This window comes from Acidobacteriota bacterium (assembly GCA_020845575.1).
GTDB lineage: Bacteria > Acidobacteriota > Vicinamibacteria > Vicinamibacterales > Vicinamibacteraceae > Luteitalea.
In genome coordinates this window covers 1-57447 of the sequence record JADLFL010000002.1, presented here as the reverse complement: position 1 = coordinate 57447, position 57447 = coordinate 1, and the positions used below count along the sequence as shown (strand labels likewise).

Sequence of the window (57447 nt, the reverse complement as noted above, 5' to 3'; positions counted from 1 at the left end):
ACCACCGTTCCGCACCACCCGTCGCAGCATGCCCACCCACGCCAGCGCGCCGAGCACCACGGCCAGCCATCCGATGGCCACGCCCGTGCGCAGAGACGTCAGGAATGCCGTGCGATCCAGCAGTGAGAAGTACATCGGACTCGCCGGCTCCGGAGCCAGCGTCGTCATCGCGTCGAGCCCGGAGACGATGTCGAAGACGTTGCGGCCGGCCTCTCGCAACACGCCGGTGGTGACGCGATCGGCGCGATCGCGATCGGTGTGGTACGTGTACCCGTCTCCCGCTGCCGCGAAGTTGACGCCAGACACGCCGGGCAGCTCCTTCAGCACCGAGAAGTCCGTGTCGTTCGGGAGCGCGTCGTAGATCGACTGCATGTACGAGCCGCCGCGCGGTCGCGTGGCTGACGCCCATGCCCGCAGCGCGGGACTCGTGCCGGGGCCCGTCTCGAAGAGGATGAACGGGCTCGACGTGCCGATGGCTTCGAGGTTGATGAACGTCCGCAGGCGAGCCCGTACCTCAGGGTCGTCCAGCAGTGCCCGCGCACCCATCAGGCCATGTTCTTCGCCGTCGGTCACGAGCAGCATCAGCGAATAGCGCGGCTCCTGTCGCGCGCCGAGCACGCGCGCGCTCTCCAGCAGCACCGCCGTCCCGATCGCATCGTCGCCGGCGCCGGGTCCCCATGCCACGGAGTCGATGTGCGACACGAGACCGATCGCGTCCTGGTGCGTGCCGGGCTTGATGGCGATGATGTTGGAGAGCCGCGTGGTGACACCGCCTTCACGCCACGCCGCATCGGCCTCCTGCACCCTCACGTCGAAGCCGTACAACTGCAGCGTCTCGATCGCGTAGGCGCGAGCCTTCTCATTCGACGAGGTGCCCGTCCAGCGGCTGCCGTTGGAGGTCAGTCGTTCGACGTGGGCGCGGACGTTGTCGACGTTGAAAGGATCGTCGCCGGCGCATCCGCCGGAGAGGAGTCCGGCCACCGCGAGCACGAGCACAAGGCGGCGCCGCCGGGAGCACTGAGGCATGCGCGGAAGGGTAGCGCGGAATGCCTGCCGCGCCGAAGCACCGCAGGCGCGAAGGCGGGCCGCGATGCCGGGAATGCCGGAGCCCGGAGCCCGGTGCCCGGAGCCCGGTGCCCGGTGCCCGGTGCCCGGAGGATGTCAGGCGCCTGGCAGCTTCAAGCTGAGGCGTCCCGTGTAGATGGCCATGCCGACGACGGCGTCGACGTCCATGGCATCGAGCGCATCGATCTCGTCCTGCGTGGTGATGCCGCCGGCGGCGACGACGCGGCGCGTGGTGGCGTTGCGGACGGCGCGAACGGCGTCGATCGGGATGCCCTGCATCAGCCCCTCGGTGTCCACGTTCGTGTAGAGGAACTCGTCGCAGAACGGTTCGAGTGCACGCGCCGCTTCGACGGCGGTCACGCGCGTCGCTTCCTGCCAGCCCCGGATCGTGACGACGCCCTGCGAGCTGTCGACCGCGGCGATGATCCGCTCACGTCCGATCGTGTCGGCCAGCGTGGCCGCGAAGTCGAGATCCAGCAGCCCGTCCCTGAACAGCGCCGAGCTCACGATCACGTGCGTGGCGCCGAGCGAGAGGACGTGCGTTGCACGATCGATGGAGCGGATGCCCCCACCAACGCGGCACGCCTTCTCGGCGCAGATCTTCCGCATCAGTGCGTCGTTCGCGCCGCGCTCCATCGCCGCGTCGAGGTCGATGAGCTGCACCTTCGGGAACGGGCGGAAGCGCTCCACCCATGACTGCCAGTCGTCGGTGGCCAGCGCGAGACGTTTGCCCTGGACCAGTTGCACCACCTGGCCGTCGCGGAGATCGATTGCGGGAATCAGCATGGGTCAATCCTGCCGCACCGGAATGCCCTGCGCGTGGAGGTGCGCCTTGAGCTCGCTCACGGCGTGTTCGCTGAAATGGAAGACAGACGCCGCGAGCGCCGCGTCGGCGCGACCGGTGGTGAAGACGTCCGAGAAATGCTCGAACGTGCCCGCGCCGCCAGACGCGATGACGGGGATGCCGACGGCCATCGACACGGCGGCAGTCATCGGCAGGTCGAAACCGCTGCGCGTCCCGTCCTTGTCGATCGACGTCAGGAGAATCTCGCCAGCACCGCGATCGGCGGCTTCACGCGCCCACTCGACGGCGTCGCGTCCCGTCGGCGTCGATCCGCTGCGCACGTACACGCTGAAGCGATCGCCTTCGAGCCTGGCGTCGATCGCCACGACGATGGCCTGTGAGCCGTAGCGGCGGGCAAGCGTGGTGATGAGCGCGGGATTGGCGACGGCGGCGCTGTTGATGCCGACCTTGTCGGCGCCCGCCTCCACCGCGGCAGCGGCATCGTCCTCCGACGCGATGCCTCCGCCGACGGCGAGCGGGATGAACAGCTCCTTCGCGACTGTCGCGACAGTGCGCGCCATCGTCCGCCGCTTCTCGAGCGTTGCCGTCACGTCGAGGATGACGAGCTCGTCGATGCCCTCGACGTTGTACCGGCGCGCGAGTTCGGCGGGATCGCCAGCGTTGCGCAGTCCCTCGAAGTTGACGCCCTTGACCACCTGTCCGTCGCGCACGTCGAGGCACGCGATGATGCGCTTGGACAGCATCAGCGCTCCTCCTCCGTTGCCGCGGCAGGGCCGTCTCTCCGCGCCCGGCGTTCCCGCACGACGTCGATGAAATTACGCAGCATCCGCAATCCCGTCCCGCCGCTCTTCTCGGGATGGAACTGCGCGCCGAACACGAGTCCCTGCTCGACAACGCTGGTGAAGGCACCGCCGTGATCGGTGGTGGCCACTGTTGCCTCACTTGCAGGTGCGACGTATGAATGCGTGAAGTACGCCTGCGCGTTGTCGGCAATCCCGTCGAGCAGACGCGACGGACGTCCCGTACGTGTCAGCGCGTTCCATCCGACGTGCGGCACCTTCAGAACGGGTGTGGTCCCGTCGGCTGTGGGCATGGCGACGGGCGTGAGCTTCACGCAGCGGCCCGGCAGCACGCCGAGGCCCGGCACGTCGGGTGCCTCGTCGCTACCCTCGAAGAGCCACTGCTGTCCGAGACAGATCCCCAGCAATGGGACGCCGGCATCGAGGCGCGCGCGAATCGCACCGTGCCATGGCGCGTCGAGCGCGGCAGTCGCGTCGAAATGGCCGACACCGGGCACGACGATCGCGTCGGCCGCGGTCAGGTCGTCGGGCGTCGATGGCGTGAGGATCTCCGCGCCAACGGCCGCGAGCGCCTTGCGCACCGACGTGAGATTGCCGGCCTTGTAGTCGACGAGCGCGACGATCACAGCAGGCCCTTCGTGCTGGGCAGCATGCGCGCGAGCTGCTTGTCCTTCGCGCAGGCCACGCGCATCGCGCGCGCGAACGCCTTGAACACCGCCTCGATGCGATGGTGGCTCGATCGCCCGTACATCACCTTCACGTGGACGTTCGCGCGTGCGCCCTGCGCGAAGCCCTCGAAGAAGTCGTGCAGCAGTTCCACCTGCAGATCGCCCACCAGCCGCACGCGTACGCCGAGATCGACAACGGCATGCGGGCGTCCGCCGAGATCCACGGCCGCGATCGCGAGCGTCTCGTCCATCGGCATCAGGAAGTAGCCGGCCCTGTTGATGCCGACCTTGCTGCCGAGCGCCTGCGTGAACGCCTCGCCGAGCGCGATGCCGACGTCCTCCACCGTGTGGTGTTGATCGACGTCGAGATCGCCGTCGGCCTTCAGCGTCAGGTCGAACGCGCCGTGCCGCGTGAAGAGCTCCAGCATGTGGTCGAAGAACCTGATGCCGGTGTGGACGTCGTAGCGTCCCTTGCCCTCGATGCCGAGCCTGATGTCGATACGGGTCTCGCGCGTGTGTCGCGCGATCACGCCTTTGCGCACAGGATCTCCTCCATGACGTCGATGCACGCCCTGGTGTGGGCCACCAGGCCCGTCGTGATGCGGATGCAGCCGTCGCAGCCGGGCTGACCGTGCCTGTCGCGCACGTAGATGCCGCGCGCTTCGAGGCCCGCGAGGATCGCCTCACGCTTCTCGCCCGCGCGCACGAGCACGAAGTTGGCGTCGCTGCGCAGGTACGAGAGGCCCCACCTGTCGCAGGCGTCGTAGAACAACTGCCGCGAGGCTGCCACTTCCGCTCGATAGGCGTCGACGTACGCCGGATCGCCGATGGCCGCTTCGAGAGCCGTGGCGGCGAAGGCGTTCAGGCTGTAAGGCGGGATCATGCGGCGCAGGCGCGCGATCACGTCCTCCCGCGCGATGATGGCGCCGGCGCGCACGCCGGCCAATCCGTAAGCCTTCGCGAACGTACGTCCGATCGCCACGTTCGGCCACTCGTCGAGGTGCGGCAGGAAGGACGTGCCGCCGAACGCGATGTAGGCCTCGTCGAGCAGCAGCAGCGCGCCAGGCGGCAGCGCGGAGGCGAGCCAGGTGATCTCATCGTGCGTGAGCGAGACGCCGCTCGGATTGCCGGGCGTGGCGATGAACAGCACACCGGTGCGCGGCGTGATCGCGGCGGCGATCGCCTCACGATCGAGCGACAGATCTGGCCCCGGCATCACCCGTACCACGGTGCCCCCTACGGCCTCCGTGGCATTGGCATACATGCCGAACGCCGGCTCGGGAATCACGGCTTCCGGCTGCGCGCGCAACTGCGCCATCGCGACGGCGACGATGCCCTCGTCGAGACCGTTGGTGAGCAGCACTCTGGCCGCCGGCACGCCGGCATCGTCTGCCACGGCCTGCGTGACGCGCGCGTAGTCGGGATACTGGGCGACAGTCTCGCGTGTCATCGCCGCCAATGCGGCCGTGACGGCCGGCGAGCAGCCACCCGTGTGCTCGTTGAGGTGCAGCCGCAACGCATTGGCCGGCGCGTCGGCCCTGTCGTACGCATACTGATCGCCCGCGCTCATCGCCGCCCACCACCGCGCTTGCTGTCACGGGATCTCGTGTGCGAACGTTTCGCCGTCCCTACGGGTCGTTTCGCCTCGGGAGCGGTCAGTCGCGCGCGAATCGACAGCGCGTGCAGCGCCAGCCCCTCGGCGTCGGCCAGTGTCGCGGCGGTGGACCCGATCAGTTCGATGCCCTTGCGCGTGAGCTGCTGCACCGTGGACACGCGCACGAAATCCCACGCGTGCAGGCCGCCGCGGAACCGCGCGGCGCCACTCGTGGGCAGCACATGATTCGAGCCGATCGCGTAGTCGCCGGCGGCCTGGGCCGTCCACTCGCCCACAAAAATCGAGCCGGCGGCGGGGATCATCGCCGCCACGTCGAGTGAATCGACCACGAGATGCTCTGGAGCCATGCGATTGGCGAGCGCGGCGGCTTCTTCGATCGATCGCGTGACGACGATCGCCCCATTGCGCGCGAGTGCCGTCGCGGCGGGCGTGGCGGCTGCGGCAGGCGTGGCGAGCTGCTTCGCGACGGCCTTCGCAACCTGCGACGCGAGTTGCTTCGATGGCGTGATCAGGATGGCCCGCGCGTCCTCGTCGTGTTCGGCCTGCGCGAGCAGGTCGGCCGCGACCCAGCCGGGACGCCCCGACGTCGACACGATCACGATCTCGCTCGGACCCGCGAAGAAGTCGATGGCGCAATCGCACGAGACGAGCGCCTTCGCGACGGCCACGTAGGCGTTGCCGGGACCGACGATCTTGTCCACGCGCGGCACGCTCGCCGTGCCGTATGCCATCGCCGCGATCGCGTGCGCACCGCCGAGGTGATACACGCGATCGACGCCGGCTTCGACGGCCGCCGCGAGCACGGCTGCGTCGGGTCGCGGGCACGTCACGATCACCTCTGGCACGCCCGCCGTACGCGCCGTCACGGCAGCCATCAGCAGCGACGAGGGCAGCGGATAGCGTCCGCCTGGCACGTAGCACCCGACGCGTTCGAGAGGCGTGACGCGTTGCGTGACCCGCACGCCCGGCGCCACGACCTTCGTCCAGCGCGCGGGCAGCTGCGCCTTCGCGACGATCCTGATGTGGCGCGCGGCCTTCGCGATCGCGCGGCGCACGGCAGGCGGGCAGTCCGCGGCACCAGCATGAATCTCCGCCGGCGACAGCTCGATCGGGCCGTCGAGGCGATCGAACTGCTTCGCGTACGCGACGAGGGCGCGATCCCCCTTTGCACGCACCGTCGCGACAATCTCCTTCACGACAGGCTCGATCCGCGCGTGATCGGCGGGCGTGCGTTCGAGCAGGCGGCTGACGGCCCGCGTGTCGGTGGACTCCAGGATCCTCAGCATGCTCACACCACGATCTTGTTGAGCGGGTACTCGACGATGCCCTCGGCGCCGGCGGCCTTGAGTCGCGGGACGAGGTCGCGCACCACGCGCTCTTCGATGATCGTGTTCACGGCCACCCAGTCCTCGTCGCTCAGCGACGACACCGTGGGACGACGCAGCGCCGGCACGAGTTCGAGGAGCGTCTTCAGCGCGTCGCGCTTGACGTTGAGCATCAGCCCCACGCGACCCTGTGCCTCGATCGCCGCGCGCAGCAGCAGCGCGATGTTCTCGATCTTGGTCTTCTTCCACGGGTCGACCCACGCCGCCGGATTCGCGATGAGCTGCGTGCGCGACTCCATCACCGTGTCGATGATCCGCAGCCTGTTGGCGCGCAGCGTCGATCCCGTTTCGGTGGCCTCGACGATACCGTCGGCGAGCACGGGCGGCTTGACCTCGGTGGCACCCCAGGAGAATTCAACGGTGACGTCGATGCCCTTGGCCTGGAAGTAGTCCTCGGTCACCTTCACGAGTTCCGTGGCGATCGTGCAGCCCGCGAAGTCCTCGGGCTTCGTGAAGCGCGAATCGTCTGGGGCGGCAAGTACCCACTTCACGGTGCCGAAACTCTGCTTCGAGTACACGAGCTCCTGCACGGGCACGACTTCGGCGCGCGACGCGATGAGCTGCTCGGCGATCCAGTCCTGGCCGGTGAGTCCCGCGTCGAGCACCCCATCGGCCACGTAGCGCGCCATCTCCTGCGCGCGGATCAGCATGCACTCCAGTTCCTGATCGTCGGTGCCGGGGACGTACGAGCGCGAGCTGACGTAGATGTTCCAGCCGGCGCGCGCGAAGAGCTGCACGGTGGAGTCCTGCAGCGAGCCCTTCGGGATGCCAAGACGAAGTTTGCCCTGAGCGGAGTCGGAGGGTGCCATTCAGATTTCCTCGTTGAAGCAGCTGACGGTGCCCGTGTGGCACACGAGGCCGTCGCCCTGCCGCTCGACGCGCGCGAGCACGGTGTCGTTGTCGCAGTCGGTGAGCAGGCGCACCACCTTGAGCCTGTTGCCCGACGTCTCGCCCTTGGTCCAGAGCGTGTTGCGCGTGCGGCTGAAGAAGGTGACAAAGCCCGTCTCGCGCGTGCGTCGCAGGGCCTCTTCGTTCATGAAGCCCACCATCAGCACCTCATTGCTCGCATCGTCCTGCACCACGGCGGGCACCAGCCCGTGAAACTTCTCGAAATCCATCTTCCGTCCTTGATCCCCGGGCTGATGGCGCGAGTCCTGTCGCCGGAGCCACCCCGTCCGGCGCCACCCGCGCCAAATGGCGGTCCTGCGCCCCTGACGCCCGGTATCCCGTCCTGCCCTCCGGTTGCCGGTTGCCCATTGCCGGTTGCCGGTATCCCCCAAACACACAAAAGCCCCGCCGGATCGACCAGCGAGGCTGCGTTTGAGGCGTGCTGTTGGTTGTCGCGAAACTCGCGTCAGCAGGCGCGCAGACCATCACCGGTCCCACGGCGGTGGGCATGGTGATGATGGTGATGCTGCTGCTGGCCGACGAACGCCATGACCGTACAAGCGTAGTCGCCCGTCCGCTGTCGTGTCAATTTCCGCCTGTCGGCTGCCGACTGCATGCCTTGCGAGATCGTGCCTGGCGCGAGCATGATCACGAGGTGTCGTCCAACACGGTTCGCGTCCGCCGCCAGCAGGCGCCCGCTCGCCTCGATCAGGCCGTCGCGGCGTATGTCGCGATTCTGAGTCGGGTCGAGCGGCAGTTCGGCCGCTCCCTGCTGGGGCTGGTCGCCATCGGCTCGTGGACGCGTGGTGATGCGGCTCGGGGTTCCGACATCGACGTGCTGGTGGTCCTGGCGCCGGATGTGGCAATCGAGCGTCGTCTCTACCGTCCCTGGGACGAGGAGCCGCTCAAGGTCGAGGGGCGCGTGGTCGACGTACATTTCGTTCACTGTCCCGAGCCGGGCGCACAGCCATCGGCGCTCTGGTGTGAAGCCGCTGTCGACGGCGTCGTCTGGCACGACTCGACCGGGGCGATCGGCCGTTTCCTGCTTGGCGTCAGCCGAAGCATCGCCGAGGGACGCCTGGTCCGGGGGACGACGCACGGGCAAGCCTACTGGAAGGGCGCGGCGTGATGCCACGACGGTTCGATGCGTAACCGGGAACTTGCCGTCGATCACGTGCGTCGGGCCACCGCGCGCCTGCGAGCGCTGGACGTCCTGTTCGAGGCCGAGAGCTGGGCTGACGTCGTGCGCGAAGCGCAGGAGGTCGTCGAACTGGCTCTGAAGGGACTCCTCAGGTCGGTCGGCGTCGATCCCCCTCGTGTACACGACGTCGCGGATGTCCTGGTCGCCGAACGCGGTTTGCTGCCGGATGCGCTCGCTCCGCACGTGGAGCGTCTGGCGCGTGCATCCCGCACGCTGCGCCGGGATCGCGAGCTTGCGTTCTACGGCGCGGAAGACCTGACACCTTCGAGCTTCTACAAGGAATCCGACGCCACCGCCGCGCGCGACAGCGCCCGCGACGTCGTGACCACCGTCACGCCATTCGTCTGAGCGGACTGGCCTGGGCCTCCGAGGGCTCCAATGCGTCCTGCCAGGTTGTAGAATCCCCACTCGTCTGGGGCCGAGTGCCCCTATCGAGCCTCTGAATGGACGGACGAATCGACGGTTGGAAGGAGATCGCCAACCACCTGCGGCGGAACGTGAGGACCGCGCAGCGGTGGCACGCGGAACGCGGGATGCCGGTGCACCGCGTGCCGGGCTCGAAGGCGTCCGTCGTGTATGCGATTCGTCACGAGCTCGATGAATGGCTTCGCTCCGCACCACCCGATCGGACGGAGGAGGTCGACGAACCACCCGTTCCTGCGGATACAGGAGTGCGACGGCGATCCCATCACCGACATTGATCACGATAAGAGAACGCTGACGGTCACGATCGCTCCGCGTTCCTATCGCCCGCTCGGCGTCTATAAGGCTCTTGTGAAAATTGCTCTGACTCTCATGGATGAGAGCGATATCAAGAATGTTCAGGAGGCCTTGCGCTGGCTGCGAGAGCCTGACCTTACAACACACCGGATCGACGACGGGACGAATTACAGATGCATACGCAGTTGGACTCCAGGTCCGCTGCCAATTGCGCACACGAGCGTTGTGCTGTTGCGGCGAAAGCCGAGCAGCAAGACTGGGCCTATGTACGTAATGGTACTGGCGTTCGGCAACATGACGTTCCAAATTGTCGTCCCAGCCCCTCAGAAAGACCAGCACCTCAGTGGACAGAAAGTCCGGCTTCTACCTGTCCCAGTCTTCGCTCTTCTGGATAAAGACAGAGTGCGCCGCCCCACCAGCTTTGGGGTAAAAAGCCTCGCTTCATCGGCGCCCGAGAAGAGCGCGTCAAGTGTGGTGTTTCAATTCCACAGCGTGACAGAAGTGACGCCACCACCGGTGACGTAGCCGCAGGGGCGGTGTAGTGTCACCCTGCGGGGGCGATGAATTCGTGCTGCTGGCGAGCCTGGATTGCGGCGCTGATCCAGTTCGTTGAGGATAGTAGACCTACGCGCCAAGCAGGTAGCGCCAGGCGTCGAGCACCTTCACGCCCTTCGGGGGCTTGCGCGAACCGGTCTCGTGGGCGACGAGCACGCGCTCGGCCTTCGGGACCCGCGTGGCGGCCGCTTCGAGGCTCGCCATCTCACGGTCCCATGTGTCGGCGTCGGTCACCGAGTACGCCACGTTGAGGGCGGCTTCGGGCCTGTCGGGATCGACGACGAGATCGACTTCGCGCGCGCCGGCGAGGTACGCGAGATCGCGACGCTGGCGACGCCAGTGCAGGAACACCGCCGTCTCGAGTTTGTGCCCCACGTCGATGCGTCGAGCCGGGACGAACGGATAGCCCAGCGCCCAGTCCACCGGGTGCACCTTCTTGGGATTGGCCGCCTGCTTCCGTATCGACTTCTCCGCCACGGCAAGCGTGAACACGACGTACGACTCCTCCAGGTAGCCGAGGTACTGGTACACGGTGTCTTTCGAGAGCTGGTACCCCTGCGAGCGCAGGTCCTGATAGACCTTGTGCGCGCTGAAGAGCGCGGCCGGCTGGCCCAGGCAGGTCTTGAGCAACTGCCGCATCACGGGTCCGTTGCCCACGCGGTAGCGATCGACGAGGTCCTTGTAGAAGACCAGGTCCACGTACTCCTGCAGGATGCGCGGACGCAGGGCCTCGTCGGCCAGGACGATCTCGGGAAGCCCTCCGGTGTCGAGATAGTCGTCGAGCGCCGCGGCGATCCGTCCTTCCGACGCGCGCGAGTACCGCGTGTGCTCGATGCCCCTGAACGCGAGGAACTCCGGGAACGACAGCGGGAAGACCTCGAACGAGATGCTGCGTCCGCGGAGGCTCGTCGCCACGTCGCGCACCAGCAGGTCCGACGAGGAGCCGGTGACGAAGACGCGGGCACCTTCGGTGTCCACGAGCCGCCGCACGAACGTCTCCCAGCGCGGCGCGCGCTGCACCTCGTCGAAGAAGTAGTACCGCGGCTGGCCGGCCACCTCCGGGTAGAGCTCCGCGTGCGCGCGGAGCACGTGATCGAACTCCGCCGTCTCGATCGGCAGCAGGCGGTCGTCCTCGAAATTCAGGTAGACCATCCGCCGCCTGTCGACGCCGCTCGCTTCGAGGCGGCGCATCGTGTCGTAGAGGATCGACGTCTTGCCGCACCGCCTGATGCCGACCAGCGCCACGACCTTGCGCGAATCCAGCGGCAGCGTCAGCGCTCTCGGCACCACCTCCGGCAACGGCCTGGCCATGGCGTCGGCCAGGATGTACTTCAGGGTTTCCCTCTGCACAGGGAAAGTATCGACCAGATATTTCCCTCCGTGCAAGGAAACTCTGGGTCGTCCTCTTTACGACGGGAACGTGGCAACGGGCGGCCGGATGCCCCGATCACGGCAACTGCATGTCCATGCACCAGCGGGCGAAGGGAACGACAGTAGCGTGGCCCTGCTGGAAGTGCCGGGTACCACGGTGTACCTGATAGAAGACGGGGATCGACGTGCGCTCGGCGAAGTAGCGGATGGCCGGGCTCGCTGCTCGCTCACCAGTCTTGCATTCGACGGCGAAGATCGGGCGCTTGTCCTGAATGACCACGAAGTCCACTTCGCGTCCGTCGACGTCGCGGAGGAAGCGAAGCTCCATGCGATGGCCTTCGACGTCCTCCTGCCAGTGGCAGTACTTGAGGAGCTGCGCGGCCACGAGGTTCTCGAAGCGCGCCCCCTCGTCAGGTACGACCGACCAGTCCCACAGATAGAGCTTCTGCTGCTTCTTCAGCGCGCGGATGCGCGTGGCCGGACTGCCCGGACTGCGGCGCCGCGCCGGATCGCCATATGGCGGAACGCGGAAACAGACGTACAGGTTCTCGAGGATCGTGATCCAGTGCTCGGCGGTCTTGTGATCGACCTCGAGATCCTCGCGCAGGCTCCGCACCGAGAGCAGGGAGCCGACACGTTCCGGCAACAGGTCGACAAGCTGCTCGACGAGCGAGACGTCCCGAACGCGCTCCAGGTCACGCAGGTCCTCGCGTACCACTCGCGTGAGACGCTCCCGTTGCCAGCGCCGCAGCGCCCGCGCGTTCTGAGCGAGCAGCGGCTCCGGGAATCCGCCGAATGCGAGCAGCGCATCCACATGCTCGCCTGCAGGGGCTCCGGTGGCCGCCGCGATCTCGTTGACCGAGAACGGATGCAGCCGAAAGTAGCGATACCGGCCCGCGAGCGAGTCGCCACCCTTCCGGTAGTGATCGAGGCGCGCAGAGCCGGTGACGATGAACTGGCGGACGCTCTTCTCCGTGTCGTAGAGTCCCTTGACCAGGTTTCTCCACCGCGCGTACTTGTGGATCTCGTCGAGCACCACGAGCGGCTCGTCCGGCGGCAGTTGCCCGCGGCGCACCGCCGGCGGAACCTTGGGATCGTCCCAGTTCAGGTAGGCCGGATGGCGTTCTGTTGCATCAGGGCCGATGAGCGACAACGCGAGCGTCGTCTTGCCGATCTGTCTCGGCCCACCGATGAACGCCATGCGTTGAGCCAGCGTCGAGACGATCTCCGCCTTCAGGTAGCGATCGATGGCCATGGTGCCCCCATTGCCCCTGGTCCTGCTTCACGGACGGAGTGGGCTGAGGTCCACTATTTTCGTAACAATAGTGGACCAGTGTCCACTATTTTCGTGTTGCCGGCTTCCTTCGTCCTCTTTCCTTCGGCCTTCCTTCCTACGGCAGCGTCACCGTCGCGACGACGGGGAGGTGGTCGGATGCGTCGGTTCTCAGCACTTCCGCGCGGACGGGCGTGAGGCCGCGGACGAGGATCCAGTCGATGCGGCGGCGCGGCGTCTCGACGGGGATCGTGAAGCCGTCGCTCTGACCGACGGCCGTCCACACGTCGGTGAATCCGCTGGTCAGGCGCTTCCATGGGGTGCGCTCCGGCGAGTCGTTGAAGTCGCCCATCGCGATCACCGGACCGCCGCCGAATGCCTCCACCATCGCGAGCATCGCGTCGGCACTGGCCACGCGATCACGCTCGTCCCTGCTGAAATCGAGGTGCGTCGTGAGCACGAGCACCTTCGTGCCAGCGACGTCGATCACCGTCTGCAGCACGCCGCGCGGCTCGACGTTGTTGGCGTTGGGCAGCGGCTTGTTGCCCTCCGAGACGATGGGGTGCGACGTGAGGAATGCGTTGCCGTACTCGCCGCCCTGGTGGTCGAGGTTCTTGCCGAACGAGAACCGCATCCCCGTGAGGTCCGCGATCTCCTTCAGCAGATCCCGTCGTCCCGTCCGCTCGACGCCGCGATCCACTTCCTGCAGGCCGACGATGTCGGCCTTCGAATCGCGGATCACCTGCGCGATGCGCTCGACGTCGAGACGGCCGTCCATGCCTTCGGCGTGATGGATATTGAAGGTGAGCACACGCAACTCGCGCGGCGTTTGGCTGGTGAAGCCGGCGAGTGCGAGCACGCCTGCCAGCAGCGCGACAAGACGCGATGTCATCAGATTCCTCCGAGCCACATTCTAGCGACGGAAACCAGATGGTCGTGTATCCGAACCCGAGACGGAGCGAACGGGGGGCAACCCGTTCGATGTCCGGTTGCCGGTTGCCCGTTGCCGGTTGCCGGAGATGAGATTCACCGCCAGCGTCACGAGCGCGATCGCACCGGCCGGTGCGAGCAGCCATGGCGCGTGGCGCAGCGTGAACGGATTGCTGGCCTCGCGCAGCATCGTGCCCCATGACGGTGCCGGTTCCGCGAAGCCGAGGCCGACGAACGAGAGCGTGGCTTCGGCGAGGATGAACGTCGGCACCAGCAGCAGCGCCTGCGTCACGATCACGGGCACGCTCGCCGGCAACAGGTGACGCCTGATGATCCAGGCGGGCGACGCGCCGGCGGCTTCCGCGGCCAGTACCGACTCGCGGCTGCGCTCCGATGCGGTCACCGCGCGCACCGCGCGCGCGACGATCGCCCAGCCCGCGAGCGTGAGCACCGCGGCCATCATGAGGAACAGCGTGCCGAACGGCAGCGTGAGTGGCAGCGCCGCGCGCAGCACGAGCACGACGTACAGCGCCGGCCACGCGATGAACAGGTCCGCGAGGCGCATCAGCGCGCTGTCGGTCCATCCGGCTCGTCGTCCAGCGACGAGCCCCACCAGCGTGCCGATCGCGACGGAGGCGACGAGCGCCACGCCCGCCAGTCCCAGCGACAACCGCGCGCCATAGAGCAGGCGCGTCCATTGATCGCGCCCGAGCGTGTCGCTGCCGAGCGGCAGCAACGGTTCGTGCGGATCGGCGCTGCGCACGAGATGTCCGGCGAACCACTCCAGCGGCAGGCGCTCGTCGCGCGCGCGATACGTGGGCGGCAGGCGCTCGACCATGTCGCGCCGCGCGAGCGACGGCCCCGCGAGGGCGTAGTCGGGATACTGAGTCGCGACATCGCCCGTCGACAGCCACGGCGCCGCTAGCGCACACGTGCACACGATCGCGAGCAGCGCGACGCCGCATCGCCGCACGGTGATCACGCGGCGCTCCGCGGGTCGACCCAGAGCTGCACGACGTCGGCCGCGAGCGTCGCGAGTCCGACGATGAGCGCAGCGGCCGCGGCGCAACCGGCCGCGAGCTCCACATCGCGCGCCATCAGCGCTTCGTACGTCAGCAGGCCGAGTCCGCTTCTGGCCGTGACCAGCTCGATCGCGAGCGCTCCACTCAACAGGTGTCCGGCGATGATGCCCGTCACGCCGAGCACGGCAGACAGCGACAGCGGCCACGCGTGCCGCCACGTGATGGCCGCTTCCCGCACGCCGCGTGCGCGTGCGGCGCGCAGGCATGTCTCGACCTGCACGGCATCCATCGCGCGCGACTGCAGGCGTTCGATGAGTGCCGCCGCCGGCAGCGCCAGCGCGATCGTCATCACCATCCACGACGTGAGTCCGATGCTCGACGCCACGACGGCGAGCACGAGCGCGACGACGAGCGCAGGGATGGAGAGCAGCGCGATCGAGATCGCCGCGATCGCACGACGCACGGCGGGCCGTCGTGCGCGACTGCTGGCCACACCCGCGGGAATCCCGATCACGAGTGCCAGCACCAGCGCCACCGCCCCCGTCTGCATCGTCGTGGCGGTCCGCTGGAGGACGAGCGTGAGCACGGGCTGGTCGTAGCGGATGGATCGGCCGAAGTCGAGCACAGCCAGCCGCGCGATCCGCGTCGCGAGTCGCGTGAGGACGGGCCTGTCGAGTCCGAGGCGGACGCGCTCGGCATCGACAGATTGCGTCGATCGCAGCCCGACGTCGATCGCATCGCCTGGCGCCAGCGCCGTGAGCACGAACGCACCCACGAACGCGAGCGCCACGAGCGCGAGCGCGAAGGCGAGTCGTCCGGCGATCGCGCGGCGCATCAGGTCACCGCACGCCGATCGCGGCGGCGTTCCAGAGCACGGTCGGCGACAGCAGCCCTGGCGACACGTGCTCCAGTCGTCCGCTCGTGGCCACCGTCACGTTCGGCGCGGCGAACACTATTACCGGCAGCTCCGTGTCGAGCACCTGCTGCGCCTGCAGGACCAGTGCACGGCGCTCGTTCACATCGGTAATTGAAAGCTGACTCGTCATCAGGCGATCGATCTCGGCCTCCCACGGCGTGGCCGGAGTGGCTTGTCCGGGATTCCAGAGATGGAACGCGCCCGACGACAGCCAGAACTCCATCAGGCCCGACGGGTCCGTGTCCGATCCGGGCAGGCCGTGGTACATCGCCTCGTACGTACCCTGCCGCAGGCGCTCCTGCAATCCGCGTGCGTCGAGGCTGGCGATCTCCACCTGCAGGCCGACCTTCGAGAGCGACTCCTGGAGGACCAGTGCAGCACGCTGGCGAATCGTGTGGCCCTGCTGCACGAGCAGCGTGAAGCGCGCCGGTGCGTTGTAGACGTCTTCGCGCATGCCGTCGCCGTTGCGATCGCGGACGCCGATCGAGTCCAGCAGCGTGGCCGCCATGTCGAGCGAATACGGTCGCGGCGCGAGCGTATCTGCGTGCCAGGCGCGATTGCCGGGCGTGATCATGCTCGACACCTGCACCGCTGCGCCCCTGTAGACCGCGTTGATGAACGCCGTGCGATCGACGGCATGCGAAATCGCCTCTCGCAGCGCCCGGGCCTTCAGCCACGCGCGCTTCTCGCCACCAGGTGCGTGCGGCCCGAGGTTGAACCAGAGCATGTCGGTGTCGAGCGAAGGGCCGAGCTCGAAGAGTTGCAGCCGGCCCTGTGCGGCGAGCGCGCGTGCTTCAGGCAGATCGTCGGGGCGCAACTCGGCGGTGACGACATCCGCCTGGCCGTCGCGCAGACGCAGCATCTCCGCATCCTGCGACGGGACGATGTCGAAGCGGAGACGTGCGGCGCGCGGCAGCCGCGCGCCATCGCCGGCGCGACGCCAGTAGTGCGGATTGCGTGCGAGGTGGAGGGCCACGCCTGGCTCGTGGCGTTCGAGGACGAACGGCCCGGCGCTCACCATCCCCGCCGGCGGGGCGTCTGCCGTCCACGCGTTCGAGAGAGAGCCGTCGCTGACCAACCCCTCATAGCGCGCGCGCGGCAGGATCGGTACGCCGTGAAGGGGGCGGAGTCCCGGCCCGAACGGCGTGGGGTACTCGATCGCGACGGTGTGCGCGTCGATCGCCCGCACCACCACAGGAGCACCATCCACGAGGAGGTTGTCGGCCACGACGCTGCCGATGCGCGTGTCGGCAGCGGTCTCCACCGAGAACACCACATCGCCTGCCGTGACGGGCGAGCCGTCGGAGAAGTGCGCATCTGGTCGCAGCGTCACCGTGAATCGCCGGCCATCGTCGGACAGGGTCCATGCCGAGGCCAGGGCGGGTTCCAGATCCTGCGTCGTGTGATTCACGCGGACCAGCGGCTCGTGGATGAGTTGGCTGACGACGAGGGCGGCGCGGTCGGCGGCGAGCAGCCTGTTGAGCGTACGCGGTTCGGCGCGGAGTGTGGCCACGAGTTCGAACGTCGTGTCGGCCTGCCGCGCGGGAGCGGTACGCAGCCACACGAGGCCGGCGACGATGAGGGCGAGAAGCAGGAGGACGCCGGCAAGACGCTTCATGGGAGAGGGCAACTCCTTGGCTACACCGGCCAAGATCTTGGCCGATCAACGGGCGGAAAATCTGCCTCGACAGTGATTCCAAGCAAATGATGAGGTTGACTTCCAATTGTCGAGACGGGCCCTGATCCTGTGTCGGCACAACGAGTCCGCCGCTTCAGGGGTGCATTCGTCTCATGCATCTCGTGTCCGAGATCGCAATTTCTGCACACATGGCACGACGCATGTATTGCTCCAGACGTCGGCGCATCGTCACATGGCAATTTTGGCGAGCTCCGAAACGCGTTCCCCTTGTACCTGGAGCCTGCACGATGTTCTCCCTCCGTTCGACCCTCCCTTCGCCCATCCAGCGCACCGTCGTCTGGGTGTCCATCGCCTTTCTGATGCTGGTGCTGTCGTCGCCTCTGCATGCTCAGGGCCATCGCGCGCGCCTGTCGAGGGGGCTGGTGGACAAGGTGGGTGCCGGTGCCGCACGCGGGGTGATCGTCTCCGGGACGCCGGCGCAGATCCGCGACCTTGCGGCGCGGCATGGTCTGGTGGTCGAGAAGGTGCTGGAGACGGGGGCCGTCCTGAGAGTGGACAGGGCCGGCCTGTCGCGCCTGGCGAGCGACCCGGGCGTGCCAGCGGTGGCCGAGGACGCGCCGGTGGCAGCGCACATGGCGACCGAGGTGCAGGCGCTCGGTGCCGACCAGGCGTGGCGCGGGGCCTTCGGCCTGCCGGGTGTGGACGGGACGGGCATTGGCATCGCGATCATCGATTCGGGGATTGCGTCGACGCACGAATCGCTGCGCGGCCGCGTAGTGGCGGCCGTGGATTTCGTCTCCGTGCGTGAGCGCGGGAACGACGGCTACGGCCACGGTACGCACGTGGCGGGCATCGCGGCGGGTAACGTGACGACGCGTGCGGGTCGCTTCAGCGGTGTGGCGCCAGGCGCGCACGTGGTGAACCTGCGTGTGCTCGACGCGAAGGGACACGGCACGACGAGCGACGTGATCGCGGCGATCGACTGGGCCATCGCGAACCGTCGCGCGTACAAGCTGCGCGTGGTCAACCTGTCGCTCGGCAAGCCGGTGCTGGAGAGCTGGGCCGACGATCCGCTCGTGCAGGCGGTGGAGCGTGCGAGTCGCGCGGGGCTCGTGGTGGTGGCGTCGGCGGGCAACCTCGGCACGCTGCCCGATGGCACACGCGTGCGCGACAGCATCACCTCGCCGGGCAACGCGCCGTCGGCGATCACCGTGGGCGCGATCGACACGATGGGCACCGTGGCGCGCAGTGACGACCGCGTGACCGACTGGAGTTCGCGTGGCCTCACGGCGATCGACGGGTTCATGAAGCCCGACCTCGCGGCGCCGGGCCGCCGCATAGTGTCGGCGGGTGCCGCGCAGAGCACGCTCGCGCAGAAGGACGGCGCGGTTTCGACCGGGTCCGGCCAGCGCTTCTACCTGCGGTTGTCGGGCACGAGCATGGCGGCGGCGATGGTGTCAGGTGCCGCGGCGCTGGTGCTCCAGGCCAACCCGTCGCTCAAGCCGCACCAGGTGAAGGCAGTGCTCCAGCTCACCTCGCAGCGCGTCGCCGAATCCGGCGTCGCCGCCGCCGGCGCCGGCGCTATCAACGTCGTCTCTGCTGTGTCGGCTTCCCGACGCGGGTTGCAGAATTTGCCAACGACAAACATCGCCGGCGAGACAATCGAGCGCAGTGGTCTGACCTTCGCCGCGAAAGCCGGCGCGAACACGCTCGTGTGGGGCGACACCCTGGTATGGGGTGACACGCTCGTGTGGGGGGACACCTTGGTGTGGGGCGACACGCTCGTCTGGGGCGATACCTTGGTGTGGGGTGACACGCTCGTGTGGGGGGATACCTTGGTGTGGGGTGACACGCTCGTGTGGGGCGACACCCTGGTATGGGGTGACACGCTCGTGTGGGGCGATACCTTGGTGTGGGGCGACTGAGATCATAAATGTCGAATCAGGGGCGGTCGAGGAAGTGCTGTACACTCTGCGGCACTTCACCGAATGCCCCTGAACCTGCCAGCCGCCCTCCGGCGTGCCCTCCGTTCTGGTAACGCCTCTAGTAGTCGACGCATGTTGCATGCCGCATCTCTTCCTGATGCGACACGCGACGTCATCGAGGCTGAGTTGTTGCGACAGGCTGGCGCTGTGTCAGCCGCTTCTGCACAGCTCGGGACCTATGCCGTTGACTCGCCTGACGCAGCGTTGCGAGTGTTTGCTCTGCGCGTCAAGGGTGAACTGTTCGGCTCATCTGGTCGCGTAGCAGACGCACTCGATACGCTGGGGCGAGTGCTGGTGGAAGGAGAGGCTGCACAGGAGCACGAGCAGGTTGCTCTCGCGGCGCTCTCGCGTTTTACACTGCTAACGAGCCACCGCGGACTCGCTGAGAGCCAGCAGGCCTTCGAAACAGCCAAACGCGCCGTACTGAAGTGCGGAGACCGCCAACTGATGGCGTCGCTGCATGCTCGCGTTGGGCAGGCTCATGCGCAGCGAAGCCTTCCGGGCGTCGCTGTTCCTGAACTGCTCTCCGCACTGGCCCTGCTGGAACCAGAGCCAAACGGCGCCATCGAGACGTTCGTTTGCTTAGCGCTTTCTGGTGCAGAGTATCTGCTCGCGCGGAACGTAGACGCCGCTCGTTGGGCTCGCACCGCTTATGAGACGGCTTCAGTACATGGGCTTCAATCTCTTCAAGCTGCTGCACAAGCCAATCTAGCGTTTCTTGAGTGTCGTCGCGGCCACTTCGACAAAGCTAGAACACTGGCTTCGACTGCACTAGATGCTGTTCCGAGAGTATCGCTAGCGCGTGGAGCGCTCCTTGATACGCTCGCCAACGTCGCGCTGGAGACGGGAGGTATCCAGGAGGCAGAGCCACACGTCCGAGAGATCGACGCGATTGTCTCTGAGCTCAGCGGGACTACCATCCTTCTGGTTGACTCGGCCTCGGTTCGTAGCAGATTTGCCGTTGCATCCGGAAACATGCAGGGTGCGATTGAGCTGCTGACTGCCGCACAACAGGCAGCAGATGACCGCGGTGATCTAGCAAACTGGGCCAAACTCAGGCTGCTTTGTGCGGAAGTGCTTTGTGCGACAGGAAACAGCGCACGCGCCGACCTCGACGTTGTGGATGTCGTTGAGCGCCTGCAACACCCCAGTGCCGAAATTGTCGGTCTGCTGGCTCGCGTACGTGCGGTATTGGCGGCTGATCGAGGGGATCGAAAGCGCTGGTACAGTGAGCACGGAAGGGCTATTCGGATTTTCCTCGCGTCCGGCGATCGATGTAGCGCAAAGCAGACAGCGAGAATCAGGGCTTCCGTGCCCGCCAACCACTGGCCGCCGTTGGGGCTGCCATCTACCAGAAGGCACAGACTGCATTTCGAACTCGCCGAATCATTGGCATACGTGTGCGCGCTTCTTCCGCAGCCAGCGCTCGCCGCATCTGAGACCATCCACTTGCTTCGAAGAATGAAGGTGATCGTTGACGGACGCGTAATCCAGTCGCGAACACTGTCGCCGGATTCTCCTTATGCAATTGCGTTTGGCGCCGTCGGAGACGAGACCGTCACGTTAGAGCTGCAGCCCAAGCTCGATCCCACCTCGCGCGAAACTATTGCACAAGTCTTCGGCATGATCGGAACAGCGATCGCGGCCCTGCGATCTGGGCAGGAGTCCAAGAAGCGTGTGCTTTCCTGGGAGCTTGATGTCGCTCCAGAGGGCAAGGTGGGTCTCTACATCTCGACAGAGATGAGGAAACTACTTTCAACGATCAAGCGCGTCGCTCCAACTGATCTGCCCGTGCTCATCGCAGGTGAGACGGGGACGGGGAAGGAGATCGTCGCGCAGGAGGTTCATGAGCTTTCGAAGCGGTCGCAGCGGCGGTTCATCGCGTTCAACGTGTCGGCCGTGCCGCGCGACATGCTGGAGGGGCAGCTCTTTGGCTACCGGCGGGGCGCGTTCACTGGCGCCGTCGCCGACAACAAGGGGCTGATCCGCGAGGCCGAGGGCGGCACGCTGTTCATCGACGAGATCGGCGAGCTCGACGCCGACCTGCAGCCCAAGCTGCTGCGCTTCCTCGAAAGTGGCGAGATCCAGCCGCTCGGCGAACGGCCCCAGCACGTCGACGTCCGCATCGTGGCGGCCACCAACGCGCGCCTCGAGGAGCTCGTTCGCGCCGGTCGTTTCCGCGAGGACCTCTTCTACCGCCTCAACGTCGTCTCGCTCACCATCCCGCCGCTCCGCGAGCGGCGCGAGGAGATCCCCACGCTCGTCAACCACTTCCTGACGATGCATGCAAAACAGGCGGGGAAGCCGATCCCCCAGCTCACGCCCAAGGCACTCGAGTGCCTGTCTGCTTACGAATGGCCGGGCAACGTGCGGCAGCTCACCAACGAACTGAAGCGCGTCGTCGCCCTCAGCGAAGACGATGAACTGGTGGACGTGACGCACCTCGCACCCAACGTCCGCACGTCGACGCCGACGCTGCCGCCGACGCACGGTGACCGTTCGTACTGCAGCGTCTGGCTCGATCGTCCGCTACAGCAGATTCACGACGACATCGAACGCGCAGCGATCACTCGCGCGATGGAACGCAACGGCAACAACCAGGTCGCCGTCGCCGCAGCCCTCGGCATCACGCGCAAGGGCCTCTACCTGAAACGCCAGCGCCTGGAACTCGCCACGCCCCCATAGAGCTGATCGGCCTGCACCCTTTCCCCTTCCCCCTTTCCGTCCCTTTGATCCTTTCCCCTTCCCCCTTTGGTACTGCCCTTGTCCGTTACCCCTTACCCTTTCCCCTTTGACACCGGTCTCAGTGGCGCGCCCGCCCCTCGGGGCGCGCTCTTCCCGATGAACGCTGCTATCGTCGCCGCGACCTGACTCTGCGATGCCGGCGGATGTCCCGGCGCCCACACACCGCGCGCCGCCCAGTTCGGCGCAGACACCGCCGCCCACACGTACTGCGCGCCCTCGGTGTCCTTGCCGTGGCTGTTCCAGTCGGCGGTCGTGTTGCCGCGACCATGGTCGGTCACCAGCATCAGCGCCGTCCGCCCCTTGAACGTCGGGTCCGTCTGCAGCTGCTCCCACAGCTTTGCCAGCCAGCCGTCGAAGCGGTGCAGGTACTCGATCAACCGCACGTAGTTCCGGCCGTGCGACCAGTCGTCGGATTCGTCGAGCCCGATCCACAACACGCGCGGCTGGTGCCGCTTCAGGTGATCGAGCGCGAACTGCCACGTGTAGTGGTCGTAGCGCGCCGAGTTCCAGCCGGGCACGGTCTCGAACTGCGCCGCGCTCAGCGCCTGCAGCCGCGGATCCGGCGAGTCGTACGCCTGGAACCCGGCGTTCACGAACACGGCATCGTCGACAGACGAGGCGATCGACCTGAACACGTCCCACGAGCCGAAGCACGCCACCTGCTCGCGCGTGGCGCCGAGTTCCCGCCGCAGGACCTGCAGCACCGTCTCGAAGGGATACCGCCTGTTGTCGTTGCTGGTGATGACGTCGTCGTGCGGCGCGCCCGTCATCAGCTCCGCGTAGCCCGGGTAACTGAATCGTTGCGTGTTGCCGAGCGTCATCACGCTGCCCGCTTCGCGATCGCCGACGATCGACGCGTGCGACTTCAGCCACGTGCCCCAGATGAACGGCATCAGCGCTTCGCGTCGCGCCTCGCGTGTCTCGCGCCAGAACGTCTTGTACAGCGCGTGATCGGACGCCTTCACCTTCTCGCCGATCACGTGCTGCAGGATGCTCACGTCGATGCCGCCGAACATCTCCTGCGTGCGCACGCCGTCGAGCGAGATGACGATCACCCGGTCGGCGGTACCTGTACCTGCCTGCGCGGCAGCGCTCGTCGTCGACGACGCGTGTGTCAACGGCGTCAACGATGCCGCGACGGGTGCCACGGTCAGGGACTGGAGGAGTTGCCGTCTGTTCATGTCAGTGAGCCTCCGCCGCGGCAGGCGCGGCTTTCGTGGAATCGTGAAGCGACAGCGACGCGATGAGCGGTACGCCGCGCGCGTCATGGATCGTCACCCGCACGCGTGACGTCGTCGTGACGTCGGTGGCGACGATGCGGGTGTGGCCGATGGTGGTGCCGTTGGCGATACGCGTCCAGGCGCCGTTCAGCCAGGCTTCGATCTCGAACAGCGAGACGCGCTGTCCCTGCGCCACGTACTCCTGCAGCCGCACGCGATCGAAGGTGACGGGCGTGCCGAGGTCCACCGTCACCGCACCTGTCTCGGTCGATCCGGCCGGCGCCCAGAACGAGTCGAGATCGGCATCGAGCACCGCCGACGCCGCATGCCCTCGCTCCGCAGACGAGGCCCCCGCCGTGGCTCCCGATGGCACCAGCGACGACCCGTACACGCGATCGACGAACGCGCGCATGCCCGCGAGCGCCTTCACGTCGTTGTCGTGGATGAGACCGCGATCGTCTGGCGGCACGTTGAGGAGCAGCGTGCAGTTGCGTCCGACGGACGTCTCGTACAACCGCAGCAACGCGCGCGGTGACTTCACGCGCGTGTTCTCCGCCGCGCGCCAGAACCAGCCCGGGCGAATCGACACGTCGCACTCGCCCGGCACGTAGAACCGCCCGAGCGCCGACCCCTCTGGCAGGTCCATGCTGAGCGGCGTGCCTGGCTGATAGCGATCGCGATCGAGCATCGCCCAGTTGGTGAGCGGCGCTTCGCCGCGCTCGTTGCCGATCCACCGGACGTCGGGTCCGGCGTCGCTGAAGATCACCGCGTTCGGCTGCAGGCGCCGCACCACGGCGTGGAAGCGCGGCCAATCGTACACCTGACGCTTGCCGTTGGGACCTTCACCGTTGGCGCCGTCGAACCACACCTCGAAGATCTCGCCGTAGTTGGACAGCACGTCTTCGAGCATGCGCACGAAGACGTCGTTGTATTCCGGCGTGCCGTATGTCGGGTGATTGCGATCCCACGGCGAGAGGTACACGCCGAACTTCAGGCCTTCGGCGCGCGCCGCATCGGACAACTCGCGGAGCAGGTCGCCCTTGCCGTCGCGCCACGGACTCGCGGCCACCGTGTGCGTCGACTCCTTCGTGGGCCACAGGCAGAACCCGTCGTGATGCTTCGCCGTCACGATCACGCCCTTCATGCCTGCGGCCTTGAAGGTGCGCGCCCACTGCCGGGCGTCGAGCGCTGTCGGGTTGAAGACGGTGGGCTGCTCGCGCCCCGAGCCCCACTCGACGCCGGTGAAGGCGTTGGGGCCGAAGTGGACGAACGCCGTGAACTCCATCCGCTGCCACTGGAGTTGCGCGACGGAAGGCACGGGCGGCACCGGCGCCTGCGCGCCGGCGGATGCCGGCATCGCCAGGACCAGCAGACAACAGGCGGCCGTCGCGAAAATCGGGAACAGACGCATGCGGCAGTCTAGATCACACGGTCGTGGACCTTCGGAACGGCACCCACAAGGGGTGCCCCTGTACCCGTCTGCGCAGGGGTTGAAACCCCTGGCCTCCATCCGGACCGGTGTCCGGTTGTCGGGGTGCCCGTTGCCCGTTGCCTGGCATGTCATTCAAGCGGCGGCGGCCGGCGCCGATCTCCTCTCCATGGGAGCTCGGCTCGGGTTCGCCGACGTGCTGCTCAGAAAGCTGGCTGACGCGCCGCCTCCGGTGGTGCTCGGCAGGCTGAGCGAGCCGCGCATCGCAAGTCCGTCCTGGGTCCATCGCCTCGAGCCGCTTCGCGTGGCGTCGGCGACAGTCCTCCACCAGCGCTATCCGCAACCGGCGTCTGCAGCGCCTGCGGCGGCGGGGATCCCCGTGGAGGCGCCGCCGGCGTCATCGCGATGCGGCGCGCAGGCGTCATCGTCGTCGCGTCAGGCGCGTCCCGTGCGCATCGTCAGGCGCAGCGCGCGGGAGCGGATTGCGATCCAGCTTCTGAACCGTCTCGGTGCGTCAATCGCGGCAGGAGCCTCGGACGCGGACGTCCGCAGCGCCTACAGGCAACTCGTGTTCGAGACGCACCCCGATCGTCACGTCGCACGCGATACCCGCACCAGCGACGATCGCACCCGGCGTTTTCGCGCCGTCGTCCACGCGTGGCAGATGTTCCAGGACGACAGCGCGACGCGCACGGCGTAGCTGCCGGACTCGTCCGGCAGTCAGCGATCCTGGTCCGCCGGACACAGTCCGTTGGCTACACCTCTCTGTCCGTCCCCAACGTCACGATGCGATCTCCGCGCGGAGGCCGTCGACCAGGCGCGCCATGCCGGCGGCGACCGTGTCGCGATCGAGGGCGCCGAACGAGATGCGCAGCGCGCACGTGTCGGTGAGGCCGAACGCGCTGCCTGGCACGACGGCCACGCGGTGCCGCTCGATCAGCCGCCGCGTCAGCGTGAAGGCGTCGAGCGTCGTGTTGACGCGCAGCAGCACGTAGAACGCACCATCTGTCGGCGGTGCCTCGACGAGATCACCGAGGCCTGCCAGCGTTGCGTGGACCTCGCTGCGAACGACGTCGAGGTCGGCGACCTTCGGCACGCAGTACGCGCGTCCCACGCGCAGCGCCGCGGCGGCGCCTGCCTGACACACCAGCGGCGGGCAGATCAGGTTCGTGTCCTGCACCTTGTTGACGGCGTCGAACAGTTCCTCCGGCACCACCATGTACCCGACGCGCCAGCTCGCGAAGCCATATGCCTTCGAGAGCGAGAACAGCGCGATCGTGTGCGCACGACTGCCGGCGGCAGACGCCGGTGAACAGTGCCGCGCGTCGCCGAACGTGAAGTACTCGTATGCCTCATCGCTGATGTGGAACAGACCGTGCCGCGCGCACAAGGCATTCACGGCCCGCAGCGCGTGTTCGGGATAGACGGCGCCCGTCGGGTTGTTCGGCGAGACGGTGACGATGGCGCGGGTACGCGAGGTGATGGCGTCCCCAATCGCGTCGAGAGCGAGCTGATAGTTCGCGTCGGTGCGAACCGGCACGGCGCGACAGCCGATCATCGTCAGCGCCATCTCGTGATTGAAGTAGAACGGTACCGGCAGGATGACCTCGTCGCCGGGATCGGTGATCGCGAGCACGGCGTTGAGGAACGCCATGTTGCCCCCGGCGGTCACGACCACGCGCCGCCGATCGAGGTGGATGCCGTTCTCGCGCGTCAGCTTGTCCTGCAGGATCGCGAGGAGGTCTGGCTGGCCCTCGACGGGACCGTAGCGATGGTCCGCCACGGATCCGCCGAAGGTCTGTAGCGCCGCCGCCACGTCTGGCGGCGGGCCATACGACACGATCCCCTGCCCGAGCGAGATCGTGCCGGGATTGCTGCGAATCCAGTCGCCGAGGATGGGGATGACCGGCGGCTGGATGTCGGTGATGCGTCGCGGCAGAGGCACGCGCCCATTCTAGAAGCGGAACGTCACTCCTGCCGTCGCGCGCCAGAACTTGAAGTCTCCGAGCCTGAAATCGCGCGGCTCCGGGAAATCGTCGTCGAGGTCCGTGTTGTCGAGGCTGCGGAACTGCCGCAGATCTCCCCGGACGGCAATCCTGTCCGACACGAACACCATCACGCCCCCGCCGTAGTTGACGCCGAGGTCGTTGCGACTGAGATCGTCGAAGAAGTCGAGCAGGCCGAGGTCCGCGCGCATCAGCCCGAGGCCGACGGTCCCGTAGGGGCGTACCTTGCCCAGCGGTACGCCGACGAGCAGGTTGCCCATCACCGTCGTCACGTTTCCGTTGCTGTCGAGTTCGCCGAAGTCGTCCTCGTCCTCGAAGAAGTTCGGCGCGTAGCCGAGGTCGAGCTCGACGCCGACTATGCGTCCCGTGACGCCGAATGATCCGCCGTACACGGTGCGGTTCTCGTCGGTCGGCGTGTTGGTGGTGACGCCGATGAACGGCGTGATGATTCCGCCTGTCGTTTGTGCCGCAGTCGGCGTGGTGGACGCTGCCGCCGCTGTTGCGAGGATGAAAGAAGTCAGTATGAACTTACGCATAATGAAGCCTCCTATCGGGCACCGGTCACCGGGCATCGGGCACCGGATGTCCGGACAGTGAGCGCTGGCATCGGCATCAGAAGCGGAGGGTGACGCCGCCGGTGATGCGCCAGAAGTCGAAGTCGGGCACCGGCAGGTCGATGTCGAACAGGTCCGCGGCACCTTTCAGCGTCAGGTCGCCCACGGTCCTGAAGTACCGGATGTCGCCGCGAATGCCGATCGACTTCGACGGAAAGACGTAGAGCCCGCCGCCGTAGTTCATGCCGAACGTCCTGCCGCTGATGCTCAGTGCGGGCCCGAGCGCGGGCACGTCAGCGCTGCCCGTCGCCCTGATCACGCCGAGACCGGCCGTCGCGTATGGCTGCAACGGACCCGTGGGAAAGCGCGCGACGACATTCACCATGCCTGTCGTCACATGGGCGTTCAGGTCGATGGGCGTGCCACGCAGCGACGCTTCGGCCAGTGACGTCCGAGCCAACTCGCCCTCGAAGCCGATCAGGCCTCCGAGCGAGAGCGTCGCCCCGTACGTCATCTTCTTCGTGTTCTCGTCGACGAAGCTCACGCCGGCAAACGGCGTCAGCAGGATGTCGGCCGCCGCGGCGCGCGGCATCGCCACGCACAGCAGAGTGCCGACCACGAGGGTCAGGACACGTCGCATCGACTCGTCTCCATCGCAAAACGTGTGCCGGCCGTACGGCCGAGCCTCACGAGCGCGCGGCGTGCGCGCGGATAAGGTCCCACGCCATCGAAAGATGGGCCTCGGTGGTGCGGGCATGGCCTACGGCCAGGCGCAGGGCGTACGCGCCGCGAAGCCTGGTGTGCGAGAGGAAAATCTGCCCGTCTGCATTCAATTCATTCAGTACGCGTTCATTGAGGACATCCAGCGCGGCCCCGTCACCGGCCAGCGCGGCTGGTCTCGCGCGGAAGCACACGACGCTCATCGGTACGGGTGCCAGCCGTTCGAACGCGGGATCGGCATCCACCCATCCGGCGAAGATGCGGGCGAGCCGCAGGTGCTCGGCGATACGCGACCGCATCCCCTCCGCCCCGAAGTACCGCAGCACGAACCACAGCTTCAACGCCCTGAATCGCCGGCCGAGCTGCACGCCGGTGTCCATCAGGTTGCGCACTTCTGGCGCCTCGCTCGTCTTCAGGTACTCGGGCACCACCGCGAACGCCTCGCGGAGCGCGTCCATGTCGCGACAGAAGAGCACGCTCAGGTCGAATGGCGTCAGCATCCACTTGTGTGGGTTGACGACGAGCGAATCCGCGCGGTCGGCGCCAGCGAGCACCCAGGCCATGTCCGGGACGAGGGCTGCCGCACCGCCGTATGCCGCGTCGACGTGCAGCCACACGCCTTCGCGCGCGCAGATGTCGGCGATCGCCGGCACGGGGTCCACGCTCGTCGTCGACGTCGTGCCTGTGGTGGCCACGACGGCTAGTGGATGCCGTCCCCCCTCGCGATCGGCCGCGATCGCCGCGTCGAGCGCGTCGACGTCCATGCGGAACGCCTCGTCGGACGCGATCTTGACGACGGCCTCGTGACCGAGGCCGAGCAGGATGACGGCCTTCTCGACGGAGGAGTGAGCCTGATCGGAACAGTACACACGCAGCCCCCGCGCATCGTCGCGGCCAGCCAGGCCCGTGCGGCGGACGCCGCGCAGCGCGCGTTCACGCGCCGCGGCAAGTGCGTGCAGCGTGGAGATCGACGCCGTGTCGTAGATGACGCCCTCAAACGGTGCGGGCAGGCCCATCAACTGGCGCAGCCAGCCGAGCGTGACGGCTTCGAGCTCGGTCGCAACGGGCGACGTGCGCCACAGCATCGCCTGTTGATTGAGCGCCGCCGAGAGGAAGTCGGCGAGCACGCCTGGGCCGCTGGCGCAGATCGAGAAGTACGCGAAGAACGTGGGGCTGTTCCAGTGCGTGAGGCCGGGAACGATCACGCGATCGATGTCGGCGAGGATCGCGCCGATCGACTCGCCGTGATCGGGTGCCGCGGACGGCACGCTGCGCGCGATGGCGCCGGGTTCGACCTGCGCCATCACCGGGTATCGCTCGGCGTGCTGGAGGTAATCGGCGATCCACTCGACGAGCGCGTGGCCCGCCGCGCGGAATTCGTCGGCGGGCATGTCGCCCAGCGGGCCCGCCGTACGCGGGATGTCGGGAAACGCGTGCCGCGGGCCCGGGTCAGGCTCGTGCATCGAGGAAGCGCTGCACGAAGTCCAGCATCACGGGACTCTTGAGGCCGATACGCTGACCTTCGGCGATGGCGTCCTCACGCGACCAGCCGTCCTGCACCACGCGTTTGATGACCCACACGGCGCCCACGCGGTTGGCCGACGCGCAATGGATGTACACGGGCTGGTTGGCCGTGTCTTCGACGATGGCAAGGAATTGCTCCGCGGTTTCGAAGGTCGGCGCATTCGGGTCCATCGGGAGATGGAAGTATCCGAGTCCGGCGTCGTGCGCCGCCTGAGCCTCGTCTGCCACGCCTGGTTCCTGAGCCAGCCGCAGGTTGATGACGGAGACGAAGCCCATGCCAGGGAGCGTGGCAATCGCCTCCTTCGGCGTGTCGCCGGCGCAGGCCACTGTCGCGTCCACTCGAGTGAAGTTCACGATGCCGGCAGTCATGCCCCGCAGTATAGCGCCGCTGTCAGCGCTCGACGTGCGTGGTCACGGAGTCGGCAAGGCGGACGGTGAGCGACTGCCCGGCACGAATCACCGCAGGCTGGCGGTCGTCTGTCATCGCCCAGCCCGCACCGCTGCCCGCGCCCGTCGCCGCGCCGATCGCGGCGCCCTTGCCGCCGCCGAGGATGGCGCCGAGCACCGCGCCTCCGATGGCCGCGCCGCCGATCTTCTTCGCGCTGCGGCCCGTGGGTGAATCGCCATCGCGGTAGACGATCTCCGTCGGCATCGCGACCTCGGTGCCGTCGAGCAGTACGAGGGTATGGAATCGGAGCCCGAGCCGTGCGCGTTCCTTCACGCGCCCGCCCTCTTCAACGAGCACGACGTGGCCGATGAGGCGTGCGCCCCTGGGTACCACCACGTCGCCAGCGACGACCAGGTCGCGCGTGACGCGCGCCCGCACGCGGTCTTCGACGCGAGCCGACTCGGTCGAGACCGTCTGCTCCATCTGAATGCCGATCACGGCGTTGGCGGGAATCGTAATCGGCTCGTACTGCCGTACGGGCTCCGGAGCCCTCGTGGCTTCGGCGACTGGCACCGACGAGGGAATGGGCGACTCGTCGATCGATTCGGTACCGCCGCTCCGCTCCGCGTCGGCCGCGTGTTCAGCCTGCGGCGGCGCCGACACCCCGGGAAGCGCCGACGGTGCGACGACTGGCGGCGTGCTGCGCGGTACGTCCATCGGGGGAGGGGCGACTGGCGGCGTTGGCGTCTGGAAAGTGACCGCAGCGACTGGCGTCGGCCGGTCAGGCGCCTTGCCCACGGGTGCGATGGCCTCCGACGCAGTGACCTGCGCAGCGCGAGGTTCCGACGCGTTCGGAGTGGCTGGATCGACTGCTGCAGACGCGCGCTCCGGTGCCTCGCGCGTCGTGCCGGCGGGCGCGCTCGCGCCGGCGGGGGTCACTTGTCGCACGGCCACGTAGCCGCCGATCCCGGCGGCAGCGAGGCAGCCGAGCACGAGAGCCGAGGCGGGGAGGGCGCGCTGGTCCATGTTCGTGACTCTGGCCGGATCGTCCGGCGCAGTGCACGGTAGCGCAAACCTCATGCCTGAGGCCAACCTGCGCCCGACGGGCACTTACGCGATGCCGCCGTCCACGCCGACGCCTGCACAGGACAGCGACTGCATCCCAACGGGGACATCACGGGGCGGGACGCATCTTGCACATAGACCGGGCACCGGGCACCGGATCTCAGCATGCGTGCCGGACAAGTCCGGCCCCTGCAGTCCTTGTTGACGGCCCAGGACCGTCGCCGGCCGTCGAGAGAAAGCCATGACACGCATCCTTGGACTCACGTTCGGCGGCCTGCTCCTGTCTGCCAGCCTGTCGTTCGCAGGCGACCTCACCGTGCGCGACATCATGGAACTGCACAGGTCCGGGCTTGGCGAGGAGGTGCTCATCGCGCTCATCGAGACCGATGGCGGGCCGTTCACGCTGGACCTGGTTGACATCCAGGAACTGAAGGCCGAGGGCATCCCCGAGCGCGTGATTGCGCTGATGGTGCGGATGAGGACACGGCATGCCACGTCCGTCGATACCTACGCGGACGATGAGGCGGAGGTGTTCGTCGAGCAGGATGAGCCGCCATCAGTCGTGGTGCAGCAGCAGGAGGTCGTGACCTACGTCGTTCCGTCGATCGTGATCGTGCCGACCGCCGTCCCCGACCATGGCGAACGTGGGGATCGTCGCGTGCGTCATCGCGGTGAGCGGCGCGACGACGACCGCTCCTCGGGTCGCGTGGACCGGGGTCGCCATGACAAGGCCAATGAGCCGCCGCCGGCCACGTGGACGACGCGTCAGAACGACGGGCGCAACGTCACCTCGTCTGGCCAGGTCCGTCGCGGCGTGCCACCGGCAACGTGGATCACGCCGAACCCTCCCAGGGCAGCCTCTCCGGGCGAGAAACCTGCCCGCCCGCGCAAATAGCCGCCGGCCCACCACCTCGCTGTAGGGGCCGGACGTGTCCGGCCCGCGCGATCCCCGTTCGCCGCATGAATCCGGCGGCTACACCTCCGTGGGGTGATCGTCGCCCGCCGGTCCCTACGCCGTGGGGACGGCATTCGGCATCGCGGCATTCCCGGCACTACTCCCCTTCCACCATCGGCACATAGGCGAGGCACGTGCGACGACCGGCGAGTGCGTAGCCGACCGCGCGGTGCAGGCCGTCGACGACGACCAACGCGGCATGCGGCGGCATGACGCGATCGCCCACGTTCACGGGCGATACGACGATGGGGGCTGCTGACGAGGCAGTCGCGGCGTGCGTGATCCGTCCCCAGCACGATGGATTGGCCGACGCGTACGCATCGCGATGCACGTCCAGCCACTCGATCGCGCTCCGCACGGGTTGGCCTGCCGGATCATCGCCGAGCCGCATGCTGTCGCCGTGACAGGGCTCACCTTCGTGAGCAGGCAGCCAGAGCGCCGCGAACGTCGCCTCGTCGAGCTCGACCACCTGCCATCCCGTGGCCAGACGATCGAGTGCGTCGACGAGCGGCAGTGCCCATCGCGCCGGATCGTGATTCGGATAGCGGGCGGCGCGGATCTCCGCGTCGATCGGCGCGCGCGAAACGAGTGAGCGGACGAGTCGCATGACTTTCGAAGACCCGTTCATCTTGCTACAGTCGCGGCGTGACGTCTCGCTTCTCCGCCGCCGCGTTCATGGTGTTCGCCTTCCTGCTGGCCGGGTGCGACAGCTCCTCCAGCACGCCCACGTCGCCGAGCGGGTCGCTCCAGATCACCGCGCCGCGCATCGTCCTGCGCGCCGGTGATACGCAGACGCTCACCGTCAGCGGGGTGTCGACGTCACCCGTCACGTGGACGAGCTCCGACAACAGCGTGGTATCGGTGAGTGCGTCGGGTCTCGCCACGGCCGGCCGTGCGGGAGCTGCCACGATCACGGCTACCAGCGGTGGTGCATCAGGAAGCCTCTCCTTGCGTGTCGCTTCGAACTATCAGGGGACGTGGACTGGCGGCCTGAATCGCCTGCAGCTCACGTGCGCCACGGGGTCGACGTCGCCGCCGTGCGTCTCCGGCGCGTCGACGACAGGCACTGTCACGCTGCGCGTCGAACAGATCGGCGATCAGGTGACGGCCACCCTCGTCGACTCGGCCGAGCCATCGGTGCAGGTTCCCCTCGTCGGACAGGTGCAGACAGACGACCAGCTCGCCTTGGCGGGCCGCCTCGACGTCCCGGCCACGACGCCGACCCTGCGCGTCGAGGTCGCCAGCCTGCGCGCCGGCATCGACGTCACGCCGGGCTCGCTCAACGGCACCTACCAGTGGCTCGTCGACCGCGCTCCCGCGTCGGGCGGAAGCCTCCAGTCCGACTACCGCGCGCAGGTGCAGTTCAGGAATCTGACACGGTAGGAAGTTGCCGGTAAACTTGCTGCTGTGACTTCGCACGCGGATGTCATCGTCGTTGGTGGCGGGCTGATCGGGTGTGCCGTCGCGCATGCCCTCGGACGTCACGGGGCATCCGTTCTTGTACTCGACGCCAGCGCGCCCGGCGGCGGTGCGTCGCAGGCGTCGGGCGGCATGCTGTGTCCGCACATCGAGGGGCTGCACAACCCGACGCTCCAGCGGATCGGCGCCGACAGTCTGTCGCGTTACGACGCCTTCATCCAGCGTGTCCGCAACGACTCCGGCATCGACGTGCCCTACGTTCGCAACGGCACGCTGCAGGTGACGGGCACGGAAGATGGCGCGGCGGCGCTGGCCAGCCTTGCCACCCGTCTCGATGCCGTGGGTGTGCCGTGTCAGTTCGTCGATGGCGAGGCTGCCGTATCGGAACTGGAGCCCGACGTGGCGCCAATGCTCGCGGGGCTCCTGATCATGGAGCACGGCGCCGTGCGCATCCGCGATCTCGTCGATGCCCTGCGCCACGCGAGCACGCGTCTTGGCGTTCGCTTCAGTCACTCGGAGCGCGTCGAGCAGGTGCGTCAGGCGGGTCATCTCGTCGAAGTGCGGACGCACGCGCACACGCTCTACGCCCCGCGCCTCATCGTGACGGCCGGCGCGTGGTCGATGTCGCTCGCCGTCGAGGGACATCCACCAATCCCCGCGCATCCCGTGAGGGGGCAACTGCTGCGGCTGCAGATGCCCGACGGCGGGCTCCGCCGCGTGCTGTGGGGACCGTCCTGCTACATGGTGCCGTGGGCGGACGAGGTGCTCGTCGGTGCCACCGAGGAAGAGGCCGGGTTCGATTCGCGGGCGACGGTTGCCGGCGTCCTGCACCTTTGCATGGCCGCGCAGGCACTCGTGCCCGCGCTCGCCGACGGCGCGTTCAGCGAAGTACGCGTGGGGCTGCGCCCCGGCTCGCCAGACGGGTTGCCGATCATCGGTCCCGCGCAACGGCTCCCCGGCGTCATCCATGCAACGGGGCATTTCCGCAACGGCGCCCTGCTCGCCCCACTGACAGCCGATCTCGTCGCCGACATCGTCGCCAACCCTGACACCGTCGTCCCGCCGGCCGTGTCACCAGCGCGATTCGGTCTCTGACGAGAGCGCTGCGCCTGACCGCCGGACTGAATCCGGCTGCCACACGTGGTGAGGAGCCCGCCCTACCGCGCCGTAGCCTCAGCGAAGGCGGAAGGCCTGCGGCTACGTGGTGAGGTGCTGGCCACCGATGCCCAGTGCCCGGCGCCAGGGAAAGTGCCGCGGGCCCGCCCGGTTGCCCGTTGCCGGTTGCCGGGGAATGCTAGACTTCCGCTCCATGGCACAGGCACCGCGTGAGGTGGGCGACGCGCTCGGGATGATCGAGACACGTGGGCTCGTGGGCATGGTCGAGGCCACCGACGCCATGCTGAAGACGGCCAATGTCACTTTGGTGAGCTGGCAGAAGGTCGACGCGGGCCTGGTCACGGCCATCGTCCGTGGCGACGTCGCCGCCGTGAAAGCCGCCACGGACGCAGGTGCCGCCGCCGCCCGCCGCGTAGGCGAGCTGGTCGGCGTTCACGTCATTCCCCGTCCCGCCGACGACGTCGAAACGATCTTCCCGATTTCGTAGCGCAGTCGGTCCCCTCAGTTCACGCGTCCTCTCGCGTCGACCACTGGTTGATCGATCACCTGATCGCCGTCGGTGACGACGTACCGGTTCGAGAGGTTGGCGACGACGCAGGCGTGGTTGGGGATGATGGTGACGCGATCGCCGATGCGGAGGCGCGGCGTGCCCGACACGCGGACCACGGCGTGCTCTTCCGACAGCCGTTCGATGAGGAGATGCTCGTCGGGCGTACCGTCGGGGCCGAGCACCACGCCGAACCCCTGTGCGGCGCCCGAGTAACCGCGCGCGGCATCCGAACTCAGGACCTTGCTGCCCGCGTCGAGCACGAGGCGATCCGCCGACGGGCACGACACGACTGACGCCATCGCGCGCAGCGCGCACCCCGACCACCCGACCACGCCGAGTCCCACCTGCGTGCGGTCGTGGAAGACGTAGTTGCCGGGTCGCAACTCGGTGATGCCGTCGAGCGTCGCGCTCACCAGTGCCTGCGGCGTGGAGCCCACGCTGATCTCCGCGACCTCGACACCCTGCGCTTCGACGCCGCTGCGGATCTCGGTCAGCAGTGCGACCTCCTCGCCGGCGATACGTCGCATGTCCTCGGCCGACGTCGCGGCGTACGAGTGGCCCGCGTGGCTGAGCAGTCCCCGCAGATCGACGCCAGGCATCCGGCTCACCGCCGTGACGAACGCCACGGCATCGCGATCACGCGGATCCACTCCGCACCGATGCGTGCCCACGTCGATCTTCACGAGGACCGGCAGTCGCCGGCCCGCTCGCTGCATCACGTCGGACCATGCCTGCGCTACTCCCAGATCGTCGACGACGATCGAGAGGCGCACGCGATCCATCAACGCGAGCACGCGCGCCGCGTACGTGGGCGAGACCGGATACGCGATGCGGAGATCCTCGACGCCCGCGTCGGCGAAGACTTCCGCCTCGGCGGGCTTGGCGCACGTGAGGCCCACGGCACCTGCCGCGATCTGCTGGCGCGCGATCCACCCGCTCTTGTGCGTCTTGCCATGCGGACGGAGGCGTTTCCCACCTGCGGCGGCAGCCTCAGCCATCCGGCCGATGTTGCGCGCCATGGCCGGGGCGTCGATCGCGATGAACGGCGTCTGGAGATCGGTGAGCGTAGGCACGGGCTACAGCCTACCGCGTCCACGCGCCGCGCAGCGACCTCGGCCAGGTTCTCGTCAAGGCCAAGACCGCATGCGAAGTCTCCGGACACCGCATTGCCGACCATCTTGTTGACGTCACCAAAATGGTCGATCTGGGGTCAGGAAGCCAGTTCCGCGCTCCAGACAGTTCCTGATCTCCATGTCATTGAGCTTGACGCCGCCCGTGTTCAATCGCTCAAAGACGATGAACTGGATGTCGCGTGAACCATGCGTGAGCTCAAAGGAGCGGAGCGTGACGTCCTCGAGCTTGCGCTGATCGAGCTCCGGCAGGTCCTGGAACTGTTTGCCATTCAGCTCAATTCAGCTCTGTTCGCACGTCCAATCGCTGCAGCGCGTACTTTCCATCGAAGAAGTCGAAGACGGAGGTAAGGCGCTGGAGCCCGTCGATGACCTCGTACTTGCCAGCACTTGTTCGGCTCAGGTAGACGACTGGAACTGGGATGTCGAGAAGGAATGACTCGATCAGCTTCGACGCTCGTGGGCGATCCCACACGTAGTTCCGCTGCCACTCTGGGTCGACAATCAGGCGACCTTGCTTGTACCAGCGATTGAACTCAGACAGACTCCTGTCAGCCTTCTCCAGGGCGACGGAACCGTCAGGTGACGCATTGAGGTCGCCTTCGTCGCCACCCTCCAATGCATCGTCGTCCTCCAGGCTTTCGGTCTCGACGAGATCGTCGACCTCACTCATGTGCAGTACGCCAAGCCGGCTATCCGGCAATACGCTGGCACAGATCTTCGAGATGCAGGTCACTCACGACGCGCTCGACGCTCTCCGTCTCGCCTTCCGCGAGGATGCCCCTCACATCGTCGAACGCCTTCGCAGTAAAGAACCGCTTCCTGGGCGCGATGTACACGACGACCGGCTTGCCCTCGCGGGAGAGGTTCACGACGTTGTTGATCGTGCCCTTGCTCTTGCCATCCCACAGCATCAGGCCGTACTCGGCAGCGTCGGCCATGACCCGATCCTTCATCGAGTAGAAATCGAAGCCGCGCGCCCCCTTCGGAGCAGACACTTCGTGCATCGGCCAGTGGCCGACGTTGTTCCGACAGTGGCGCTCCATGCAGTGAACGAGGACGTGTGGATAGGCCTTCTCGGCCAGGTAGGTCTGCACCGCCTTGTCGGCGCCGTTGGCATCGCCGACGAGGATCTGGAAGCCCTTGTCAATCATCGTGTCGACGCGAGTCTTCACCTCGGCGGGGAGCCGAGTGATCTGGCGCGAGCCGGCGATGAAGACTTTCGTCATGCCTTGGTCCGAGTCTCCGTGATGGCCAGAAAGTAGACAGCCGGGGCTCCTGCGTCAATCAACCCCTGAGCGACCACGGCGGCCGTGGCGCCCGACCGATAGAGGTCATCGACGAGGAGCAGTCGGCGCCCTTCGACGACCTTCCGGTCGAAGGCGAACGCGCCATCCAGAAGTTTTCTGGCGTTCATCGTAGCCGAAGACGTCCTTGAGCTGCGGCGTCTCCTTGGTCTTCGTGGCGGCGCCTCTCAGGATCGGGATCGAGAGGCGGCCAGCAAGGGCCTTCGCGATCTCCACAACCGGCTGGAACGCCCGGCGCCGAGAAGGTGGCACGGGGACGATGGCGTCGAGCTGAAGTTTTCGCTTCCCGACGAAATCGGCCGCGGTGTCGGCGATGTCGGGCAGCGTCGTCTTGTCGTTCCGGTTCTTCAGGCGAAACACGAGTTCGCCAAGCTCGCTCCGCTTTGTGTCGAACTGCGCATGGCCCTACGAGTCGTGCCCGAGGAACTCGCTCCTCAAGGTGTGCTGGCGTTCGAGTACATACCCCTCCGCCCAAGGACCACGGAGGCGGCGCGGGTCGATCTTGACGATGGGCACGGCACGCTGATCGTAGCAGCCGACCGCGCTCGCAGGAGGCGCTCTTCTACGGCGCGTCGTCGGCGCCGACGATGCCGCCTTCGCCTTCGAGGCGGGCGATCTGCTTGACGTCCTGGCGGGTGAATCTCAGTCTGACGCCGGCGCCCATGCCGTCCGATTCGTCGATGACGAGCGCGCCGAAGTGGTCCAGGCCCCGGCACATGGCGTCGATGTCCTCGTCCGACCGGAGCCAGCTGCTGCCGCTGGCCTCGATGTGCCGCAGCGCCGCAACGGAAATGCCGCAGGCGGCGGCGAAATCCGCTTCGCCGACGCCGACCAGGGCCCGCGCCGCCGCGATCACGCGTCCCGTCAACCGACGTGTGTCGTTCATGTCATCACCCCTGACCAGACCTCCGTCAACAGACGCTCGAACGGCGACGAGCGTAGGCACGGGCAACCGGCACCTCGTGCGGTACCCGGTGCCCGCTGCCCGGTGCCCGGCTTCTTACAACGAGACGACGTCGCCGGTCTTGACCGATCGCTCTTCGGCTTCGCAGATCTCGACGGCACTCAGGCCATCCGCTGCCGTCACGACAGTCGTCGGCTGGCTCGTCCTGATCGCCGTCAGCATGTGGTCGAGTTCGAGGACGTATCCGTCGGGGCCTTCGAGAGACACCACACGCGGCTCCTTGTCGGCTTCGAGGACGAGCAGCGCATCCACGCCGCGCGCGCTGTCGTAGTCGATCGTCGCGTTCTCGAACATCACCGTATACGACATGCCGAAGCCGCTGGCCATCAGCCAACTGCCTTCCGAGTACACCGTCGCGCCGTTGGGCACGGTGTACTGCGTGACGACGTGATCGATCGCGCCACTGAAGCGGCTCACGCCCGTCGAGTACACCTTCGTCGGCCGACCGAACACGAACTGGACGAAGTCGGTGTCGTGGACGTGCAGATCGAACAACGCGCCGCCTGAATCGCCGCCCTTGAAGTACGTGTCGCGGCTCCAGCCCGGCGGCGCGGAGACGCGGCGGAAGCGCGCCGTCAGCGCGCGACCGTAGGTCTCCTGCGCAACGAGGTCCTTCAGCCAGGCCCAGCCCGGCCAGAAGCGCATGCACATGGCGGGCATGAAGAACGTGCTCGCCGCCGCAGCCGCGTCGACGATCGCTCGTGCTTCGGTCGACGTCCGCGCCAGCGGTTTTTCGCAGATCACGTGCTTGCCAGCCGCGAGCGCCGCCAGCGTCTGCGGCACGTGCAGCGGCGTCGGCACGCACAGGTCAACGAGGTCCACCTCACCATCGGTGAGCAGATCCTCAATGCGCGTGTACGCCCGCACGTCCGGGCCGAGATCGACGGCGTCCGAACCGGCGACGTTGCCGGTCACGCCGCCGAGCACGCCGTTCACGGGCTGACGCACGGCGTCACAGACGGCGACGATGTTCACGCCGGAGAGCTTGCGATAGGCGTTGATGTGCGTGAGGCCCATGAAGCCGAGGCCGACGACGGCGACGTTGACGGGACGATCGCTCATGGCGCTCATGCCGGGAGGTCCTCGACCATCACACGGGTCGCGTCGATGGCGCAGTCCAGCGGTGCCAGGGGTGATTCCGATTGCTGCCACCAGCGGCAGACGGCAGGACGGGAGACGAATGCGGGTGCGGTCACAGTCGAGCATTAGAACGCACTGGGAGGGGAGAACTCAACGCGGCGCGCGAGTGCCGAGGTGGAGGCCTCCGTGCTAGGATTCGCCCGTTCCGGTTCTGCTGGCTGAGCAGGGTTCCGGTCTCTCAGAACGTACGCATCAGCATGCCCATGTCACGCCTCCGGCATGGTGTCCTGTCGTGTCTGCTGGCCCTCGGGTGCTGCCCGGTCGCCGCGTTCGCTCAGGCGCCGGTTGCATCCGCGCCAGACGATTCCGGTCGCCGGCCGACGCGCGTGGTGCTCACGTGGCGCGACGACCCTGCCCGATCGCAGGCCGTCACGTGGCGGACCGATGCCGCGATCGACGAGGCGTTCGCCGAGATAGCCGAGGCGACTGCCAACCCCGGATTCGGCGCGCTCGCCCGTCGATCGCCCGCGCGGACGACGCCAGTGACGCTCGTCTCCGGCACGGCCGTGTACTACCACGAGGCCCGTTTCACGGCGCTGCGTCCCAACACCCTCTACGCGTACCGCGTGGGCGATGGCGCCACGTGGAGCGAGTGGTTCCAGTTCAGGACCGCGCACGCCGAACCGGGCGCGTTCTCGTTCGTCTACCTCGGCGATGCGCAAGTCGAGGGGCGGTCGCTGTGGTCGCGCACGATGCGCGCGGCGCTGCTCGAGGCCCCGCGTGCGCGCTTCGTGCTCCATACGGGCGACCTCGTCAACGTCGGCGACAGTGACGAGCAGTGGAGGGAGTGGTTCCACGCCGGCGGCTGGGCCAACGGCACAGTCACGCAGGTGCCGGTCGTCGGGAACCGCGAGTACGAGCGGATGAACAGGGAAGAGCCGCATCAGCTCGCGCCGCTGTGGCGCTCGCAGTTCGCCCTGCCCGAAGACGGCCCGGAAGGGCTCTCGGAGACCGTCTACTCCTTCGACTATCAGGGCGTGCGCGTCATCGTCCTGAATTCGGTCGAGGAGGCGCGATACGCGGATCAGGCGCGCTGGCTCGAAGAGCGGCTCAAGGACAACAAGAACCGCTGGACCATCGTCGCGCTCCATCATCCGGTGTTCTCCCTCGTCACGGGTCGCGACAACGCCGCGCTGCGCGCCGCGTGGAAGCCCCTGTTCGACAAGTACGGCGTGGATCTCGTGCTTGCCGGGCACGATCACGCGTACGGTCGAGGCGAGAACCTGCTCGGGACCGAGACCGATCGCGAGGACGGCGGCCCCGTGTACGTGGTGTCGGCGAGCGGCGCGCGCATGGAAGAGTCGATCCGGACCGCCACGTGGGCCACGCGCACGGGCACCAACGTGCAGCTCTATCAGGTGATTCACGTCACGCCGCAATCGCTCAGGTTCGAGGCGCGTACGGTGACGGGGCAGCTGTTTGACGCCTTCGAGATCACCAGGGCCCGTAACGGACGACGCCGTTTCGTGGACCGCAAGCCCGACCTGTCGGGCACCTTCTGAACACCCGGCCGGAGTGGCCCGTACCGATGCGTGTCTTCCTCACTTCCCGCGCGGCCAGGCGGATGAGTGCGCTGCTCATCACGTCTGTGCTCGTCGTCGGCTGCCATGTGGCGTCGCAGGAGATCCCGGCACCGCGCCCGGAGGCACTTGGTGCCACATGGGACGCCGAGCGCGTCGACCTCCCCATCCCGCCGCTGCTGACGCACGCGCTGCTCGAACCTCAGCTCGCGCGCCTCGTGCGTGAGAGCCAGGGGCTCATCACCACCGAAGTGCTCGGCACGTCGGTCGAAGGTCGCGCCATACACCACCTCACGATCGGGCGCGGCCCGAACGCCGTGCTGCTCTGGTCGCAGATGCACGGCGATGAGCCGACTGCGACATCGGCCCTGATCGACGTGCTCCAGTGGCTGGTGACGCATCGCAGCGAGCCGGTTCCGGCACGGATCCTCGACACGCTCACGCTCCACGTCGTGCCGATGCTCAACCCCGACGGCGCCGAGCGCTTCCAGCGGCGCAACGCGCAGGGCATCGACATCAATCGCGACGCGTTGCACCTCCAGACGCCAGAAGGCCGTCTGCTCAAGGCGCTGCGCGACAAGGTGGAGCCCGTCCTCGGGTTCAACCTGCACAACCAGAACTGGCGCACGTCGGTGGGGACACCGCCGCAGCCGGCCGTCATCTCGTTGCTGGCCGTCGCCTATGACGAGGCGCGCTCCGCGGATGCGCGTCGCCAGCTCACCAAGCGCGTGAGCAGCGTGATCGTCGAGGCCTTGCAGCCGTTTGCCGCGGGTCGCATCGGCCGCTACGACGACTCCTTCGAGGTGCGTGCCTTCGGCGACAACATCACGAAGTGGGGGACGGGTGTCGTCCTGATCGAGACGGGACCGTGGCCCGGCCCCGACCCCGATCGGATGCTGGTGCGGCTCAACTTCGTGGCGCTCGTCACGGCGCTCGACGCCGTGGCGAGCAACAGGGTGTCTCAGGCGGATCCGGACGTGTACGAGACGCTGCCTGAGAACGGCGGCAGCCTGCTTCATACCCTCGTGAAGGGCGGGACGGTCCTTGCCGGGACCGGCGTTCCTCCGTTCCTGGCCGACGTGGGTCTGGCCGGTACGCGCGTGGTGCGCCAGCAGGCCACCGGGCGGACGCTGCACTGGCAGGGCAGCATCCAGGACGTCGGCGACCTGCGCGTCTACGGCGCGCTGGAGACGATCGACGCAACCGGACTGTTCGTGAGCCCCGCCTACTCGGACGCTCCAGACGGGTCCGACGTGCTCCTGCCAGAGCCCCGCGCCGACGGAAAAGGGCCGCGCATCGCCCTCGGCGCGCCAGCCCGCCTCTGGATCCTGCGTAGCGGCGGCACGCCCGGCCGGTATACGCTGGTGCGTACTGTCGAGCTGCGCTGACCCCTGCGTCGGCGTTCCGCGCCACGCCATGTCCGATCCCGCCGGCCCGGTGCCGCCTTCCACCGATTCCGCATCCACCGCCGATGCGTGGAGCACCCTCCTTGGCGCCGCGCGCATCATGGTCGCCGAGCAGGACCTCTATCTCCGCTATACGGCCATCATCGACGGGCCGGCTGGTGGGCCCTTCACGTCGGCCTGCATCGGTCGTCTCGACATCGAGGTGCTCCCGGGCGAGGCGGGGGAGCGTCTCGGCGCGGTCAAGCATGACGCGATCGAGAGTGGAACGCCGCAGCAGGTGTGCGTCGACGTCCCCACGGAGGCGGGTGTCCGGACGCTGGAGGTGACGGCCACGCCGCGACGTGACGGACACGGACGAATCACGGGCGTGCTGTCTGCCGCCGTCGACATCACTGACATCCGACGCGCGCAGGTCGACGACAGCCGCATCGCCGCTCTCGTGGAGTCGCGCACGCTCGAGGGCATCGGTCGCCTCGCGGGCGGCGTGGCACACGACTTCAACAACCTGCTCACGGTGATCCTGGGCTACTGCGAACTGCTGCGCCTGCGTCAGCGTGGCGGCGCCGACCTCGACGAGATCGCGAACGCGGCCCGTCGCGCGGGTCAGATCACGCGGCAGCTGCTCGCGTTCGGCCAGCGGCAGGCGCTACAGGTGGACACGGTCGACATGAACGCGCTCATCCGCGGTCTCGCGCGGATGCTGCGGCGCGTCCTCGGCGAGTCGATCGCGCTGGATGTCGATCCCGGCGACGAGTCGGCATGGGTCGTGGCCGATGTCGGCCAGATCGAGCAGGTGCTCCTCAACCTCGTGATCCACGCACGCGACGCGATGCCGTCCGGCGGCACGCTGCGGATCGCCACGCGGATCGTCGAGGCCGACGCGCGGGAAGCCGGGCGCAGTGTCGAAGTGACGGTACGGGACAGCGGCGACGGCCTGCGTGAAGAGGATCGCCGGCGCGTGTTCGAGCCGTTTTTCCCGACCGCCCGCACCGAAGGTGGGCTCGACCTCGCGGCCGCCCACGGCATCGTCACGCAGACGGGTGGAACTCTCGTGTGCGAGAGCACCGTCGGCGCCGGTACGACGTTCGTGATGCGCCTCCCGCTCGGCCTTCCACCGGCCGCCGCGCAACGCGTCGCCAACGGCACGCCTGACGTCCATGCGCGCGGCGACGAGGTGGTGCTGCTCGCAGGCGACGAACCTCTCGTGCGCGAACTGGCCGCGCGGTCCCTGCGCGAGTACGGCTATCGCGTGCTCGAAGCCCAGGACGCAGACAGCGTGGTTCGCCACGTCGAACAGGCGCTGCCGTCGCTCGTCGTGTCGGATGTCGCCCCGTCGCCTGACGGCCTCGACCTGCCCGTCGAGATCGCCCGCCGGTGGCCGGACCTGCCGGTGATCGTGCTCACCGGCCGCGGCAGCGCATCGACGGTGGGAGCCCTCCGGCCCTCATCCGTGCTTCGCAAGCCCTTCAGCCCTACCGACCTCGCCACCCGCGTCCGCACGCTCCTCGACGAGAGCCAGGGGTTGAAACCCCTGGCCTCCATCTGACATCCGCACCGTCTCCGGTTGCCGGTTGCCGGTTGCCGGTTGGCTATACTCCCCTCGTGCCTACGTCCGCGTCAGATGCGCTCTGGGATGTGGTGGGCCTCGGGGCCAACGCCGTCGATTTCGTCTACCGGTTGCCTGCTGTACCTCAGGCGCAGGGCAACTTCTCCAAGGTGCGGATCAGCCGCGAGACGATCAGTTGCGGCGGACAGATGACGACGGCGCTGGTGGCCTGCGCGCGGTTCGGGCTGCGGGCCAAGTACGTGGGCGTCACGGGAACCGACGACAACGGCCGCCGCATCAGGAAGGAACTCGCGCACCACAGCGTCGACTGCAGCGACTCGATCATCAAGGACGCGCGCAATCAGTACGCCGTGATCATGGTGGACGAGGTCTCGGGCGAGCGCATCGTCCTCTGGGATCGCGATGAGAAGCTCCAGCTGCGCCCACACGAGATCCCGGAGCACGCGATCGTCTCGGCACGCCTGCTGCACGTGGACGATGTCGACCAGGAGGCCGCGATCGTGGCGGGCGGGATGGCGCGGCGGGCGGGGCTCGTTGTCACCAGTGACATCGATCGCCTGACACCACGAACCGTCGATCTCGTGAAGGCCGTCACCGTACCCATCTTCGCCGAGCACGTGCCTGTCGGCCTCACGGGTGCCAGCGACATCGACACCGCGCTCCGGCAACTGCGCCAGATGCACGACGGGCTGCTCTGCGTGACGATCGGCGCCGAAGGCGCGATCGCGCTCGATGGCGATCGCCTCGTCCATTCGCCTGGGTTCAGCGTGCAGGCCGTTGACACGACCGGCGCCGGCGACGTGTTCCGCGCCGGGTTCATCTACGGCACGCTCCATGGCTGGCCGACCGAGGAGGTGCTCCGGTTCGCCAACGCCGCGGCGGGCCTGAGCTGTACGCGTGCCGGCGCCATAGGCGGCGTGCCGGCGCTCGAGGAAATCGAAGCACTGCTCGGCACCGTGCAGGCGTAAGCCGTCGCCTACGCGACTGATTCCGTCACGCCGAGTTTCGACGCCACTCGACGCGCGGCCATCGCGCCCGAGTGCAGCGCACCTTCCATGTAGCCGACGAACGCGTAGGCGCAGTGCTCTCCGGCAAACTGCAGCCGTCCGCCGATCCCGTCCCATAACGTCGCGCCGATGCGCATGATCTGTCCGGGCGCGGGGAACGAATACGCACCCTTGGCCCACGCATCGCCCGGCCAGTCCATGAACCGCGTCTGCACCAGTGACGCCGGCAGATTCCTGTACACCGGCGACAGCGCGGCCATGTAGCGCCGCGTCCGTTCCTCCGCCGGCCACGCGCGCACTTCCTCCGCAGCAGGACCTCCGGAGAACGCGTTCATCGACGCGCCCGTGCCGCGCTGGTTGTCGGTCTGGTGCCACGTCATCTGCACCGGGCCGTTGGTGAGCAGGTCGGGCGACAGCTTCGCGCGTGTCCAGAACTCGCCCTTCACGCGCATCAGGAACTTCACGTTCGAGCCGATCTGCGGCTGGATGTGCGCGGGCAGCACGGGGTCGAACGCGATGCGGTTCCATGTGTTCGGCGGCACGGAGACGATCACCTGGTCGGCGTCGAGCACGCGCCTGTCGGCGAGCGTCACGCGCGCGCCAGACGATGCCAACTGTACGTGCGTGACAGGCGTGCGCAGCAGGATGCGATCGCGGCCGATCGCGTCGGCCAGCTTCTCGGCGAGCTGCTGATTGCCGCCCTTGCAGCGATAGACCTCCGAGTCGGTCCAGTACGCTTCAACGCCGCCGCCCTTCACCATCGCGAGATGGCCGAGATAACTCTGCCACTCGGTGCGCACGCCGCTGTCTGCCGTGATCATCGCGTCGATGGCACGCCGGCAGAGGTCAGAGCACTGCAGCCCGCGCACCCAGTCGCCCACCGTCTTCAGATCCAGCGCCACCGCATCGTCGGCCAGCCATGGCCTGTCGGCATCAGCCACGCGCCGTGCATCGTCGTTCATCGTGCCGAAGGCGGCGTCCATCTCCGTGAAGAGGGCCTCGGCTTCCGCGCGTGCGACGCGCACGCCGTCGATGAGGACCGGCGCTTCGAGCGCCTCGTCCTCGGTCATGTCGAGCATGTCGAGCCCGAAGCGTTTCGCATACGACTGCCACATCACGTGGTTGGAGCCGATCAACTCGCCGCCGCCCTCCACGACCTTGCCGGGGACGAAATCGCGGAAGGACAGTACGCGTCCCCCGACACGGCCTCGTGCCTCGACGACGGTCACGTCGAGGCCGGCACTGGCGAGTTCGAACGCCGCGGCAAGGCCGGAGAACCCGGCACCGATCACGACCACACGTCCGCGGCTGGCCGTCGGCTGCGCGAACCCGCGTCCACTCAGGAGCAGCCCCGCCCCTGCCGCAATCGAGGCCTGCATCATCTGCCGCCTGGTGAAGCCGTCGCGGCGGTCGGGTGAGTAGCGATCGTGCAGGCGAGCGTAGAGAGAGCGCATGTCCCTTGTCACAACGAGCCGGCCACCGCAGACGAACGGGGGAGACCGGCAACGGGCAACCGGCAACCGGCAACCGATCGGTCGTCGCGCTCCCCGTGCTTCCCCCGGGAGACTGTGGTGCCCAACCGGTTGCCCGTTGCCGGTTGCCTGTTGCCGACAACGTCCTCAGAATTGCTTCCGTGAGTCACGACGTGACGCTGTTGACCATCGGCATGGTCATGGGGCTTGGCGCGCTCGGGGGGATGTTCGGCGCCATGCTGGGGCTGGGCGGCGGGGTGTTCCTCGTGCCGCTCCTGACGCTCGGGTTCGGCCTGCCATTCCGCCAGGCGGCAGGCATCGGGCTCATGACCGTCATCGCCACGTCGAGCGTCGTCTCGGCGCAGCGCGCCGGTGACGGCACCATCAACCTCCGCCTTGGCATCGTTCTCGAGATAGCGACGACGCTCGGCGGCCTCGCCGGTGGGCTCACGGCGCTCTGGCTGTCGCAGCGGACGCTGCGCATCATGTTCGGCCTCGTCGCGCTGGGCATCGCGGGCGTCATGTTCAGCCAGATGAACAAGCGCAACGCGCTGCCAGAGGGCGACACCGACACGGGCTGGCTCGGTGGCCAGTTCTACTCCACCGAGCGCGGACGGATGGCACCCTACCGCGTGCGCCGCCTGCCGCTGGCCCTCGGGATGTCCTTCATCGCCGGCAACGTGTCGGGCCTGCTCGGTATCGGTGGCGGCATCCTCAAGGTGCCCGTCCTCACGTCGTGGTGCGGCGTACCTCTGCGCGTGGCGGCAACCACGAGCTCGCTCATGATTGGTGTCACCGCCGCAGCATCGGCGCCCATCTACTACGCGGCGGGCGAGATCCTGCCGCAATACGCGGCGGCATCCGTACTCGGCGTGATGATCGGCACGCGCGCCGGCTTCTGGGTCGCCGATCGCACGAAAGTGGCAGGCCTCAAGATCATGCTCGGCTGCGTGCTCATCTTCGCGGCCCTCATGATGCTGGTGCGCGCATGACGGACGCGACGGAGTTCGAACGCCTGCTGGGACGCACGCTGTGGATCGGAGTGGTGGTGAGCACCACGCTGCTCGCTGTCGGCTTGCTGCTCTCGATGACCATGCCGGGGCTGGCTGCCGATCGCCTGCTCGATGCCGGACTCGTCCTCCTGATGGCCACGCCCATGGCGCGCGTGCTGCTCTCGTGCGTCGAGTACGCCCGCGAGCGCGACTGGTTCTTCGCGCTCGCCGCGTTCGGCGTCGTGGTGGTGCTTACCGTCACCGTGTGGACGGCCTGGCAGCGATGAGCCGCAGCGCGCCTTCGCGTATCTGGTCCGGCAGTCGCGGGAAGTCGCCCAGCACCGTGGTCATCGCCGTGCGATCGAGTCCGTACAAGCCGGCCGCCTCCGCCTGAAGCGCGATGAACGCGTCAGCATCGTCTGACGCACGGAGAAGACGAGTCGCGAGCCGCACGACGCGCCGGCGTCTGGTGTCGCGCGCGATGACGAGCGGGACGGGCACGTGCGCGATGAGGCGCGTGGTGACGTGCGAGGCGAGGAACCGGCGCACGAACCAGTCGGCCACCAGGCTGTTGAGCATCCCGCAGAGATACACCTGCACCGACAGCGGCGCGCGCGTGCGCAGGCAGAACAGCGTGTGCGTCGACACGCACCCCGGCGGCAGCAGCGCGCAGATCAGCGATCGCGTGTTGGTCGCCGAGGAGACGTCGCGATAGGCAAGCCGCCAGTGTTCCCACGGCGCATCGGGCAGTACGCGTTTCGCGTCTGCGGCCGCGATCCAGGGGGTGTCGGGCGGCCGAACGGTGAACGGCTTCATGTGCTTGCCGTCGACGACGTGGAGCGCGTCGACGTCGCCGGCAGATCCGTCGCGAAAGAGGTGGCGATCCTCGGTGGCGTTCAATTCCCTGCCGAACCGCAGGCGCCACCCGCCGCCGAGACGTGGTGCCTGGATCAGGCGTTCGAGCACCGCGAGTTCGGCCGCGGATCGCACTGACGGGATCGCCTCCGACTCACCGCTGGCGCGCCGGAGCATCGCGCGCGACAGCAGGCGAGGTTCCGAGCCTGACGTCGAGGTCCGCCGGCGTCCGGACGTCGATTCGCCCTCGTCGACGAGTACGGCAGTCGTCGCGGATCCCCGCTGTCCCGTCACCGCGACGATGCGCATGGAGCGATGGATGGGAAAGAGCGCATCCCGGTTGTCGAAGACGGTGATGCGATCGATGTCGGCGCGATCGAAGAGATGCCGGCGCAGCGCCGCGGCGCCGTGGTCGGCGAGGATGCCGCCAGGCAGCAGGCACCCGATGCGGCCGCCGGTGCGCACCAGTTGCAGCATCCGCTCGAGGAACAGCTGATAGCTGTTCACGTGACCACCCGTGTCGCGATACACGCCGCTGCGGCGCACGAAGCGCATGAGCGGCGCGATGTCGCCGCGCCGCTCCGCGCGATCTGCCGTGGTGCCGAGATCACCGCGGAGCATCTCCCATGGCGGGTTGGCGATCACGGCATCGAAGCCGCCACGACCCGTCTCGAAGATCTCCGGAAACGCCAGATTCCAGTGGAGACACTGTTGCGAGCGCGCCAGAGCCCGCCACCGTTCTGCATGTACCGCTACACACCCCTCGGCAGGGGCGACTCTTGTGGTCGCCCGTCCGCCAGCGCGCAACGCGTCATCGACGGCTCGCCACACGCCCTGCGCCGGAGGCTCGTCCTGCATGACGGCGCCGCACCATGCATCGGCTCGCGCATGCCACGCGGACATGCCTTCGCGTCCGCGCAACTCGTGCAGCGTGCGCGTCTTGTCGTGCGCATCGTCGGCCGAGAGCGTGGGGCGCGCCGCAAGGGCCGCGAGCAACGGCCCGACCTCATCGGCTTCGTGGTGCCAGTGCTCGATATCGAACAACGTGAGCTGCGACTGGCTGCTGCGCAGTGGCGTACGCGCTGCCGCCGGAGGCCTTGCAAGGAGTGTCGCCGGAGAGACGCCCGCGAGACTGTTGCCGACGCAGAGGTGCGCGTCAAGCCACGTGAGTGGACGGTCTGGCGCCAACGACTGCAGCCAGAGCGAGAGACGCGCCACCTGCACCGCGCGAGCGTCGATGTCGACGCCGTAGAGGCATTGCTCCGCCACGCGCCGGGGCAGCGACTCGCGTTCGTCGCGCGGGACGTCGAGCGGCCCTCCACGACCCTCGCGGACCCACGCCGCTTCGACCGCCGATACGAGATAGCGATGCGCGGCGGCCAGCAGCGCACCGCTGCCCATCGCGGGATCGAGGATGCGGAGCCCGAGGACCTGTTCCGCGCTGGCCGATCGCACCAGCGGATCGAGCGTCCGTTCCACGACGGTGTCGGCCATCTCCGGCGGCGTGTAGAACGCGCCCGTCCGCTTGCGCAGGAGCTCCGGGCCGTTGGCCACGGATGCCGGAGACAGCAGCCGTTCGTACAGTGTACCGAGCTGGTCAACGCCGAGTTGCGCGAAGTCGAACGCGTCGCCGCTGCCTGGTGCGCACGTGAGCGACGTCAGCATCGCTCCGAGAATCTCGTCGGAGATGCGCGACCCGCGCCTGGCGACGAGCGTGCCCGCGAAGAGCGGACCGTTCAGCGCGCCGAGTCTCGCGCCGCCGAGCTGCATACCGTCTCTGCCAGCCCGTCCGATGGCGACGAGACTCTCGTGGACTCCCGTCGGCGTGCGGCGCCGGGCGCGACACTCGCGTGCCAGCGTCGCGATCGAATAGCTGCGTCTGTATGCGGGATGCCACAAGGGAGCGAGCGCACGCGACTCGGCGAACAGCAGGAAGAGCCACTGGAACACGAGCGTCACGTGCGCGTCGCGATCGCCAGCCGCGTGGCGGTCGAGCTGCGCAAGCGTGTCGAGCACGCCGTCGCGAAGTGCCTTCGTGCTGCCGGTGCGTTCGTGTGTGCTCGATGCGATCAGGCGCTCGATGAGCGAACCGCCGCCCGAACGGGTCGTGCGATCCGCTGCGCCCGGCTGGGCCATGAGCCAGAGCGCCTGCCATACGCGCGCGTCGATCGCGGCGTGCGTGAGGTCGACGCCGATGTGTACGCGCGTGAACGGACGTGTGGCGTCGTACCACCGCCACGTGAGGCCGTTGCAGACGGCGACCCACGGCGTGCCCCGCTCCGCCCCCACTCGCGTGGCGGCACGCTGGAGCCCCTCGTGCCCCATCCCCCACGGCATGCTCAGGATCGTCTGGCGGAGTGCGCCCAGCGACGCGGACGCCTCGCGCATCGGGATGCCGCCGACGATGACAGGGACGTCGTCGCCGGGCGCCCATCCAAGTGCCTCTGCGCAGGGCCGGACGAGGTGCCACCAGACAGCCGTTGCCCCGCTCGCCGGACCCAGCAGTTCCGCAGCCGTGCGCCACGTCCGCGCACACCGGTGCATCGCGCGCGTGGCCGCCTCTTCGTGTGCAGCGTGCATGAGCGAGGCCGAGAGATGGCGCTCCATCACGCGCGACCAGACGCACCCGCCCGTCAACCACGACGCGCTCATCGCCGTTGTGCCGCCGCGCGGGCGGCCGACGTCCCTGCAGACGAAATCGCGTCGACGTCCATGGGCACGTCGCGTCGCACCAGCACGGCGGACGACACGACACTCGCCGACAGCGTGTCTCTCACGGGCGCGACGGACTCGACGTCTCGCCCGGCCATCGCGTCGGCGAACAGCCCGTCCCCGTCGCGCGCCGCCGATGCGTGCGCCGATGAGTCTGCATCGCGTTCCCATTCGCTTACACGCCGCGCAAGGCGTTTCGCCCGCACCAACAAGAGCCCGTAGGGGCCGGGCTTGTCCGGCCCGTCATCGTGAAGGTGCGGTGGTGTCTGCTGCCCGGTGAATACCAGTACGGGTATGCGCGACGTCGATAATTCCGCCTCGCCGGACACCTGCAGCACGCCGGCACAGACGGTCGTCGTGTCTTCCTCGAGCCCCAGTCGTGTGATGGTGCGCTGCCACCGACGCCGACGCAGGGCGCACACCGCCACGTGCGTACGCGGTGCACTCGACGCCAGTCCGCGCTCAAGTGCGGCGGCGGCAACGGCCGTTCTCCTGCACCGGAACGCCGTGTGCGTTTCCAGCCACGAGTTGTCGCTCTCGGCGCGGATCCTGAGTCGATCCAGTGCCTGCACGTCTTCGGCCGTGTCGCCGGTCATCACGACGGTGTGGACGCGACGCGTCTGCCCGTAGCGATCCACGCGGCCCGTGCGCTGCTCGAACGCGCGCCGCGACGGTGGCATCTCCGCATGGACGACGAACCGGCACGTCTCGTGGAGATTGAGGCCTTCCGCCGACGCATCGGTGGTGACGAGCACGCGTGCGCGTCCCTCGACGAACGCCGCGATCGCCTCGGACCGCAGCGCGTCGGGCAATCCGCCATGAATCACGATCGGGTCGTGCGCCGACAGCCGCGTGCGCAGCGCGCGCAACGTGTCGACGTACGACGTGAAGATCACGACCGGCTCGCGACAGCGTCTCACGAGGCGAGCGACGGTCTCGAGCTTGCGACCGGCAGGCGGGAGTGCGCGCGCGGCACCCAGCAGTGACGCAAGGGCATCCCGCTCCGCACCCACGTCCTCCCACGCCCGTCGTCTCATCAGTTCATCGTCTCTGTCGTCCTCCGTCTGGTCGAAGAGACCGATGAGCCTCGGCTCGGCCGGCACATCCTGGCCCAGCACGAGCAGCCGGCGTTCGAGCGAACGCACGAGGGCGGCGGGACACGACGAGGCGCGGCGTCTCAGCACCAACGCGGGCAGCAGGCCAGCCGCGTCGGACTCGCGGCGTGCGCGAGCGACGTACTCGTCGAGTGTCGAGCACAGCGCGCGATGCGACGTCTCCAGTCGCACGCGCAGGAAGTGCGCGCGCCTGGGCGCGCGGCCCATGAGTGAGGCATCGCGTCGGACGACGGCCATGGGTGTCTCGCCAGGCCTCGCTCCGATCGTGCGCAGGCAGATGGCGCCCGAGGTGCCAGCGGCGGTTGGCGTGGCGGTGAGCAGAAGGACGCGCGCGCTCGACATCGCCACGCGAGACACGGCGGTGAGGCGCGCGGTGCCGGGTGCGCAGGCGTGTGCCTCGTCAACCACCAGCAGCGTCCAGCGCGTGCGGCCCAGCAGGTCGATCACGTCTGGCTGCCGCAGCAGGTCGATCGACACGAGCCAGCACGCGCCCGCGCGCGAGGCGTCGACGGAGCGGCGCGGGAGGGCGGCTTCGATGCGGAGGGCTGCGGCATCGAGCACCGACGCGTGGATGCGCGCCCGAAGCTGCAGCGCAGCCGTCCACTGCGCGACAAGGCTCGCCGGACAGACGATGAGCGTGACCGCGCCTGGCTCGCGCGCGTGGATCTCGTGCAGCAAGAGGGCGGCCTGCACCGTCTTGCCCATGCCGACGTCATCGGCGAGCAGCACGCGTCGATGGTGGCCGGAGAGCACCATGATGCTCGGCACGTACTGCCAGGGGAGATGCGTGAGTGGCAGCCGCGCCGCACGCGCCGGCCACCACGACGGAGGCTCTCGTGCGCCCTCGAGCGCGAGGCGCATCCACGTGCGGCGCGAGACCCGACGCAGCGCGATGCGATCCGGCGTCACCTCATCGGGCGGCGACGCGATGAGTCGTGGCAGCTCGGCATCCTGCGCGAGCCGCCACGAAACGTGGCCGTCACGGTCCGATCGATCGAGGACGCGCCACCTGCGTGCCCGGCACCACACGCGCGCCGGGACGCGCGAGTCGACGGTCGATTCCCGTGACGCTGTCGCCGTGTGCAGCATCTGCCATCTCCCGGATGCACGAGATCGCACATCCTGCAATCGCCAGCGCGCGATCGCGAGATTTCAGGCCGAAATCACGACGATCGCACGAGACGTGCGAGATGACAGTGCAAGCGAGATGCCGGCAACCGGCAACCGGTATTGCCCGCCGACGTCTCACGTCGTGAGCCGTTGCGCGCCCGCAAGCCGTAGCCGTGAACTTACGCCGATCTCTCGTACGTCGCGGTGACCGAGGTGCGGATGCCGCCGCGGGGCGTGAAGTCGCCGACGACGGTCATGCGGATCGGGGCGCATGCCGCAACGAGGTCGTCGAGGATCTGGTTGGTCAGCGCCTCGTAGAACACACCCTTGTTGCGATATGCCAGCAGGTAGTACTTGAGTGACTTGAGCTCGATGCACGTGGCGTCCGGCACGTACGTGACGCGGATCTCGCCGAAGTCGGGGAGACCCGTGACGGGGCACATCGAGGTGAATTCAGGGCACCGCGTGTCGATCTCGTAAGAGCGTCCGGGACGGGGATTGGCAAAGGTCTCGATGCCGGCACTGGCCATGCGCGAGTGTACACCGGTCGTTCCGGGCGTTTGCCGTCGATTGCAACGAATTGACTTGCGTGAGGCATGTCGCTAGCATGACTCGCACTGCGTTTTGGCCTGAGATCGTGACACGCGCGCCACGAATTCGAGGCACGCTTCCAGACTACGCGCGCGTTTGAGATTAGGGAGACAAGCGGATGGCCCAGGCCCAGAAGATGACCAAGTCGGCGCTCTTTGCGTTCTTCGCTGACAAGTTCGAGGTGAAGCGCACAGAAGTGCGTGACTGGTTCGAAGAGCTCTCGGCGCTGGCCGAGAAGGAGCTCAAGCGCTCGGGCGAGTTCACGCTCCCCGGCGTGGTGAAGCTGTCGGTGCGCAAGAGCAAGGCGCGCATGGGCCGCAACCCCGCTACCGGCGAGCCGATCAAGATCCCCGCCAAGACGCGCGTGAAGGCGACGGTCGTGAAGGCCATGAAGGACGCCGTCATGCCGCGCAAGTAGTACCCGTTCCTCGAAGTTCCACGAAAAGGCCCTGCAGTGCGCAGGGCCTTTTCGTGTTCATCGCTTCGATCGTCACGCGGCGGTGATCCGTGTGAGCCGCGGGAAGGTCAGCGTGAACCGGCTGCCCTGGCCGACGACGCTCGTGACGCGGATCGTACCGCCGAGTTGCTCGACGATCTTGCGCGAGATGGCCAGACCCAGCCCGAGCCCGCGGCGTTTGGTGGTCACGAAGTCCTCGAAAATCGCCTGGATGCGCTCGTCGGGAATGCCGCAGCCCGTGTCGCACACGCGCATGCGCACAGGTCCCTCGTCGCCATCCACTTCCAGCCAGACACGACCGCCGGGCGGCGTTGCCTGAAGCGCGTTGAGCACGAGGTTGCGCAGCACGCGGCCGAGTGCGAAGAGGTCGCCTTCGATGAACAGTGGCGTCGCGGGCATCGTGCCGCTCTCGATCGTCACGCCGGCGACTGACGCCTGCGCCTCCATGCGTTCGACGACGTCGAGCATCAGCTTGCCGGCGTCGATGGGGAACTTCTCGAGCGGGATGGGACGCGCCAGGTTACGCAGGTCCTCGAACGTACGCTGAATTGTCGAGAACTCGCGTTTCACGAGACGGGCGAACGTCGCCCGATACTCCGCATCGTCGTGCATCTGCAGCACGAGCTTGCAGTTGTTGTTGATGTTCTGGATCGGGTGCGACAGATCGTGGACCAGACCCGCCGCGATGCGGCCGAACATCGCCTGCCGCTCCTGCCGAATCGCGGCCTGCTGCAGTTCGCCCAGCCTGTCGGCCATTGCGTTGAAGGCCTCACCGAGCAACCGGAACTCATCGTCTCGCGTGATGTGAACGCGCCGATCGAGGTCGCCGTCGCCGATGGCGCGGATGCCGGCGAGGAGATCCGAAATCGGACGCAGCAGCGAGCGGCCGAACGCGATGCCGATGGCGATGTTGGCCAGCAGGGCGAGCGTCACGAACAGCAGGAGCTGACGTTCGAGGCGGCGTGCCGGTGCGAACGCATCCTCGACGGGCTGTTCGACGATCACGCGCCAGCCGAAGCGGGGAAGCGGCTCGGTGGAGACGCCTACCACTTCGACGTCGTCGAAGCGGTGGTAGCGGGCCCGCGACGCGGGGCCCGGATCGCCGTCCGCCCCGAGGACGAGCGGATGCGCAGCGATGCGTTCGCCGCGCGCGATGCGTGTCTTGCCGCGCGGCCGGCCGTCGGCGATGATGCGGCCTGTGTCGTCGATGAGGAACGCGCGTCCGCTGGTACCCACCTTGACGTTGTCGACCACGCGCCACAGTTCTTCCAGTCGGAGCTCGGCGACCAGATAGGGCGCCAGCGAATCGTCGAGGCGCAGCTTCATGCGCGATCGCGGCAGTTGGTCGGAATCGAGGTCGACGGGCAGCAGCGTGATCGCCGCCGTCGGCAGTTCCGTGAGCGGCGCCGACTCGCCGCCGATGTCACTCGTCGCGACGGGAACACCTCTGGCGTCGTACAGCGTGAGCGATCGGATCTCTCGCGCGGCCGTCACGTGGTTGAAGAGCACGCGCTGCTGCTGACCGCGCGTGAGGCCGACGCCGGCGAGGTCGGCGGCGGCGGAGCGGACGAGACGTTCCGTCGACCTGAGGTAGAGGTCGATGGCGTCCGCCGCGCGTGCGGCGATGGCGGCGTGGTTCTCCATCACCGACTGGCTCGTGGTGGCGCGCAGCGTCCACCCGGCCACGACGCCGAAGATGACCAGCGGCACGATCGCCGCCGTTGTCACGAGCATCGCCATCCGGCGCGTGATCGGGATCACGGCGAGACGTTCCAGAGAGGGAGCGACACGAGGACGTCTCCGGCCTGACCGGCGGGAACCGCCACGCGACGACCCACCGCGCGGCTCGCTTCCTGCCAGAAGAGCGAGACAGCGGGAGGATCCTCGATCAGGACGCGATGGAGATCGGCCACCGCCGCGATGAGTGCCTCGTCGCTCGTTGCGGCGCGCACGCGTTCGGCAGCAGCGGCGGCGGCCGTGTAGCCGTTGTCCACCACACGCTGTCGCGTGTGCGCGCCGAAGTGCTCGTACGGCAGCGTGAGTCCGTATCCACTCACCAGCGGCGACACGAACGTCTCGAATTCACCTCGCGCCAGCCGCGGCGCGAGGGCCGGCAGTTCGAGCGCTTCGATGTCGAGCGTCACGCCGATGTCGCCGTACGCCTGCTGCAGCCGGCCCGCCACGCGCAGCATCATCGGGTTGTTCAGCACGAGACAGGCGATACGAAAGCGCGGGGCGACGCGCGTGCGCGACGCCCGGCGAGGCAGTCCAGCCTCATCGAGGAGACGCTCGGCTTCCTCGCGGTCCACGCGCAGGAACGCGGTGTCGGCCGCGTGCGGTTGAGACCAGTGCTGGTGCCACAGGATGTCTGCCGCGGGCACGCCCATACCTTCGGCGACCTCATCGACGAGCGCCACGCGATCGACCGCCTTGTTCAGCGCCAGGCGGACCTCGCGCCGCGCGAGGATCGAGTGACGATGGTTGATGCCGAGGGTCACGACGTACGGTTTGACGTGCGGGAAGACGTGCACGCCGTCTTCGGCTTCGAGCACGCGTCTGACGTCGCTCGGACTCTCGTAGAGCACGTCGACGTCCTCGCGCAGCAGCGCCGCCACCGCCGCGCGGGCGGTATCGAAGCGCTTGACGGCGATGCGCCCGATCGCCGGCGCCGGATGGCCAGGCTGTGGGACCGAGGAGAACGTTGGCTCGGCGGCCTCCGGGTCGTCGAGGCGATAGAGGCCGGCATCGATGGCGGGCCAGACCGAGAGCGAATCGAGCAGCAGGCTGGTGGGTCGTGAGAGACGCACGTCGATGGTGTCGGGGCCAGTTTCGTCGACGCTCGTCACGTCCCAGATACCCGCACGGACGTCGCTGGCCGCCACCGCCTCGCGTATCAGCGAGACGATGTCCGCGGTCGTCGCAGGTCGTTGTGCGTCGACGAGTCGCAGGCCCTGGCGAATCCTGAACGTCCACGTCAGCCCGTCGGTCGAGACGGTCCACGACTCGATGACGTCGGGTTGCGGCCTGCCGGTCTGGTCGGGGCGGAGCAACCGCGCACTCGTGAGGCTGTAGATGAGAGGGCCGAGCGGGACGCCTGCGCCGGGCACGGCGATGGTGACGTGCGTGGTGCGGGGCGGAGACGTGTCGGAACGCCCGCAGGCGGGAAGGCTGGCGCCCAGCAGCAGGCAAGCCAGTGCCACGGGCATGACCTGACGTGCTGCGTCGTGAGGTCCGGTGGGGCGGGCGGCGGGCGCGGTCACGACAGCGTACGGCGGGCCCCTTCCGACCAGGGCACCGCCGTCGCTGCTTGTATCACAAACGCGCGCTTACGCCTGAGGTAGAGCGTGCCGGCAACCAACAATCGGCAACGATACGGGTGTAGCCGCCGGACTTTGTCCGGGGACGGCGATCACCGACTGCCGGACAAGTCCGGCAGCGTCTACTTCTTCTGCCTCTTCCGGGATCAGCGTGGGTAGAGGTCCAATCCCCCGCAATGGAAGTAGATCGCGGTGGTGAAGTGATCGGGGTTACGGAAGCCACCGGCCTTGCGCTTGATGCTCATGATCTTGCTGT

The 57447-nt window shown here is 67.9% G+C and carries 53 protein-coding genes (1 of these 53 only partly in view); 17 read left to right on the top strand and 36 right to left on the bottom strand.

Annotated features, from left to right (window positions below):
- From IT182_00795 to hisI, 9 genes are all read right to left on the bottom strand, one after another.
- Positions 1–1026, bottom strand: partial view of a M28 family peptidase gene (locus IT182_00795; GenBank protein ID MCC6161871.1) — the 5' portion only. Its footprint begins 1416 nt before the window's first position; 1026 of the gene's 2442 nt are visible here — the first part of the coding sequence; its start codon is at positions 1024–1026; its stop codon lies beyond the left edge, outside the window.
- 135 nt (positions 1027–1161) lie between these two features.
- Positions 1162–1851, bottom strand: a complete 690-nt coding sequence (locus tag IT182_00790; GenBank protein MCC6161870.1) for a 1-(5-phosphoribosyl)-5-[(5-phosphoribosylamino)methylideneamino] imidazole-4-carboxamide isomerase — start codon at positions 1849–1851, stop codon at positions 1162–1164.
- 3 nt (positions 1852–1854) lie between these two features.
- Positions 1855–2613, bottom strand: coding sequence for an imidazole glycerol phosphate synthase subunit HisF (gene hisF / locus IT182_00785; GenBank protein MCC6161869.1), 759 nt, complete (start codon positions 2611–2613; stop codon positions 1855–1857).
- Positions 2613–3293: an imidazole glycerol phosphate synthase subunit HisH gene (gene hisH / locus IT182_00780; GenBank protein MCC6161868.1), complete on the bottom strand. Its 681-nt coding sequence runs from the start codon at positions 3291–3293 to the stop codon at positions 2613–2615. Before hisH ends, hisF begins: the two co-directional genes overlap by 1 nt.
- Positions 3293–3880, bottom strand: coding sequence for an imidazoleglycerol-phosphate dehydratase HisB (gene hisB, locus IT182_00775; GenBank protein MCC6161867.1), 588 nt, complete (start codon positions 3878–3880; stop codon positions 3293–3295). Before hisB ends, hisH begins: the two co-directional genes overlap by 1 nt.
- Complete coding sequence (locus IT182_00770) at positions 3865–4908, bottom strand: histidinol-phosphate aminotransferase family protein (protein ID MCC6161866.1); 1044 nt, start codon at positions 4906–4908, stop codon at positions 3865–3867. The genes hisB and IT182_00770 overlap by 16 nt, the downstream gene beginning before the upstream one ends.
- Positions 4905–6239 (bottom strand): histidinol dehydrogenase, encoded by a 1335-nt coding sequence (hisD, locus tag IT182_00765; protein MCC6161865.1) that lies wholly within the window; start codon positions 6237–6239, stop codon positions 4905–4907. The genes IT182_00770 and hisD overlap by 4 nt, the downstream gene beginning before the upstream one ends.
- Before the next feature lie 2 nt (positions 6240–6241).
- Complete coding sequence (locus tag IT182_00760) at positions 6242–7147, bottom strand: ATP phosphoribosyltransferase (protein MCC6161864.1); 906 nt, start codon at positions 7145–7147, stop codon at positions 6242–6244.
- Entirely contained in the window at positions 7148–7456 is a 309-nt protein-coding gene (gene hisI / locus IT182_00755; protein ID MCC6161863.1) for a phosphoribosyl-AMP cyclohydrolase, read from the bottom strand.
- Between the two features lie 278 nt (positions 7457–7734).
- Between hisI and IT182_00750 the strand changes: the two genes are divergently transcribed.
- The 3 genes from IT182_00750 to IT182_00740 all read left to right on the top strand — a co-directional run bounded on the left by IT182_00750 (position 7735) and on the right by IT182_00740 (position 9672).
- On the top strand, positions 7735–8355 hold the full coding sequence (locus IT182_00750; protein MCC6161862.1) for a nucleotidyltransferase domain-containing protein: 621 nt from the start codon (positions 7735–7737) through the stop codon (positions 8353–8355).
- 15 nt (positions 8356–8370) lie between these two features.
- A complete protein-coding gene (locus tag IT182_00745; protein MCC6161861.1) occupies positions 8371–8775 on the top strand; it encodes a HEPN domain-containing protein in 405 nt (134 codons plus the stop codon).
- Between the two features lie 228 nt (positions 8776–9003).
- Positions 9004–9672 (top strand): hypothetical protein, encoded by a 669-nt coding sequence (locus IT182_00740; protein ID MCC6161860.1) that lies wholly within the window; start codon positions 9004–9006, stop codon positions 9670–9672.
- Between the two features lie 99 nt (positions 9673–9771).
- On the opposite strand, the gene IT182_00735 is transcribed toward IT182_00740, so the two are convergent.
- The 6 genes from IT182_00735 to IT182_00710 form a co-directional block, all read right to left on the bottom strand.
- Positions 9772–11052 (bottom strand): ATP-binding protein, encoded by a 1281-nt coding sequence (locus IT182_00735; protein ID MCC6161859.1) that lies wholly within the window; start codon positions 11050–11052, stop codon positions 9772–9774.
- A 97-nt stretch (positions 11053–11149) separates the two neighbouring features.
- Positions 11150–12328 carry an ATP-binding protein gene (locus IT182_00730; GenBank protein MCC6161858.1) on the bottom strand — a complete coding sequence of 393 codons (1179 nt, stop codon included), beginning with the start codon at positions 12326–12328 and terminating at the stop codon, positions 11150–11152.
- A 136-nt stretch (positions 12329–12464) separates the two neighbouring features.
- Entirely contained in the window at positions 12465–13238 is a 774-nt protein-coding gene (locus IT182_00725) for an endonuclease/exonuclease/phosphatase family protein (protein MCC6161857.1), read from the bottom strand.
- A 21-nt stretch (positions 13239–13259) separates the two neighbouring features.
- Positions 13260–14258 carry an ABC transporter permease gene (locus IT182_00720; GenBank protein ID MCC6161856.1) on the bottom strand — a complete coding sequence of 333 codons (999 nt, stop codon included), beginning with the start codon at positions 14256–14258 and terminating at the stop codon, positions 13260–13262.
- Positions 14255–15133, bottom strand: coding sequence for an ABC transporter permease (locus tag IT182_00715; GenBank protein ID MCC6161855.1), 879 nt, complete (start codon positions 15131–15133; stop codon positions 14255–14257). Before IT182_00715 ends, IT182_00720 begins: the two co-directional genes overlap by 4 nt.
- A gap of 4 nt (positions 15134–15137) precedes the next feature.
- The gene (locus IT182_00710) at positions 15138–16832 is read right to left on the bottom strand and encodes an ABC transporter substrate-binding protein (GenBank protein MCC6161854.1); all 1695 of its coding nucleotides are present in this window, start codon (positions 16830–16832) and stop codon (positions 15138–15140) included.
- Positions 16833–17140: 308 nt separating this feature from the next.
- Between IT182_00710 and IT182_00705 the strand changes: the two genes are divergently transcribed.
- Both IT182_00705 and IT182_00700 read left to right on the top strand, forming a co-directional pair.
- Positions 17141–18778, top strand: coding sequence for a S8 family peptidase (locus IT182_00705; protein MCC6161853.1), 1638 nt, complete (start codon positions 17141–17143; stop codon positions 18776–18778).
- A gap of 132 nt (positions 18779–18910) precedes the next feature.
- Entirely contained in the window at positions 18911–21523 is a 2613-nt protein-coding gene (locus IT182_00700; protein ID MCC6161852.1) for a sigma 54-interacting transcriptional regulator, read from the top strand.
- Between the two features lie 92 nt (positions 21524–21615).
- Here IT182_00700 and IT182_00695 read toward each other — a convergent pair whose 3' ends face one another.
- Together IT182_00695 and IT182_00690 are read right to left on the bottom strand one after the other, a co-directional pair.
- Complete coding sequence (locus IT182_00695) at positions 21616–22764, bottom strand: alkaline phosphatase family protein (protein ID MCC6161851.1); 1149 nt, start codon at positions 22762–22764, stop codon at positions 21616–21618.
- A 1-nt stretch (position 22765) separates the two neighbouring features.
- Positions 22766–24214 carry an alpha-L-fucosidase gene (locus IT182_00690; GenBank protein ID MCC6161850.1) on the bottom strand — a complete coding sequence of 483 codons (1449 nt, stop codon included), beginning with the start codon at positions 24212–24214 and terminating at the stop codon, positions 22766–22768.
- 187 nt (positions 24215–24401) lie between these two features.
- Here IT182_00690 and IT182_00685 point away from each other — a divergent pair, with 187 nt between their 5' ends.
- Positions 24402–24932 (top strand): J domain-containing protein, encoded by a 531-nt coding sequence (locus tag IT182_00685; GenBank protein ID MCC6161849.1) that lies wholly within the window; start codon positions 24402–24404, stop codon positions 24930–24932.
- Between the two features lie 81 nt (positions 24933–25013).
- Here IT182_00685 and IT182_00680 read toward each other — a convergent pair whose 3' ends face one another.
- The 6 genes from IT182_00680 to IT182_00655 all read right to left on the bottom strand — a co-directional run bounded on the left by IT182_00680 (position 25014) and on the right by IT182_00655 (position 30450).
- The gene (locus tag IT182_00680; GenBank protein ID MCC6161848.1) at positions 25014–26171 is read right to left on the bottom strand and encodes a pyridoxal phosphate-dependent aminotransferase; all 1158 of its coding nucleotides are present in this window, start codon (positions 26169–26171) and stop codon (positions 25014–25016) included.
- Between the two features lie 15 nt (positions 26172–26186).
- On the bottom strand, positions 26187–26774 hold the full coding sequence (locus IT182_00675; protein MCC6161847.1) for a porin family protein: 588 nt from the start codon (positions 26772–26774) through the stop codon (positions 26187–26189).
- A gap of 76 nt (positions 26775–26850) precedes the next feature.
- Positions 26851–27432 (bottom strand): outer membrane beta-barrel protein, encoded by a 582-nt coding sequence (locus IT182_00670; GenBank protein ID MCC6161846.1) that lies wholly within the window; start codon positions 27430–27432, stop codon positions 26851–26853.
- Positions 27433–27478: 46 nt separating this feature from the next.
- Positions 27479–28975: an aminotransferase class I/II-fold pyridoxal phosphate-dependent enzyme gene (locus IT182_00665; protein MCC6161845.1), complete on the bottom strand. Its 1497-nt coding sequence runs from the start codon at positions 28973–28975 to the stop codon at positions 27479–27481.
- Entirely contained in the window at positions 28962–29405 is a 444-nt protein-coding gene (locus tag IT182_00660; GenBank protein ID MCC6161844.1) for a hypothetical protein, read from the bottom strand. The genes IT182_00665 and IT182_00660 overlap by 14 nt, the downstream gene beginning before the upstream one ends.
- A gap of 22 nt (positions 29406–29427) precedes the next feature.
- Positions 29428–30450, bottom strand: coding sequence for a hypothetical protein (locus IT182_00655; GenBank protein ID MCC6161843.1), 1023 nt, complete (start codon positions 30448–30450; stop codon positions 29428–29430).
- A gap of 280 nt (positions 30451–30730) precedes the next feature.
- Between IT182_00655 and IT182_00650 the strand changes: the two genes are divergently transcribed.
- A complete protein-coding gene (locus IT182_00650; GenBank protein MCC6161842.1) occupies positions 30731–31384 on the top strand; it encodes a hypothetical protein in 654 nt (217 codons plus the stop codon).
- Positions 31385–31541: 157 nt separating this feature from the next.
- Here IT182_00650 and IT182_00645 read toward each other — a convergent pair whose 3' ends face one another.
- Positions 31542–32051, bottom strand: a complete 510-nt coding sequence (locus IT182_00645) for a hypothetical protein (protein MCC6161841.1) — start codon at positions 32049–32051, stop codon at positions 31542–31544.
- Positions 32052–32119: 68 nt separating this feature from the next.
- Here IT182_00645 and IT182_00640 point away from each other — a divergent pair, with 68 nt between their 5' ends.
- From IT182_00640 to IT182_00630, 3 genes are all read left to right on the top strand, one after another.
- Complete coding sequence (locus IT182_00640) at positions 32120–32827, top strand: Ig-like domain-containing protein (GenBank protein ID MCC6161840.1); 708 nt, start codon at positions 32120–32122, stop codon at positions 32825–32827.
- Between the two features lie 24 nt (positions 32828–32851).
- Positions 32852–33958 (top strand): glycine oxidase ThiO, encoded by a 1107-nt coding sequence (thiO, locus tag IT182_00635; GenBank protein MCC6161839.1) that lies wholly within the window; start codon positions 32852–32854, stop codon positions 33956–33958.
- Positions 33959–34172: 214 nt separating this feature from the next.
- Positions 34173–34466 carry a BMC domain-containing protein gene (locus IT182_00630; GenBank protein ID MCC6161838.1) on the top strand — a complete coding sequence of 98 codons (294 nt, stop codon included), beginning with the start codon at positions 34173–34175 and terminating at the stop codon, positions 34464–34466.
- Positions 34467–34480: 14 nt separating this feature from the next.
- On the opposite strand, the gene IT182_00625 is transcribed toward IT182_00630, so the two are convergent.
- The 6 genes from IT182_00625 to IT182_00600 form a co-directional block, all read right to left on the bottom strand.
- Positions 34481–35602 (bottom strand): alanine racemase, encoded by a 1122-nt coding sequence (locus tag IT182_00625; GenBank protein ID MCC6161837.1) that lies wholly within the window; start codon positions 35600–35602, stop codon positions 34481–34483.
- Positions 35603–35936: 334 nt separating this feature from the next.
- Entirely contained in the window at positions 35937–36332 is a 396-nt protein-coding gene (locus tag IT182_00620) for a DUF262 domain-containing protein (GenBank protein ID MCC6161836.1), read from the bottom strand.
- A 19-nt stretch (positions 36333–36351) separates the two neighbouring features.
- Complete coding sequence (locus tag IT182_00615) at positions 36352–36888, bottom strand: hypothetical protein (protein ID MCC6161835.1); 537 nt, start codon at positions 36886–36888, stop codon at positions 36352–36354.
- Between the two features lie 105 nt (positions 36889–36993).
- Positions 36994–37326 (bottom strand): hypothetical protein, encoded by a 333-nt coding sequence (locus IT182_00610; GenBank protein MCC6161834.1) that lies wholly within the window; start codon positions 37324–37326, stop codon positions 36994–36996.
- A 202-nt stretch (positions 37327–37528) separates the two neighbouring features.
- Positions 37529–37852, bottom strand: a complete 324-nt coding sequence (locus IT182_00605; GenBank protein ID MCC6161833.1) for a helix-turn-helix domain-containing protein — start codon at positions 37850–37852, stop codon at positions 37529–37531.
- Between the two features lie 114 nt (positions 37853–37966).
- Positions 37967–38992: a Gfo/Idh/MocA family oxidoreductase gene (locus tag IT182_00600; GenBank protein ID MCC6161832.1), complete on the bottom strand. Its 1026-nt coding sequence runs from the start codon at positions 38990–38992 to the stop codon at positions 37967–37969.
- A gap of 281 nt (positions 38993–39273) precedes the next feature.
- On the opposite strand from IT182_00600, the gene IT182_00595 reads away from it, so the two are divergent.
- From IT182_00595 to IT182_00580, 4 genes are read left to right on the top strand one after another with little or no spacing between them, the layout of a single operon-like run.
- Entirely contained in the window at positions 39274–40572 is a 1299-nt protein-coding gene (locus IT182_00595; GenBank protein ID MCC6161831.1) for a metallophosphoesterase family protein, read from the top strand.
- A gap of 26 nt (positions 40573–40598) precedes the next feature.
- Positions 40599–41978: a peptidase M14 gene (locus IT182_00590; GenBank protein MCC6161830.1), complete on the top strand. Its 1380-nt coding sequence runs from the start codon at positions 40599–40601 to the stop codon at positions 41976–41978.
- Between the two features lie 28 nt (positions 41979–42006).
- The gene (locus IT182_00585; GenBank protein MCC6161829.1) at positions 42007–43542 is read left to right on the top strand and encodes a response regulator; all 1536 of its coding nucleotides are present in this window, start codon (positions 42007–42009) and stop codon (positions 43540–43542) included.
- A 56-nt stretch (positions 43543–43598) separates the two neighbouring features.
- Complete coding sequence (locus IT182_00580) at positions 43599–44531, top strand: carbohydrate kinase family protein (GenBank protein MCC6161828.1); 933 nt, start codon at positions 43599–43601, stop codon at positions 44529–44531.
- Positions 44532–44539: 8 nt separating this feature from the next.
- Here IT182_00580 and IT182_00575 read toward each other — a convergent pair whose 3' ends face one another.
- On the bottom strand, positions 44540–46024 hold the full coding sequence (locus tag IT182_00575; GenBank protein MCC6161827.1) for an FAD-dependent oxidoreductase: 1485 nt from the start codon (positions 46022–46024) through the stop codon (positions 44540–44542).
- A gap of 179 nt (positions 46025–46203) precedes the next feature.
- Between IT182_00575 and IT182_00570 the strand changes: the two genes are divergently transcribed.
- Together IT182_00570 and IT182_00565 are read left to right on the top strand one after the other, a co-directional pair.
- Positions 46204–47034 carry a sulfite exporter TauE/SafE family protein gene (locus IT182_00570; protein ID MCC6161826.1) on the top strand — a complete coding sequence of 277 codons (831 nt, stop codon included), beginning with the start codon at positions 46204–46206 and terminating at the stop codon, positions 47032–47034.
- On the top strand, positions 47031–47321 hold the full coding sequence (locus tag IT182_00565) for a DUF1634 domain-containing protein (protein MCC6161825.1): 291 nt from the start codon (positions 47031–47033) through the stop codon (positions 47319–47321). Before IT182_00570 ends, IT182_00565 begins: the two co-directional genes overlap by 4 nt.
- On the opposite strand, the gene IT182_00560 is transcribed toward IT182_00565, so the two are convergent.
- The 3 genes from IT182_00560 to queF form a co-directional block, all read right to left on the bottom strand.
- Positions 47293–50541 (bottom strand): N-6 DNA methylase, encoded by a 3249-nt coding sequence (locus IT182_00560; protein MCC6161824.1) that lies wholly within the window; start codon positions 50539–50541, stop codon positions 47293–47295. The two genes, IT182_00565 and IT182_00560, sit on opposite strands and share 29 nt — an antisense overlap.
- The gene (locus IT182_00555) at positions 50538–52805 is read right to left on the bottom strand and encodes a DEAD/DEAH box helicase (protein MCC6161823.1); all 2268 of its coding nucleotides are present in this window, start codon (positions 52803–52805) and stop codon (positions 50538–50540) included. Before IT182_00555 ends, IT182_00560 begins: the two co-directional genes overlap by 4 nt.
- Before the next feature lie 200 nt (positions 52806–53005).
- Positions 53006–53356, bottom strand: coding sequence for an NADPH-dependent 7-cyano-7-deazaguanine reductase QueF (gene queF / locus IT182_00550; GenBank protein ID MCC6161822.1), 351 nt, complete (start codon positions 53354–53356; stop codon positions 53006–53008).
- Positions 53357–53535: 179 nt separating this feature from the next.
- Between queF and IT182_00545 the strand changes: the two genes are divergently transcribed.
- Positions 53536–53835, top strand: a complete 300-nt coding sequence (locus IT182_00545; protein MCC6161821.1) for an HU family DNA-binding protein — start codon at positions 53536–53538, stop codon at positions 53833–53835.
- A gap of 72 nt (positions 53836–53907) precedes the next feature.
- On the opposite strand, the gene IT182_00540 is transcribed toward IT182_00545, so the two are convergent.
- Positions 53908–55635: a sensor histidine kinase gene (locus IT182_00540; protein MCC6161820.1), complete on the bottom strand. Its 1728-nt coding sequence runs from the start codon at positions 55633–55635 to the stop codon at positions 53908–53910.
- Positions 55632–57074 carry an ABC transporter substrate-binding protein gene (locus IT182_00535; GenBank protein ID MCC6161819.1) on the bottom strand — a complete coding sequence of 481 codons (1443 nt, stop codon included), beginning with the start codon at positions 57072–57074 and terminating at the stop codon, positions 55632–55634. Before IT182_00535 ends, IT182_00540 begins: the two co-directional genes overlap by 4 nt.
- Positions 57075–57447: the final 373 nt, after the last annotated feature.

Excerpts from the sequence above, each read along its gene's own strand:
- IT182_00790 (MCC6161870.1), bottom strand. The coding sequence starts at position 1,851 with ATGCTGATTCCCGCAATCGATCTCCGCGACGGCCAGGTGGTGCAACTG.
- hisF (MCC6161869.1), bottom strand. The coding sequence starts at position 2,613 with ATGCTGTCCAAGCGCATCATCGCGTGCCTCGACGTGCGCGACGGACAG.
- IT182_00770 (MCC6161866.1), bottom strand. The coding sequence starts at position 4,908 with ATGAGCGCGGGCGATCAGTATGCGTACGACAGGGCCGACGCGCCGGCC.
- hisD (MCC6161865.1), bottom strand. The coding sequence starts at position 6,239 with ATGCTGAGGATCCTGGAGTCCACCGACACGCGGGCCGTCAGCCGCCTG.
- IT182_00760 (MCC6161864.1), bottom strand. The coding sequence starts at position 7,147 with ATGGCACCCTCCGACTCCGCTCAGGGCAAACTTCGTCTTGGCATCCCG.
- hisI (MCC6161863.1), bottom strand. The coding sequence starts at position 7,456 with ATGGATTTCGAGAAGTTTCACGGGCTGGTGCCCGCCGTGGTGCAGGAC.
- IT182_00750 (MCC6161862.1), top strand. The coding sequence starts at position 7,735 with ATGGTGATGATGGTGATGCTGCTGCTGGCCGACGAACGCCATGACCGT.
- IT182_00745 (MCC6161861.1), top strand. The coding sequence starts at position 8,371 with ATGCGTAACCGGGAACTTGCCGTCGATCACGTGCGTCGGGCCACCGCG.
- IT182_00740 (MCC6161860.1), top strand. The coding sequence starts at position 9,004 with ATGCGATTCGTCACGAGCTCGATGAATGGCTTCGCTCCGCACCACCCG.
- IT182_00730 (MCC6161858.1), bottom strand. The coding sequence starts at position 12,328 with ATGGCCATCGATCGCTACCTGAAGGCGGAGATCGTCTCGACGCTGGCT.
- IT182_00725 (MCC6161857.1), bottom strand. The coding sequence starts at position 13,238 with ATGACATCGCGTCTTGTCGCGCTGCTGGCAGGCGTGCTCGCACTCGCC.
- IT182_00715 (MCC6161855.1), bottom strand. The coding sequence starts at position 15,133 with ATGCGCCGCGCGATCGCCGGACGACTCGCCTTCGCGCTCGCGCTCGTG.
- IT182_00710 (MCC6161854.1), bottom strand. The coding sequence starts at position 16,832 with ATGAAGCGTCTTGCCGGCGTCCTCCTGCTTCTCGCCCTCATCGTCGCC.
- IT182_00705 (MCC6161853.1), top strand. The coding sequence starts at position 17,141 with ATGTTCTCCCTCCGTTCGACCCTCCCTTCGCCCATCCAGCGCACCGTC.
- IT182_00700 (MCC6161852.1), top strand. The coding sequence starts at position 18,911 with ATGTTGCATGCCGCATCTCTTCCTGATGCGACACGCGACGTCATCGAG.
- IT182_00695 (MCC6161851.1), bottom strand. The coding sequence starts at position 22,764 with ATGAACAGACGGCAACTCCTCCAGTCCCTGACCGTGGCACCCGTCGCG.
- IT182_00690 (MCC6161850.1), bottom strand. The coding sequence starts at position 24,214 with ATGCGTCTGTTCCCGATTTTCGCGACGGCCGCCTGTTGTCTGCTGGTC.
- IT182_00685 (MCC6161849.1), top strand. The coding sequence starts at position 24,402 with ATGGGAGCTCGGCTCGGGTTCGCCGACGTGCTGCTCAGAAAGCTGGCT.
- IT182_00675 (MCC6161847.1), bottom strand. The coding sequence starts at position 26,774 with ATGCGTAAGTTCATACTGACTTCTTTCATCCTCGCAACAGCGGCGGCA.
- IT182_00670 (MCC6161846.1), bottom strand. The coding sequence starts at position 27,432 with ATGCGACGTGTCCTGACCCTCGTGGTCGGCACTCTGCTGTGCGTGGCG.
- IT182_00665 (MCC6161845.1), bottom strand. The coding sequence starts at position 28,975 with ATGCACGAGCCTGACCCGGGCCCGCGGCACGCGTTTCCCGACATCCCG.
- IT182_00660 (MCC6161844.1), bottom strand. The coding sequence starts at position 29,405 with ATGACTGCCGGCATCGTGAACTTCACTCGAGTGGACGCGACAGTGGCC.
- IT182_00655 (MCC6161843.1), bottom strand. The coding sequence starts at position 30,450 with ATGGACCAGCGCGCCCTCCCCGCCTCGGCTCTCGTGCTCGGCTGCCTC.
- IT182_00650 (MCC6161842.1), top strand. The coding sequence starts at position 30,731 with ATGACACGCATCCTTGGACTCACGTTCGGCGGCCTGCTCCTGTCTGCC.
- IT182_00645 (MCC6161841.1), bottom strand. The coding sequence starts at position 32,051 with ATGCGACTCGTCCGCTCACTCGTTTCGCGCGCGCCGATCGACGCGGAG.
- IT182_00640 (MCC6161840.1), top strand. The coding sequence starts at position 32,120 with ATGGTGTTCGCCTTCCTGCTGGCCGGGTGCGACAGCTCCTCCAGCACG.
- IT182_00630 (MCC6161838.1), top strand. The coding sequence starts at position 34,173 with ATGGCACAGGCACCGCGTGAGGTGGGCGACGCGCTCGGGATGATCGAG.
- IT182_00620 (MCC6161836.1), bottom strand. The coding sequence starts at position 36,332 with ATGAGTGAGGTCGACGATCTCGTCGAGACCGAAAGCCTGGAGGACGAC.
- IT182_00615 (MCC6161835.1), bottom strand. The coding sequence starts at position 36,888 with ATGACGAAAGTCTTCATCGCCGGCTCGCGCCAGATCACTCGGCTCCCC.
- IT182_00605 (MCC6161833.1), bottom strand. The coding sequence starts at position 37,852 with ATGAACGACACACGTCGGTTGACGGGACGCGTGATCGCGGCGGCGCGG.
- IT182_00600 (MCC6161832.1), bottom strand. The coding sequence starts at position 38,992 with ATGAGCGATCGTCCCGTCAACGTCGCCGTCGTCGGCCTCGGCTTCATG.
- IT182_00595 (MCC6161831.1), top strand. The coding sequence starts at position 39,274 with ATGTCACGCCTCCGGCATGGTGTCCTGTCGTGTCTGCTGGCCCTCGGG.
- IT182_00590 (MCC6161830.1), top strand. The coding sequence starts at position 40,599 with ATGCGTGTCTTCCTCACTTCCCGCGCGGCCAGGCGGATGAGTGCGCTG.
- IT182_00585 (MCC6161829.1), top strand. The coding sequence starts at position 42,007 with ATGTCCGATCCCGCCGGCCCGGTGCCGCCTTCCACCGATTCCGCATCC.
- IT182_00575 (MCC6161827.1), bottom strand. The coding sequence starts at position 46,024 with ATGCGCTCTCTCTACGCTCGCCTGCACGATCGCTACTCACCCGACCGC.
- IT182_00565 (MCC6161825.1), top strand. The coding sequence starts at position 47,031 with ATGACGGACGCGACGGAGTTCGAACGCCTGCTGGGACGCACGCTGTGG.
- IT182_00560 (MCC6161824.1), bottom strand. The coding sequence starts at position 50,541 with ATGAGCGCGTCGTGGTTGACGGGCGGGTGCGTCTGGTCGCGCGTGATG.
- IT182_00555 (MCC6161823.1), bottom strand. The coding sequence starts at position 52,805 with ATGCTGCACACGGCGACAGCGTCACGGGAATCGACCGTCGACTCGCGC.
- queF (MCC6161822.1), bottom strand. The coding sequence starts at position 53,356 with ATGGCCAGTGCCGGCATCGAGACCTTTGCCAATCCCCGTCCCGGACGC.
- IT182_00545 (MCC6161821.1), top strand. The coding sequence starts at position 53,536 with ATGGCCCAGGCCCAGAAGATGACCAAGTCGGCGCTCTTTGCGTTCTTC.